Origin of the sequence: Nocardia neocaledoniensis (genome assembly GCF_003182135.1) — a bacterium.
GTDB classification, from domain to species: Bacteria; Actinomycetota; Actinomycetes; order Mycobacteriales; family Mycobacteriaceae; genus Nocardia; species Nocardia neocaledoniensis.
Genome location: NZ_QGTL01000004.1, coordinates 682,296 through 739,966, shown reverse-complemented (window position 1 = coordinate 739,966; position 57,671 = coordinate 682,296). Strand labels below are relative to the sequence as shown.

The 57,671-nt window shown below is 69.0% G+C and carries 47 protein-coding genes, 1 tRNA gene and 1 other RNA gene (1 of these 49 only partly in view); 18 read left to right on the top strand and 31 right to left on the bottom strand.

All coding sequences use genetic code 11. The features are described 5' to 3' along the window. Positions 1–151 precede the first annotated feature (151 nt). Both DFR69_RS15375 and DFR69_RS15370 read left to right on the top strand, forming a co-directional pair. Positions 152–1,588 carry an FAD-binding oxidoreductase gene (locus tag DFR69_RS15375; RefSeq protein ID WP_110038313.1) on the top strand — a complete coding sequence of 479 codons (1,437 nt, stop codon included), beginning with the start codon at positions 152–154 and terminating at the stop codon, positions 1,586–1,588. Beyond that, positions 1,585–2,901, top strand: coding sequence for a class I SAM-dependent methyltransferase (locus tag DFR69_RS15370; RefSeq protein ID WP_110038178.1), 1,317 nt, complete (start codon positions 1,585–1,587; stop codon positions 2,899–2,901). Before DFR69_RS15375 ends, DFR69_RS15370 begins: the two co-directional genes overlap by 4 nt. Before the next feature lie 29 nt (positions 2,902–2,930). Here the strand turns inward: DFR69_RS15370 and DFR69_RS15365 are convergent, their stop codons facing one another. Both DFR69_RS15365 and DFR69_RS15360 read right to left on the bottom strand, forming a co-directional pair. Then, positions 2,931–6,473 carry a serine/threonine-protein kinase gene (locus DFR69_RS15365; RefSeq protein WP_110038177.1) on the bottom strand — a complete coding sequence of 1,181 codons (3,543 nt, stop codon included), beginning with the start codon at positions 6,471–6,473 and terminating at the stop codon, positions 2,931–2,933. A gap of 124 nt (positions 6,474–6,597) precedes the next feature. Beyond that, positions 6,598–7,683, bottom strand: coding sequence for an esterase-like activity of phytase family protein (locus DFR69_RS15360; protein ID WP_110038176.1), 1,086 nt, complete (start codon positions 7,681–7,683; stop codon positions 6,598–6,600). Positions 7,684–7,805: 122 nt separating this feature from the next. Between DFR69_RS15360 and DFR69_RS15355 the strand changes: the two genes are divergently transcribed. Beyond that, positions 7,806–8,552, top strand: a complete 747-nt coding sequence (locus DFR69_RS15355) for a hypothetical protein (protein ID WP_110038175.1) — start codon at positions 7,806–7,808, stop codon at positions 8,550–8,552. Between the two features lie 28 nt (positions 8,553–8,580). On the opposite strand, the gene DFR69_RS15350 is transcribed toward DFR69_RS15355, so the two are convergent. The 8 genes from DFR69_RS15350 to DFR69_RS15315 form a co-directional block, all read right to left on the bottom strand. Beyond that, entirely contained in the window at positions 8,581–8,886 is a 306-nt protein-coding gene (locus DFR69_RS15350) for a hypothetical protein (protein WP_244198263.1), read from the bottom strand. Positions 8,887–8,936: 50 nt separating this feature from the next. Continuing rightward, positions 8,937–9,395: a DUF6247 family protein gene (locus DFR69_RS15345; RefSeq protein ID WP_110038173.1), complete on the bottom strand. Its 459-nt coding sequence runs from the start codon at positions 9,393–9,395 to the stop codon at positions 8,937–8,939. Between the two features lie 113 nt (positions 9,396–9,508). Further along, positions 9,509–10,957 carry an NCS1 family nucleobase:cation symporter-1 gene (locus DFR69_RS15340; RefSeq protein ID WP_110038172.1) on the bottom strand — a complete coding sequence of 483 codons (1,449 nt, stop codon included), beginning with the start codon at positions 10,955–10,957 and terminating at the stop codon, positions 9,509–9,511. A gap of 26 nt (positions 10,958–10,983) precedes the next feature. After that, positions 10,984–12,486, bottom strand: coding sequence for a CoA-acylating methylmalonate-semialdehyde dehydrogenase (locus DFR69_RS15335; RefSeq protein WP_110038171.1), 1,503 nt, complete (start codon positions 12,484–12,486; stop codon positions 10,984–10,986). After that, positions 12,483–13,811, bottom strand: a complete 1,329-nt coding sequence (locus DFR69_RS15330; RefSeq protein WP_110038170.1) for an aspartate aminotransferase family protein — start codon at positions 13,809–13,811, stop codon at positions 12,483–12,485. Before DFR69_RS15330 ends, DFR69_RS15335 begins: the two co-directional genes overlap by 4 nt. Continuing rightward, complete coding sequence (locus tag DFR69_RS15325) at positions 13,808–14,833, bottom strand: TIGR03842 family LLM class F420-dependent oxidoreductase (protein ID WP_110038169.1); 1,026 nt, start codon at positions 14,831–14,833, stop codon at positions 13,808–13,810. Before DFR69_RS15325 ends, DFR69_RS15330 begins: the two co-directional genes overlap by 4 nt. Before the next feature lie 9 nt (positions 14,834–14,842). Beyond that, positions 14,843–16,264, bottom strand: coding sequence for a dihydropyrimidinase (gene hydA, locus DFR69_RS15320; protein ID WP_110038168.1), 1,422 nt, complete (start codon positions 16,262–16,264; stop codon positions 14,843–14,845). 16 nt (positions 16,265–16,280) lie between these two features. Beyond that, positions 16,281–17,129: a nitrilase-related carbon-nitrogen hydrolase gene (locus DFR69_RS15315; RefSeq protein ID WP_110038167.1), complete on the bottom strand. Its 849-nt coding sequence runs from the start codon at positions 17,127–17,129 to the stop codon at positions 16,281–16,283. A 110-nt stretch (positions 17,130–17,239) separates the two neighbouring features. On the opposite strand from DFR69_RS15315, the gene DFR69_RS15310 reads away from it, so the two are divergent. Beyond that, positions 17,240–18,604: an aminotransferase-like domain-containing protein gene (locus DFR69_RS15310; RefSeq protein ID WP_110038166.1), complete on the top strand. Its 1,365-nt coding sequence runs from the start codon at positions 17,240–17,242 to the stop codon at positions 18,602–18,604. A 68-nt stretch (positions 18,605–18,672) separates the two neighbouring features. Here DFR69_RS15310 and DFR69_RS15305 read toward each other — a convergent pair whose 3' ends face one another. The 3 genes from DFR69_RS15305 to DFR69_RS35220 all read right to left on the bottom strand — a co-directional run bounded on the left by DFR69_RS15305 (position 18,673) and on the right by DFR69_RS35220 (position 25,281). After that, entirely contained in the window at positions 18,673–20,823 is a 2,151-nt protein-coding gene (locus DFR69_RS15305) for a 3-hydroxyacyl-CoA dehydrogenase NAD-binding domain-containing protein (RefSeq protein ID WP_110038165.1), read from the bottom strand. A 39-nt stretch (positions 20,824–20,862) separates the two neighbouring features. Further along, on the bottom strand, positions 20,863–22,077 hold the full coding sequence (locus DFR69_RS15300) for an acetyl-CoA C-acetyltransferase (RefSeq protein ID WP_110038164.1): 1,215 nt from the start codon (positions 22,075–22,077) through the stop codon (positions 20,863–20,865). 189 nt (positions 22,078–22,266) lie between these two features. Beyond that, the gene (locus DFR69_RS35220) at positions 22,267–25,281 is read right to left on the bottom strand and encodes a DNA polymerase III subunit gamma and tau (RefSeq protein WP_341867797.1); all 3,015 of its coding nucleotides are present in this window, start codon (positions 25,279–25,281) and stop codon (positions 22,267–22,269) included. 439 nt (positions 25,282–25,720) lie between these two features. Between DFR69_RS35220 and DFR69_RS15290 the strand changes: the two genes are divergently transcribed. Then, complete coding sequence (locus tag DFR69_RS15290) at positions 25,721–26,548, top strand: hypothetical protein (RefSeq protein ID WP_110038163.1); 828 nt, start codon at positions 25,721–25,723, stop codon at positions 26,546–26,548. A 79-nt stretch (positions 26,549–26,627) separates the two neighbouring features. Beyond that, positions 26,628–27,908 carry an ammonium transporter gene (locus DFR69_RS15285; RefSeq protein WP_110038162.1) on the top strand — a complete coding sequence of 427 codons (1,281 nt, stop codon included), beginning with the start codon at positions 26,628–26,630 and terminating at the stop codon, positions 27,906–27,908. Between the two features lie 3 nt (positions 27,909–27,911). Here the strand turns inward: DFR69_RS15285 and DFR69_RS15280 are convergent, their stop codons facing one another. After that, positions 27,912–28,952, bottom strand: a complete 1,041-nt coding sequence (locus DFR69_RS15280) for a neutral zinc metallopeptidase (protein WP_244198261.1) — start codon at positions 28,950–28,952, stop codon at positions 27,912–27,914. 96 nt (positions 28,953–29,048) lie between these two features. After that, complete coding sequence (locus DFR69_RS15275; RefSeq protein WP_110038160.1) at positions 29,049–29,960, bottom strand: neutral zinc metallopeptidase; 912 nt, start codon at positions 29,958–29,960, stop codon at positions 29,049–29,051. Between the two features lie 278 nt (positions 29,961–30,238). On the opposite strand from DFR69_RS15275, the gene DFR69_RS15270 reads away from it, so the two are divergent. After that, complete coding sequence (locus DFR69_RS15270; RefSeq protein ID WP_110038159.1) at positions 30,239–31,861, top strand: DUF2207 family protein; 1,623 nt, start codon at positions 30,239–30,241, stop codon at positions 31,859–31,861. Here the strand turns inward: DFR69_RS15270 and DFR69_RS34460 are convergent. The 4 genes from DFR69_RS34460 to DFR69_RS15255 all read right to left on the bottom strand — a co-directional run bounded on the left by DFR69_RS34460 (position 31,848) and on the right by DFR69_RS15255 (position 35,150). Continuing rightward, on the bottom strand, positions 31,848–32,003 hold the full coding sequence (locus DFR69_RS34460; protein WP_167456242.1) for a hypothetical protein: 156 nt from the start codon (positions 32,001–32,003) through the stop codon (positions 31,848–31,850). The two genes, DFR69_RS15270 and DFR69_RS34460, sit on opposite strands and share 14 nt — an antisense overlap. Before the next feature lie 130 nt (positions 32,004–32,133). Next, complete coding sequence (locus DFR69_RS15265; protein WP_110038158.1) at positions 32,134–33,420, bottom strand: ROK family transcriptional regulator; 1,287 nt, start codon at positions 33,418–33,420, stop codon at positions 32,134–32,136. A gap of 347 nt (positions 33,421–33,767) precedes the next feature. Further along, positions 33,768–34,466, bottom strand: coding sequence for a DUF8020 domain-containing protein (locus DFR69_RS15260; protein WP_110038157.1), 699 nt, complete (start codon positions 34,464–34,466; stop codon positions 33,768–33,770). Between the two features lie 105 nt (positions 34,467–34,571). Then, positions 34,572–35,150, bottom strand: a complete 579-nt coding sequence (locus DFR69_RS15255) for an HhH-GPD-type base excision DNA repair protein (RefSeq protein ID WP_110038156.1) — start codon at positions 35,148–35,150, stop codon at positions 34,572–34,574. Positions 35,151–35,226: 76 nt separating this feature from the next. Here DFR69_RS15255 and DFR69_RS15250 point away from each other — a divergent pair, with 76 nt between their 5' ends. Then, the gene (locus tag DFR69_RS15250; RefSeq protein WP_110038155.1) at positions 35,227–36,033 is read left to right on the top strand and encodes a methyltransferase domain-containing protein; all 807 of its coding nucleotides are present in this window, start codon (positions 35,227–35,229) and stop codon (positions 36,031–36,033) included. 45 nt (positions 36,034–36,078) lie between these two features. Here the strand turns inward: DFR69_RS15250 and DFR69_RS15245 are convergent, their stop codons facing one another. The 3 genes from DFR69_RS15245 to DFR69_RS15235 form a co-directional block, all read right to left on the bottom strand. After that, on the bottom strand, positions 36,079–37,371 hold the full coding sequence (locus DFR69_RS15245; protein WP_110038154.1) for an aspartate aminotransferase type Ic: 1,293 nt from the start codon (positions 37,369–37,371) through the stop codon (positions 36,079–36,081). Positions 37,372–37,520: 149 nt separating this feature from the next. Then, positions 37,521–37,615, bottom strand: an RNA gene (gene ffs / locus DFR69_RS15240) — signal recognition particle sRNA small type. Positions 37,616–37,629: 14 nt separating this feature from the next. Then, entirely contained in the window at positions 37,630–38,205 is a 576-nt protein-coding gene (locus tag DFR69_RS15235; protein WP_308633186.1) for a TetR/AcrR family transcriptional regulator, read from the bottom strand. A gap of 163 nt (positions 38,206–38,368) precedes the next feature. Here DFR69_RS15235 and DFR69_RS15230 point away from each other — a divergent pair, with 163 nt between their 5' ends. The 3 genes from DFR69_RS15230 to DFR69_RS15220 all read left to right on the top strand — a co-directional run bounded on the left by DFR69_RS15230 (position 38,369) and on the right by DFR69_RS15220 (position 40,168). Next, positions 38,369–39,340 carry a hypothetical protein gene (locus tag DFR69_RS15230; RefSeq protein ID WP_110038152.1) on the top strand — a complete coding sequence of 324 codons (972 nt, stop codon included), beginning with the start codon at positions 38,369–38,371 and terminating at the stop codon, positions 39,338–39,340. Between the two features lie 66 nt (positions 39,341–39,406). Next, a tRNA-Ser gene (locus tag DFR69_RS15225) sits at positions 39,407–39,494 on the top strand. Between the two features lie 257 nt (positions 39,495–39,751). Beyond that, entirely contained in the window at positions 39,752–40,168 is a 417-nt protein-coding gene (locus DFR69_RS15220; RefSeq protein ID WP_110038151.1) for a DUF5994 family protein, read from the top strand. A gap of 1 nt (position 40,169) precedes the next feature. Here the strand turns inward: DFR69_RS15220 and DFR69_RS15215 are convergent, their stop codons facing one another. Next, positions 40,170–41,606, bottom strand: a complete 1,437-nt coding sequence (locus DFR69_RS15215) for a threonine/serine exporter family protein (protein ID WP_110038150.1) — start codon at positions 41,604–41,606, stop codon at positions 40,170–40,172. A 346-nt stretch (positions 41,607–41,952) separates the two neighbouring features. Between DFR69_RS15215 and DFR69_RS15210 the strand changes: the two genes are divergently transcribed. Further along, complete coding sequence (locus DFR69_RS15210) at positions 41,953–42,597, top strand: helix-turn-helix domain-containing protein (RefSeq protein WP_110038149.1); 645 nt, start codon at positions 41,953–41,955, stop codon at positions 42,595–42,597. A gap of 266 nt (positions 42,598–42,863) precedes the next feature. Next, positions 42,864–43,328 (top strand): helix-turn-helix domain-containing protein, encoded by a 465-nt coding sequence (locus DFR69_RS15205; RefSeq protein WP_110038148.1) that lies wholly within the window; start codon positions 42,864–42,866, stop codon positions 43,326–43,328. Here DFR69_RS15205 and DFR69_RS15200 read toward each other — a convergent pair. Further along, positions 43,325–44,725 (bottom strand): wax ester/triacylglycerol synthase domain-containing protein, encoded by a 1,401-nt coding sequence (locus tag DFR69_RS15200; protein ID WP_167456267.1) that lies wholly within the window; start codon positions 44,723–44,725, stop codon positions 43,325–43,327. The genes DFR69_RS15205 and DFR69_RS15200 overlap by 4 nt on opposite strands. Positions 44,726–44,810: 85 nt before the next feature. Continuing rightward, positions 44,811–45,008 carry a DUF397 domain-containing protein gene (locus DFR69_RS15195; protein ID WP_232996102.1) on the bottom strand — a complete coding sequence of 66 codons (198 nt, stop codon included), beginning with the start codon at positions 45,006–45,008 and terminating at the stop codon, positions 44,811–44,813. A gap of 430 nt (positions 45,009–45,438) precedes the next feature. Between DFR69_RS15195 and DFR69_RS15190 the strand changes: the two genes are divergently transcribed. The 3 genes from DFR69_RS15190 to DFR69_RS15180 are packed head-to-tail and all read left to right on the top strand — an operon-like array spanning position 45,439 to position 47,598. Continuing rightward, entirely contained in the window at positions 45,439–45,924 is a 486-nt protein-coding gene (locus DFR69_RS15190) for a DUF309 domain-containing protein (protein WP_110038145.1), read from the top strand. Between the two features lie 9 nt (positions 45,925–45,933). Further along, positions 45,934–46,860 (top strand): tRNA glutamyl-Q(34) synthetase GluQRS, encoded by a 927-nt coding sequence (gene gluQRS / locus DFR69_RS15185; protein WP_110038144.1) that lies wholly within the window; start codon positions 45,934–45,936, stop codon positions 46,858–46,860. Positions 46,861–46,902: 42 nt separating this feature from the next. Next, positions 46,903–47,598: an RDD family protein gene (locus DFR69_RS15180; RefSeq protein WP_110038143.1), complete on the top strand. Its 696-nt coding sequence runs from the start codon at positions 46,903–46,905 to the stop codon at positions 47,596–47,598. Between the two features lie 66 nt (positions 47,599–47,664). Here DFR69_RS15180 and DFR69_RS15175 read toward each other — a convergent pair whose 3' ends face one another. Beyond that, positions 47,665–48,204, bottom strand: a complete 540-nt coding sequence (locus DFR69_RS15175) for a DUF4190 domain-containing protein (protein WP_110038142.1) — start codon at positions 48,202–48,204, stop codon at positions 47,665–47,667. Positions 48,205–48,266: 62 nt separating this feature from the next. Here DFR69_RS15175 and DFR69_RS15170 point away from each other — a divergent pair, with 62 nt between their 5' ends. Further along, complete coding sequence (locus DFR69_RS15170; protein WP_110038141.1) at positions 48,267–49,040, top strand: queuosine precursor transporter; 774 nt, start codon at positions 48,267–48,269, stop codon at positions 49,038–49,040. 48 nt (positions 49,041–49,088) lie between these two features. Here DFR69_RS15170 and tgt read toward each other — a convergent pair whose 3' ends face one another. Genes tgt through DFR69_RS15145 form a run of 5 tightly spaced genes read right to left on the bottom strand, consistent with a single transcriptional unit; the run spans position 49,089 to position 55,216 of the window. Then, positions 49,089–50,342 carry a tRNA guanosine(34) transglycosylase Tgt gene (gene tgt / locus DFR69_RS15165; RefSeq protein WP_110038140.1) on the bottom strand — a complete coding sequence of 418 codons (1,254 nt, stop codon included), beginning with the start codon at positions 50,340–50,342 and terminating at the stop codon, positions 49,089–49,091. Positions 50,343–50,400: 58 nt separating this feature from the next. Further along, a complete protein-coding gene (locus DFR69_RS15160) occupies positions 50,401–52,308 on the bottom strand; it encodes an ABC transporter ATP-binding protein (protein WP_110038139.1) in 1,908 nt (635 codons plus the stop codon). Then, on the bottom strand, positions 52,305–54,038 hold the full coding sequence (locus DFR69_RS15155) for an ABC transporter ATP-binding protein (protein ID WP_110038138.1): 1,734 nt from the start codon (positions 54,036–54,038) through the stop codon (positions 52,305–52,307). The genes DFR69_RS15160 and DFR69_RS15155 overlap by 4 nt, the downstream gene beginning before the upstream one ends. A gap of 53 nt (positions 54,039–54,091) precedes the next feature. After that, positions 54,092–54,568 (bottom strand): RrF2 family transcriptional regulator, encoded by a 477-nt coding sequence (locus tag DFR69_RS15150; protein ID WP_110038137.1) that lies wholly within the window; start codon positions 54,566–54,568, stop codon positions 54,092–54,094. 51 nt (positions 54,569–54,619) lie between these two features. Next, positions 54,620–55,216 (bottom strand): TetR/AcrR family transcriptional regulator, encoded by a 597-nt coding sequence (locus tag DFR69_RS15145; RefSeq protein WP_110038136.1) that lies wholly within the window; start codon positions 55,214–55,216, stop codon positions 54,620–54,622. 200 nt (positions 55,217–55,416) lie between these two features. On the opposite strand from DFR69_RS15145, the gene DFR69_RS15140 reads away from it, so the two are divergent. Continuing rightward, positions 55,417–57,671 carry the 5' portion of an MMPL family transporter gene (locus DFR69_RS15140; protein ID WP_110038135.1) on the top strand. It continues 40 nt past the right edge of the window, so only the first 2,255 of its 2,295 coding nucleotides appear in the window; its start codon is at positions 55,417–55,419; its stop codon lies off the right edge, out of view.

Sequence of the window (57,671 nt, the reverse complement as noted above, 5' to 3'; positions counted from 1 at the left end):
CGAAATCGACCGGGTTACATCCTGCCCTGCCCGGCTACGAGTCGCCCGACCAGGTTGGACGAGTGGGAAACAGCTGCGTGACATTTCCTCGCCGCGCGGGCATATCCGGTGGCCGGACAGGCACGGTCGTACTAGCGTCGAACGTGTGGCACTGAGTCTTTTGGGTAGGGCTGGTCACGAACCGGCCGCACGCGAGTCCGGATATGCCGCGCACCGAGCGGGTGTGGAGCGATTGCTTGCCAGCTATCGCGCCATTCCACCCGGCGCCGTCGTCCGGCTGGCGAAGAAGACGTCGAATCTGTTCCGGGCCAGGGCGGCGACCACCGCGCCCGGCCTCGACGTGTCCGGCCTGGGGCAGGTGATCGCGGTGGACCCGGCCACGCGTACCGCCGACGTGGCGGGCATGACCACCTACGAGGACCTGGTCGCGGCGACCCTGCCCTACGGGCTCGCGCCACTGGTGGTGCCCCAGCTCAAGACCATCACCCTGGGCGGCGCGGTCACCGGCCTCGGCATCGAGTCGACCTCGTTCCGCAACGGCCTGCCGCACGAATCGGTGCTGGAGATGGACGTGCTGACCGGTTCCGGCGAGATCGTCACCGTCCGCCCGGACGACGACACCGCTGACCTGTTCCGCGGCTTCCCCAACTCCTACGGCACGCTCGGCTACACCGTCCGCCTGAAGATCGAACTCGAGCCCGTGCAGCCCTACGTCGCGCTGCGGCACGTGCGCTTCCACGACCTGCGCGAACTGGAAGCCGAGCTGGAGCGCATCGTCACCGAGCGCAGCTACCAGGGCGAGCGGGTCGACTACCTCGACGGCGTGGTCTTCACCGCCGGCGAGAGCTACCTCACCCTCGGGCGGCAGACCGACGAACCCGGCCCGGTCAGCGACTACACCGGCATGGACATCTACTACCGGTCCATCCAGCACGCCGAGGGCGTCAAGAGCGACCGGCTGACGATCCACGACTACCTGTGGCGCTGGGACACCGACTGGTTCTGGTGCTCACGGGCCTTCGGCACCCAGAACCCGAAGATCCGCCGCTTCTGGCCGAAGGCGTACCGGCGCAGCAGTTTCTACTGGAAGCTGGTGGCCCTCGACCGCAAGTACCACATCGGTGACCGCCTGGAGGCCCGCAAGGGCAATCCACCGCAGGAGCGCGTGGTCCAGGACATCGAGGTGCCGGTGCACCGCACCGCCGACTTCGTCGAGTGGTTCCTGCGGGAAATACCGATCGAGCCGATCTGGTTGTGCCCGTTGCGGTTGCGCGACACCGCGGACACTCCCGCGGGCGACCGCCCGTGGCCGCTGTACCCGCTCGAGCCGCGGCGCACCTACGTCAACGTCGGATTCTGGTCCGCCGTCCCCACGAAGCCGGGTGAACCGGAGGGGGCGGCCAATCGCGCGATCGAGAAGATCGTGTCCGAATTCGACGGACACAAGTCGCTGTACTCGGACTCGTACTACGCCGAGGACGAGTTCGCCGTGCTCTACGGCGGCGAGACCTACACCGAACTGAAGAAACGTTACGACCCGGACCAACGACTGCTGAATCTGTATTCGAAGGCGGTGCAACGCAAGTGACGACATTCAAGGACCGATCCGAGGTCTTCGCCGAGCTGGGGAACAGGCTCAGCATTGCCGAGGTGTTCGAGACGCTCATCGACGGTGAGATCCCGATCCGCTTGCGGGCCTACGACGGCAGCGCGACGGGGCCGGAGAACTCGCCCTACACCCTCGACATCAAGAACCCTCGCGGCATCAACTATCTGGCGTCGGCGCCGGGCGATCTCGGCATGGCCCGCGCCTACATCTCCGGCGACATGACGGCCGAGGGGGTGCACCCCGGCGATCCGTACGACATCTTGAAGGCCATGCAGGCCATGAAGTTCCATCGGCCGTCGGCGCTGTCGCTGGTCACCATCGCGCGTTCGCTGGGCTGGGAACGGCTCAAGCCGATCGCGCCGCCGCCGCAGGAGACACTGCCGCGCTGGCGCCGGATCGCGCTGGAAGGCCTGCGCCACTCCAAGACTCGCGACGCCGAGGCCATCCACCACCACTACGACGTCTCCAACAAGTTCTACGAGTACGTCCTCGGCCCGTCGATGACCTACACCTGCGCGGTCTACGGCGATCCCGACTGGACCCTGGAACAGGCGCAGGAGAACAAATACCGGCTGATCTTCGACAAGCTGCGGCTGAAGGAGGGCGACCGGCTGCTCGACATCGGCTGCGGCTGGGGCGGCATGGTCCGCTACGCGGCCCGGCGCGGGGTCACGGTGATCGGCGCGACGCTCTCGGCCGAACAGGCCGCCTGGGCCCAGCAGAAGATCGCCGAAGAGGGGCTCGGCGAGCTCGCCGAGGTCAGGCACAGTGACTACCGCGACATCGTCGAGGGCGAATTCGACGCCGTGTCCTCGATCGGGCTCACCGAGCACATCGGTGTGCACAACTACCCGTTCTACTTCGGCTTCATCAAGGACAAGCTGCGTGACGGCGGCCTGTTCCTCAACCACTGCATCACCCGGCCGGACAACACCCGCACCACCAAGGCGGGCGATTTCATCGACCGCTACGTCTTCCCCGACGGCGAGCTGATCGGTTCGGGCCGCATCATCTCCGAGATCCAGAACATCGGGCTCGAGGTGCTGCACGAGGAGAATCTGCGCGAGCACTACGCGCTGACCCTGCACGAATGGTGCAAGAACCTCGTGGCGAACTGGGACGCCTGCGTTGAGGAGGTCGGCGAGGGCACCGCCAAGGTGTGGGGCCTGTACATGGCCGGTTGTCGACTCGGCTTCCAGCGCAACGTTGTTCAGCTGCATCACGTGCTCGGCGTGAAGCTGGGGTCCGACGGCGCCTGGCAGGTGCCGCTGCGCCCCTGGTGGCAGCCGTAGGCCGCGGCTGAGCTCGGGTCGGCCCGAGCTCAGCCCAGCAGTTCGTCGAGGAAGTGGGCGGGCACCTCGTTGAGGATCGGGTGCGGCTGTCCGTCGTGGGCCTGCGTGCGCAGCACGTGTAGCAGGCCGACCACACCGGGCCCGGCGTCGAGCAGCGGCCTGGTCCAGCCGAGGTCGGCGCAGGTACGCAGCACCGGCAGGACGAGCCCGGTCGCCTCGCCGATCCAGCCCGCCGCGGCCAGGCACTCGGCGAGCAGCAGGGTCGCGTCCATCTCCACGCGGGGTCGTGACTGTTCGAGCAGCCGGGAGTACAGCACCCTGGCGTAGCGCGCCGCCCGGTCGTCGGCGCGCAGGCGCTGTTCGGCGAGCAGTGCCCTGATCTGGGCGAACTCGCGCGCCTCCGCGATGAGCGCCGCCGCGCCGGAGCGACGGCGTTTGCCGTTGCCGGACACGTCGGCGACGATGCGATCGCCGCTGTCGCCGTTGCTCAGGCCGAGCCGGGATCGTTCGGCGCGCACGTGCGCGTCGAGCCTGGCCAAGCCGTTCTCCGACGCCACCCTGGCGCCCTCGTCGAGCCGCGCGGCCGCGGTGTACTGGTCGCCGAGCGCGGCCTTCACCCGCGCGCCGATCACGAAGGTCGCGATCTGGAAGTCGACCGGTCCGACCCTGGTGAGCAGTTCGTGGCTCTCGTCGAGCAGCCGGTCGGCCACCGCGAGATCGCCACGCCGATAGGCCAGTTCGCCCAGCAGCGCCGCGGCCACCCGCGCCGCGTCCGAGCGCGGGCCCGAGCGCGCCCGCGCCGTTTCGTAGGCCAGCTCGAAACACTCGGTGGCGGTGGCGATGTCGAGTTGTTCGTAGGCGGCGTCACCGCGCGCGCAGAGCCCGAAGACCGGTCCGAGCGGGTCCTTGGAGCGCACGTGGTAGTCGGCGGCCCAGTCCTGCATCTCGGTCACGCCGTCGAAATCGAAGTCGCAGAGCCGGACGAAGGAGACCAGGTTGGCGGCGGTGGAGACGATCCAGGCGGGCAGCTCGTCGGGCGCGTCCAGGCAGGGCGTGAGGCGTTCGACGACCTCGGCGGTGTCGTCGTGGGCCACCCGGTCGGCGGCGTCGAGAACCGTGGCCGCACAGCGCTGTTCGATCATTTCCGGCTCGCCGCCGCCGCGGGCGAGCAGGTTGGACAGCCTGCCCAGCGCGGAGCGCGCGGTGCCGGTCTGCTGCAGGTTCATGTTCGCCCGCGCGACCGCCATCAACAGCTTGGAGCGTGAGGTCACCTGCTGCACCGGCAGTTTCGACACGCTGCCGAGCAGGGTGGCCAGCCTCGAGCCGTCGATCAGGTCCATGCCGCCGCTCTCCAGCAGGTCGGCGGCCAGCTTGAGGTCGGTGGCGGCCAGCGCGTGGTCGACGGACTTGCGCAGCAGCTGATGCTCGGCGTACCAGCGCGAGGCCTTGCGGTGCAGCACCTTCGCCCGGCCGGGATGCACACGCTCGAGCCGGGCGCGCAGATGCTCGGCGAACAGCGGCTGCATCCGGTACCACTCCGGATCGTGCTCGATCCGGTGCAGGAACAGCTCGCGCTGCTCGGCCTGCTCCAGCAGGGTCGCGCCGTCGGGCACGTCGGCGAGCACCGCCGCGAGCGAGCCGCTCACCCGCTCGACCACCGAGATCGCCATCAGGAATTCGAGCAGGTCCGGTTCGATGCTGTCGAGCACGTTCTCGGCCAGGTACTCGCGCATGCCGTGCCCGCCCTCGGCGAGCTGACCCAGCAGCGCGGCCGGATCGGCCTTGCCCCGCAGCGTCAGGCTGACCAGCTGGATGGCGGCCGGCCACCCCTCGGTCGCCAGATGGATCTGCTCGACCTGTTCGTCGGTGAGCGCGAAACCGTTGCGCTCCACCAGGATCTGGCGCGTCTCGGCCTCGGTGAGGCGCAGCTCCGCCGCGCCGAGCTCCACCAGCTCGTCGCGCACCCGCAGCCTGCTGATCGGCAGACCGGACTGGTCGCGGCTGGTGACCACGAAACGCACGTGGTGGCAGCCGTTGTCGAGCAGCGTCGCCATGGCGCGGTGCACGCCGGGATCGCGCACCCGGTGCCAGTCGTCGACGATCACCACCACGCTGCGGTCGCTGGCGTGGATCTCGTCGATCAAGGTCGCGATCACGAAGGCGACGGCATCGGCGGGGCGCTCCTCGAGCACCTGCTCCAGGCCGTCGCCCACCTCGGGACGCACCCGCCGGATGGCCTGGATGAGGTGGGCGAGGAACCAGATCTCGCTGTCGTCGTCCTGGTCGACGCCGAGCCAGGCGACCGGGACGTCGCGGGAGACCAGATCCGCGCGCCACTGGGCCGCGATCGTGCTCTTGCCGAAGCCGGCGGGCGCGTGGATGAGGGCGAGCCTGCGGTTACCACCCGCGCGCAGCACGTCGAGCAGACGCTGGCGGGGGAACGGCTCGCGGGCCGGGGTCGGCGGCCGGAACTTGGTGGCCGCGGTGGGCGGCAGGGTGCAGGAGTTGCCGCCGCCGCGCGGGCCCGAGGTCTCGGCGGGGCGCAGCGTCAGCGGCCAGCTGTGCCGGGCGGTCACCGCCTTCAGGGACTCGGGGGTGTCCTCCTGGTCCAGCTCGGTGTCGAGCAGGGCCATCTCGTCGGGCATCTGGCCGTGCGCGCGCTGCACCTCGCGCAGGAGTTCACCGAACTCGTAGGCCGAGGCGGGCCGGTCGGCCGGATCGGGTGCCATGGCCTTCTCGATCGCGGCGGCCAGATCGGCGGGGATGTCCTGCGTGCGCAGGTCGGGCACCGGCTGGGTGGTGATGCGCAGGAACTGCGCGACCACCTTCTCTCCCGCCTGCCGTTCGAACGCGGCATGGCCGGTGAGCAGGGCGAACAGGGTCGCGCCGAGGCCATAGATATCGGACCGAACAGTCGGTTCGTGTCCTTTGAGCACCTCGGGGGCGGTGAACGCGGGCGAGCCGGTGATCATGCTGCTCGAGGTCTGGAATCCGCCGGGGATGCGGGCGATGCCGAAATCGGTGAGCTGCGGTTCGCCGTACCCGCTGATCAGCACGTTCGCTGGCTTCACGTCACGATGCAGGATGCCCGCCCGGTGCGCGGATTCGATCGCCGCGGCCAGCTTCACGCCGGCACGCAGGGTGTCTGCCCAGGTCAGCGGGCCGCGGTCATGGATGAGCCGCTCCAGCGAGCCGCGTGAGCAGTACGGCATGACGATCAGCGGCAGGCCCGTCGCGGTGACGTCGACCTGCAGGATGTCGACGATGTTCGGGTGCCCGGACAGCCGGCCCATCGCCTGTTCCTCGCGCAGGAACCGCTCCCGGCTCTCCTGATCGATCTCCGAGGACAGCACCTTCACCGCCACCACCCGGTCCAGCGCCGGCTGTAGACATCGGTACACCACGCCGAAGCCGCCGCGCCCGATCTCCTTGGCCGCAGTGAGACCCATCGCGTCGAGCTCGGCGACCACTGCCTCGTCGATTTCGCCGGGAGCGAGCGCGCGCTGCGTGTGTGTACCTGCCGGTGACGACTCGGCCGGCCCGCGTTGCATGCGGGTCTCTTCCGGATCCATGTGACCACCCCTCGAAGCGAATCGGCGTCACCGGCGCAGGTGTACAACTCCAAGCTAGCGCGATCCGGCATCCATCGGGTGGAGATTCGGTGCTGTGGCGGCCACGGCCGGGTGACCGCGCTGGTCAGCGCAGCGCGAGGGTGATCAGCTGGGTGCGCTGTTCGGCGGCGAAGTTGTTGTCGGCGACCAGCACCAGGGTCTTCTCGCCGCTGCTCAGGCGCGGTCCCCAGGTCATGCCCTCGACATTGTCGACGGCCTCGACGCCGAGGTCGGTGAGGTCGGCGACCAGGCGCTTGCTCACCGGACGCGCGCCGGACAGCGGCGCGTCGAGCACGTTGCTCGCCTGGGTCACGTCGACCTCGAACAGCCGCACCCGATTGCCGACCCCCTTGGCGAAAGCCCTTTCCAGCACCAGGAATCGGGTGGGGTCGAACGGATCGACGGAGAGGATCGCGGTGACGCCGTTGCTCGCCTGACCGGGTTCGGGCCGCGAGTCGGCGAAGACCGGTTCCAGCGGGTACGCGTATTGCGCGAGCAGCGGCCCGAATCGGGTCTGCACGGTGATTCGGGTGGTCGCCCCGGTGGTCGGTGTGGCCGTCGGGCCGTCGGTGAGCAACGGGCCCTCCAGCGCGGTGACGACCAGCGTGCCGCCCGCGGCGAAGGTCGCCGCCTCCAGCGCCTGGTTCTGCCGTGGGCCCGAATCCGCCCGCATCCGTTCGTTTTCCGGGATCGGGAGCTCGGCGCCGAACCCGCCGTCGGGGTGCGCGAGCCGGACCGACGGATCGGCGAGGACGGTGCCTGCCCGCTCGCCCTCCTGGGTCCACAGGTAGTCGCCGGTCAGCGGGTCGACCCGGATGTCCTCGGGGTCAACGGACTTCGGTGGGTAGGCCGAACCGTCCTGGCGGCGCAGCGGCGTCGTGCCGGTGAATTCCACCGGCCCCATGCCATCGTCCGTCACCGGAATGCGAGCGGTGTAGAAGCGGGCGGGATTCTTCTCGGACCTGTCGTCGCTGAGCAGCACGAATTCGCCGGTGGCGGGCCGATAGTCGATGCCCGACAGGCCACCGACGACGGTGCCGCCGAAGTCCAGGTCGTGGGCGACGACCTGCTCACCCAGCACGCGCACCGCGCCCGGCTCCGCCGCGCCTGCGGGCGCGCACGCCCCGGCCAGCACCGTTCCCAACACCACCGCGGTCACCCGACGTCCCATGACCGGTCACGGTAGCCAGCCCGGAGTGCCCGCGGGTGAACAGCGTTGGAACAGCGCAGTAAGGTCGATGGCAAGAACTCGGGGGAGGTCGGAGTCCCCCGCGCCGACAGGGGGGCTTCGCGATGACCTATCCGTCCGGAAATCAGGATCCGCAGCAGTGGGGCACGCCGATGGGCTACGGCCAACCGCAGGAGATCCCACCCCTCGGTCCGCCGCCGAAGTCGAACGCGGGCTGGATAGTCCTGGCATCGATGCTGGTCCTCGCCCTGCTCGGCGGCGCGGGACTGCTGGTCGTCGGTGCGAAGGACACGGTCGCCGGATCGGCGGTGGCGGCCTCGGGCGCGGCGCCGGTCTCCGACACCGTGCGCACGTCCACCGCCAAACCCACCACCACCAGCAAGAAACCGCCGAAGGCGGACGCGAAGCTGAGCTACACCGAATACGAAGGCCCCTGGGACTTCAAGATGGGCGATGTGTCCCTGCGCGCCGACTGGATCGAAGGCCGCGACCACGACACCTGCGCCCCGATCGAGAAGGACGGCAAACTCACCGCCCTCGGCTGCCGGTACGCCGCCGAACTCGTCCTCTCCGCCGAGGGCGGCGCCCTGCGTTTCGCCCAGTTCATCCTGGTCATGCCCGACGCCGCCACCGCGAAGACCGCCGCCGCCGAGATCGATCAAAAGGCACTGAAACCCCGCGCGGGCACCACCATCGACGACTTCGCCACCGGCAAATGGAAGGCCGGCGCCCAGGAACAATTCGTCGTCGTCACCCTCGCCACCGCCACCTCAGCCGTCGACGAGCCCACCGTCCAGAAATACCTCGGCTACCGCCACGCCGACATCCTCGCCGCCCTCCTCTTCCGCTGAGGACGACTTTCTGGCAGTTCCCGCAGCGTCAGTCGGTGGCCTTGGGGTGGCGAGGTCCCGCCACGACGATCCACACGATCCGCGCATCATGATCCGGGCAGTACCACACCCGACCACCTCCGGTGACTTCGTACTGCCACTGATCGAGCGTCGACCCGCCGATGACATGGGTGGACAACGCACCTTTGAGCTTGCTCTGACGGGAAGGGTTCTCCGGCGTAGTCGGTCGCTCGGTCAGGATGATCCAGGCTTCCCAGGTGCTGGCACGCGCTGATCGGCACAGGTCTTCCCAACCCTTGGCTGCCGCGGTGGTCGCGAATCGAGCCTCCCACATGCCAGGTCGGCCGGGAGGCGCGACTCGGTCACCTCGTTTCGGCGACATGCCTAGTCCACCTCGGGTTCCGGCACGGGGCCGAAGTCGGTGTCGATCGGTTCTGTGAGCTGCTCGACCAGGCCGGGGTCGGTATAGATATAGGCCGTGTTGCGCCAATCGTGCACAGTGCGGTGAAGCGAGGACCACTCGCCCACTTCGGCTGATGCCTGGAACGCGCGCGCGAAGTCCTTGACGAACAGGGTGCGCTCAGACTCCGGCAGCAGGTCCACCCAGGGGAACTCGTCGATCAACGCAGCGGCGGCGGCTTCAGCAGGCAAGTGCACCAGTACATTACGCAGCGCACGCGCGGCCAGCACCGCGCCTTCGGCCTGTCCCTGCGCCCGATCTTCGCGAATCAGCAACAGCGCGGCGCCATCGCGGCGTCGCACGCGCACGTCACCTTCGTCGGCCAGCCTCGCGACCTGCTTGGGGTCGCGCTGCAGTTCGCTCCACTGCACCTCGGTGATCACGGCTACCTCAGCATCTCGAACAGATTTCTGAATTTTTTCAGAACTTCCTCGTTCAGTATGGCACGCCGGAGCCCCGCCACGCGATCCGCGCGCGACGGGGCTCTCGGTGTCGATCAGCCCGCCGCGGCGGGTTTGTGGAGGTTGAGGGCGTACATGACCAGGGCGCCGAGGGTGGCGCCTACCGGCCAGGAGAGGGCGGTGATGTTGCCGGAGTCGGGGGCGAGGGCGACGATGACCGCGACCGGGCCCGCGATGGCCAGGGCGATCAGGGCCTTGGGGTTGAAGCCGCGGGTGTACCAGTAGCTGCCGGTGGGCTCGTCGCTGTAGAGGTCGGCCAGGACGGTGCGCTGTTTGCGGACCAGGTAGTAGTCGACGACGAGGATGCCGAAGACCGGGCCCATCAGGGCGCCGACGCCGCCGAGGAAGTAGATGATGAAGTTCTGGTTCTCCCACAGCTTCCACGGCAGGACCACGATCGATAGCAGCGCGGTGATTACGCCGCCGGTGCGGAACGAGATGTACTTCGGCGCCGCGTTGGAGATGTCGTAGGCCGGCGAGACGAAGTTCAGCACCACGTTGATGCCCACGGTCGCGGTGGCGAACAGCACCGCGGCGATCACCACGATCACATCGCTGTCGATGTCGGCGACCAGCGCCACCGGATCGGCGAGCACCTTGCCGTACACCTTCAGCGTGGCCAGCGCGATGATGATCGAGAGCACCACGAACGCGGTCTCGTTGAACGGGATGCCCCAGGCGTTGCCGCGCAGCACCGCCTTACGGCTGGGCGAGAAGCGCGCGAAGTCGGCGTAGTTCACCAGCGGACCCGCCATGAACGCCACCATCAGGAACGCCACGCCGACGAAGGTCGCGACGGTCGCGCCCCCGCTGAGCGGTTCCCCGGCCCGCGCGTTGAAGTCGATGCTCCAGTCGGCCTTGCCGAGAATCCAGATCGCCAGCGCGATCATCCCGATCCAGACCGCGGGCCCGGCGAAGTCGGAGGCCTTGCGCACCACCTCCATGCCGTAGTTGATGATCGCCAGCTGCACCGTCCACAGCACCAGGAACGCGATCCAGCCCAGCGTGGACAGGCCGAGGATGTCGTTGCCGGTGAGCGATTCGAGTCCGGGCGCCACCCGCAACAGCAGGATCATCAGCGCGGTGGAGGCCAGGTAGGTCTGGATGCCGTACCAGAACACCGCGACCAGGGCCCGCAGCAGCGCGGGGATGTTGGCGCCGAACACCCCGAACGCGCCGCGGGCGAAGACCGGGAACGGCACCCCGACCTTCTGCCCCGCGACGCCGATCAGATTGCTGCCCAGCCACAGCAGCAGCACGCCGGCGAACAGCGCGAGCATCGTCTGCCAACCGGTCATGCCGAGCGCGAGCATGCCGACGGCGAAGCCGTAGCTGGCGATGCTGTGTGCCGAGGTCATCCAGAGGCAGAAGATGTCCCAGGTACGCCAGGTCGCCGTCTCCTTGGTAGTCGGTGCCAAGTCGTCGTTGACCAGCGTGGAACTGCTCGGCGCGTCATCGGACGGCCGTACCCGAGTTTCTGTCATCGGATGTCCTTAGTGCTTCGATCGTGCTAACTGTTCCGCGGAAAACCGAGGTCGATGCCGCCGTGGCTCGGATCGAGCCAGCGGGAAGTGATCGCCTTCTCCTGGGTGAAGAAGGCGAAACCGTTGGGGCCGTAGGCTTTCGCGTCGCCGAACAGCGACGCCTTCCAACCGCCGAAACTGTGGTAGGCCACCGGGACCGGGATCGGCACGTTCACGCCGATCATGCCCACGTTCACCTGCCGCTGGAAGCGCCGCGCCGCGCCGCCGTCGTTGGTGAAGATGGCGGTGCCGTTGCCGTAGGGCGAGGCGTTGATCAGCTCGACGGCCTGCTCGAATCCCTCGACCCGCACCACCGACAGCACCGGGCCGAAGATCTCGTCGCGGTAGACCGCCGAGCTCACCGGCACCCGGTCGATCAGGGTCGGGCCGAGCCAGAAGCCGTTCGGGTCTCCGTCGAAGGTGGACGCACGCCCGTCGACCACCAGTTCCGCGGCGTCGGCGACGGCGGTGTCGAGGTAACCGGCCACCTTGTCGCGGTGCTCGCGGGTGATCAGCGGGCCCATGTCGCAGCCGCGGCGGCCGTCGCCGGTGCGCAGGTCCTTCATCCGCTCGGCGATCCGCGCGACCAGCTCGTCGGCGACCGATTCGGTGGCCAGGACCACGCTCACCGCCATGCACCGCTCGCCCGCCGAGCCGAAACCGGCGTTGACGGCGGCATCGGCGGCCAGGTCGAGGTCGGCGTCGGGCAGCACCAGCATGTGGTTCTTCGCTCCGCCGAGCGCCTGCACGCGCTTGCCGTTGGCGCTCGCGGTCCGGTACACGTACTCGGCGATCGGAGTGGAGCCGACGAACGAGATGGCCCCGACCTCGGGATGAGTGAGCAGCGCGTCCACGGCTTCCTTGTCGCCGTGCACCACATTGAGCACGCCGGCGGGCAGCCCGGCGTCGGCGGCCACCTCGGCCAGCCAGTTCGCCGCCGACGGATCCTTCTCGCTCGGCTTGAGCACCACGGTGTTGCCCGCCGCGATGGCGATCGGGAAGAACCACAGCGGCACCATCGCCGGGAAGTTGAACGGGCTGATGATGCCGACCACGCCGACGGGCTCGCGCACCGAGTAGACGTCGACCCCGGTCGAGGCGTTCTGGCTGAACTCGCCCTTGAGCAGGTGCGGCATCGAGAGCGTGAACTCCACCACCTCGAGCCCGCGCGCGATCTCGCCCGCCGCGTCCGAGAGCACCTTGCCGTGTTCGGCGGTGAGGATCTCGGCCAGCGCGTCCTTGCGGGCGTTGAGCAGTTCGCGGAAATTCAGCAGGAAGCGGTGCCGCGTGGCGATCGACGAATCCCGCCAGGCGGGCAGCGCGGCGGCCGCGGCCTTGACCGCGGCGTCGACATCGGTGGCCGTGGCCATCCGGACCGTGCGGCGCGGTACCCCGAGGGCGGGGTCGAACACCGGTGCGGTGCGGGTGGATTCACCGGTCCACGGCTTGCCGTCGACCCAGTGCTCGAGCGTGTCGGTGGGGTGCGTCATCGGATCTCCAAAGTGTCGGCCAATACATCACTGAGCGCGGCGACGGCCTCGGCGACCTCGGCCTCGGTGACCACGCAGGGTGGAACGAAATGAATCCGGTTGTCGGCGCCGAACACCAGCACGCCCCTGGCGGCCAGTCCGGCTTTGACGCGCGCGATGGTCGCGGCGTCGACGGGTTCGCGGGTGGTGCGGTCGGCGACCAGCTCGATCGCCCAGAACACGCCCTCGCCACGGACCTCGCCGACGATCGGGTGCTCGGCGGCAAGCTTGTCCAGCGCCGGACCGATCACCGTGCGCCCGATGCGCTCGGCGTTGTCGACGATGCCCTCCTCGGCCATCACGTCCAGCGCCGCCACGATGGAGGCGGCCGCCAGCGGATGGCCGCTGTAGGTCAGGCCACCGGGGAAGACGCGGTCGTCGAAGGTCGCGGCGATCTCGTCCGAGATGACGATGCCGCCGACCGGCACGTAGCCGGAGTTCACGCCCTTGGCGAAGGTGATCAGGTCCGGGGTCACGTCGTAGCCGTCGAAGGCGAACCACCGTCCGGTGCGGCCGAATCCGCACATCACCTCGTCGAGGATCAGCACGATGCCGTAGCGGTCGGCGATGGCGCGCACTCCGGCCAGATAGCCCGGCGGCGGCACCAGGATGCCCGCGGTGCCCGGCACGCTCTCCACCAGGATCGCCGCGATGGTCTGCGGCCCCTCCGCCTGCACCACCCGTTCCAGGTGGCGCAGCGCGCGCTCGCTCTCCTGTTCCGGTGTCTCCGCCCAGAATTCGCTGCGATACAGGTACGGACCGAAATAGTGGACGTGGCCGCGCGCGTACTCGTTCGGCATCCGGCGCCAGTCGCCGGTCGCGACCACAGCCGCGCCGGTGTTGCCGTGATAGGACCGGTAGGCCGAGAGCACCTTGTCGCGTCCGGTGTGCAGGCGCGCCATCCGCATCGCGTTCTCGTTGGCGTCGGCGCCGCCGTTGGTGAAGAACACCTTGTTCATGCCCTCGGGCGCGTGCGCGGTGATCCGCTGCGCCGCCTCGCCGCGCTGCAGGTTCGCCACGGCCGGACCGATCGTGGTCAGCCGCGCGGCCTGCTCGGCGATCGCGGCCGTGACCACCGGATGCTGGTGTCCGATATTGACATTCACCATCTGGCTGGCGAAATCGAGGTACTCGCGGCCCGCGTGGTCCCAGACCCGGCAGCCGCGTCCGCCCGACAACACCATCGGATCCAGGCTGCCCTGCGCCGACCACGAATGGAACACGTGGGCGCGGTCGAGTTCGTAGGCGCGCGCGTCCAGGTCGACGCCGACCGTCGCCCCGGTCATGCCGACACCTTCGTCGCGGTGACGGCCTGGCGCAGCCGCGGGATCACCGTTTCGCCGTAGACACGCAAGGTCTCCTCCTTGTTGTCGTGTTGCAGATAGCCCGCGAACTGGTCGACGCCGAGATCGGCGAGCGCGCGCAGCTTCGCGATGTGTTCCTCCGAAGTGCCGAGCAGGCAGAATCGCTCCACGATCTCGTCGGAGACGAAGTCGGCGTGGGTGTTTCCGGCCCGGCCGTGCTGGTTGTAGTCGTAGCCCTTGCGGCCCTCGATGTAGTCGGTGAGCGCCTGCGGCACACCGCCGCCGGTGCCGTAGCGCTCGACGATGTCGGCCACGTGGTTGCCGACCATGCCGCCGAACCAGCGGCACTGGTCGCGCATGTGCGCGCGATCGGTGCCGATGTACATGGGCGCGGCCACGCAGATCTTGATCGAATCCGGGTCGCGGCCGGCCGCTTTCGCCGCCGCGCGCACGGTGCCGATCATCCATTCGGCGATGTCGAGGTCGGCCAGCTGCAGGATGTATCCGTCGGCCACCTCGCCGGTCAGCGCCAGTGCCTTCGGCCCGTAGGCCGCCACCCAGACGTCGAGCGTCGAGCCGGTGCTCCACGGGAATTGCAGTGTGCTGCCGTTGTATTCGACCGGACGCGAGTTGGCCAGCTCCCGGATCACGTGGATCGATTCGCGCAGAGTGGCCAGTGTGGTCGGCTTTCCGCCGCCCACCCGGACCGCCGAGTCACCGCGCCCGATCCCGCAGATGGTGCGGTTGCCGTACATCTCGTTGAGCGTGGCGTACAGCGAGGCGGTGACCGTCCAGTCGCGGGTGGCCGGGTTGGTCACCATCGGCCCGACTGTGATCCGCCTGGTCTCGTGCAGGATCTGGCTGTAGAGGACGTACGGCTCCTGCCACAGCAGGTGCGAGTCGAAGGTCCACAGGTGGCTGAAGCCGTGCGCCTCGGCCAGTTTCGCCAGCTGCACGGTGCGCGCTGCCGGCGGGTCGCACTGAAGTACCGCTCCGAATTCCATGGCGTCTCCTCAGATCAGGTACTGGCACTGGTCGCGGCGCACGAACTTGCCGTCGCCCTTGCGCCCCCGGTATTCGCCGTCGGCGACCACGACCTTGCCGCGCGAGAGCACCACGTCGACGTGACCGTCGATCTCGTAGCCCTCCCAGGCGGAGTGGTCCATGTTCATGTGATGCGTCTTGCCCAGCCCGATGGAGGTGTGCCCGTTCGGGTCGTAGACCACGATGTCGGCGTCGGCGCCCGGTGCGAGCACGCCCTTGCGGCCGTAGAGGCCGAACATCCTGGCGGGGGTGGTCGAGGTGATCTCGACCCAGCGCTCCAGGGTGATCCGGCCGTCCACCACGCCCTGGTACATCAGGTCCATCCGGTGCTCGACCGAGCCGATCCCGTTGGGAATCTTGGAGAAATCGCCGATCCCCATGTCCTTCTGCCCCTTCATGCAGAACGGGCAGTGATCGGTGGACACCATCTGCAGATCGTTGGTGCGCAGTGCCTGCCACACCTGGTTCTGGTGTTCCTCCTCACGCGAGCGCAGCGGCGTCGAGCACACCCATTTCGCGCCCTCGAAACCCGGTGCGCCCAGGTTGTCCTCGAGCGAGAGGTACAAGTACTGCGGACAGGTCTCGCCGAACACATTGCGGCCGCGATCGCGGGCCGCGGCCAGCTGCGCCACCGCCTGTTTGGCCGACACGTGCACCACGTACAGCGGCGCGCCGGTGAGGTCGGCGAGCATGATCGCGCGGTGGGTGGCCTCCTCCTCGAGCTGCCAGGCCCTGGCGACGCCGTGGTAGTACGGGTCGGTCTTGCCCTGGGCCAGCAGCTGTTCGACGAGCACGTCGATGGCGGGGCCGTTCTCGGCGTGCATCATCGTGAGCAGGCCGGTGTCGGCGCCGGTCTGCATGGCGCGCAGGATCTGCGCGTCGTCGCTGTAGAACACGCCGGGGTAGGCCATGAACAGCTTGTAGCTGGTGATGCCCTCGTCGGGCAGCCTGCGCAGCTCGGCCAGCGACTCCTTGTTCACCTCGCCGATGATCTGGTGGAACGAGTAGTCGACGGCGCACTGCCCGGCCGCCATGTCGTGCCAGGTCTGCAGGCTCTCCGGCACCCGCTCACCGAACTTCTGCACCGCGAAGTCGATGATCATGGTGGTGCCGCCCCAGGCGGCGGCCCTGGTGCCGGTCTCGAAGTCGTCGGCGGCGGTGGTGCCGCCGAACGGCATCGACATGTGCGTGTGCGCGTCGATGCCGCCCGGGATGACGTACTTGCCGCTCGCGTCGATGACGGTGTCGACCGTCTCGGCGAGGTTCGCGCCGAGCACCGTGCTGCCCGGTTCGAGCAGCGCGACAATGCGTTCACCGTCGACGAGCACGTCGGCCGCGCCCCGTCCCGTCGCCGAGACGACGGTGCCGCCTGTGATCAAAGTGGTTGCCATACAGGTCCTCCCGCACTCAGGGCGCCACGATGGCGTCGTAGGAGTCCGGGCGGCGATCGCGATAGAACTGCCAGTCGCTGCGCACCTCGCGCACCAGATCCAGATCGATCTCGCGGATCACCAGTTCGTCGGTGTCGGTGGAGGCGACGTCGCCGACGTAGTTGCCGCGCGGATCGACGAAATACGAGCTGCCGTAGAAGGTCACCGCGTCGTCGCCGAATTCGGCCGTCTCCGTGCCGATCCGGTTGTTCGCGGCGATGTAGTACTGGTTCGCCGCGGCGGCCGCGGGCTGCTCGAGTTCCCAGAGCCGGTTGGACAGACCGGGTTTGGTGGCCGAGGGGTTGAACACCAGCTCGGCGCCGCCGAGGCCGTAGGCGCGCCAGCCCTCGGGGAAGTGCCGGTCGTAGCAGATGTAGACGCCGATCTTGCCGACCGCGGTGTCGAACACCGGATAGCCGAGATTGCCGGGGCGGAAGTAGAACTTCTCCCAGAAGCTCGGCAGGTGGGGGATGTGGTGCTTACGGTATTTGCCCAGGTAGGTGCCGTCGGCGTCGATCACCGCCGCGGTGTTGTACAGCACGCCGGGCTGGTCTTCCTCGTACACCGGCAGCACGATCACCATCTGATGCGCCCGCGCCAGTTCGGCGAACCGCTCGGTGGTCGGGCCGGGGACCGATTCGGCGTACTCGTAGTACTTCTTGTCCTGCACATTGCCGAAATACGGGCCGTAGAACAGTTCCTGGAAGCAGATGACCTGCACTCCAGCGGCCGCGGCTTCCTCGACGAATCCCTCATGCTTGGTGAGCATCGATTTCTTGTCGCCGGTCCACGTTGCCTGGGTGATGGCTGCCTTGATTGTCGTCACCTGTCGATCTCCTACCGAAGTTGGTTATGTTATCTTCGACGGTAAACATTTCCTGAATATTTCAGTCAATGCCGGAAGTGTAAATCTCGCGACGCGATCGAGAAGTGGAAATGAACGACCGGATTCAGATCGATGACCCGACCCCCGCCGGGATCGCCGGGGCCATCGCCCGCCTGATCACCAGCGGAGAGCTACGTCCGGGCGATCGGCTGCCGACCGTGCGGGAACTGTCAAGCCGCCTGGGCGTGAGCCCGGCGACCGTCAGCCACGGCTGGCGGGCGCTGGCGCAGGCCGGGCTCGTGGTCTCGCGGGGGCGCAGCGGGACCTTCGTCGCCGAGGGCGGCACCCGCCCCCGGCCCGTCTCCCGCACCGACGGCATGACCAAGGGCGCCACCTCGGCGCGGCTCGACCTCTCGCTGGGCACCCCCGACCCGCTGCTGCTGCCCGAGGTCGGCACGATCCTGTCGCGGCTGGCCCTCGGCACCGAGACCACCGACTACCACCAGGCGCCGGTCGTGCCCGAGCTCGGCCGCCTGCTCCAGGCCGACTGGCCGACGAAGTCGGGGGCGCTCACCGTCGTTGACGGGGCCATGGACGCCGTCGCCCGCAGCCTGCAGGCGGTCGTCCGCTTCGGCGACCGGGTGATCGTGGAAGACCCCACCTTCCCCTACATCCTCGACTACCTCGACTCCATCGGCGCCGAGACCGTCCCCGTCGGCATGGACGAAGAGGGCTTGCTACCAGGCGAATTCGCGCGCGCACTGGCCACCGGCGCCACCGCAGCCGTGCTGCAACCCCGCGCGCAGAACCCCACCGGGGCGTCGATGAGCGCCGAGCGCGCCGCGGAACTGGCCGACATCCTGCGCCGCGGCGACCATCGGTGCGTGGTCATCGAGGACGACCACTCCGGGCCGGTGGTGCCCGCCGCCGACGTGAGCCTCGGGCGCTGGCTGCCCGACCAGGTGCTGCACGTGCGCAGCTACTCCAAATCGCACGGACCCGACCTGCGGATCGCGGCGCTGTCGGGCCCGGAGGAGATCATCGACCGGATCGTGGCCACCCGGGTGCTCGGCCCCGGCTGGACGCCACGCATCCTGCAGCGGCTGCTGTACGAGATGCTGCGCGACGAGACCGTCACCCGCACGGTGGAATTCGCGCGCGACCAATACCAGGCCCGGCGCCGCGCGCTGGTCACCGCGCTCGGCGCGCGCGGCGTCCGCGTCGCCGACGGGCAGGGCCTCAACGCGTGGCTGCCCGTCGCCGACGAGCGCACCGCGCTGGTTCACCTGGCCGCCAACGGCATCCGGGTCGCGCCCGGCGGGCCGTTCTTCGCCGCCGACCGCGGGCATCCCGAGGCGGTGCGCGTCACCATCGCCCCGCTGACCGACGGCGTCGACGAGGTGGCCGCCGTGCTCGCCATGGCCGCACGCCCCCGCCAGGCCGAATACTTCTCTCTCGGCGACGCCCCCGCCTGACCACACAATGACGGAAGCCCGCCACCGAGACGGTGACGGGCTTCCGACCGGCCGGAGCCGGGTACCGCTTACTTGCGCAGGGAGGCCGGAACCTCGAAGCGCGGGCCGAACTTCTTCGCCAGCTCGTCGGCGCGGGCCACGAAGGCCTCCTGGCCGCCCGGGTAACCGACGATGAACTGGTGCACGCCACCGGTCCAGGCCGGGAAGCCGATGCCGAAGATCGAGCCGATGTTCGCGTCGGCGGTGCTGGTGAGCACGCCTTCGTCGAAGCACTTCTGGGTCTCGATGGCCTCGGCGAACATCATCCGGTCCTTGAGATCCTGGAAGGTCACGCCCTCCGGGAGCTCACGCTGCGAGTTGTAGAGCGAGCGCAGCTCGTCCCACAGGCCGGTGGCCTTGCCGTCGACGTAGTCGTAGAAGCCGGCGCCGCCCGCCTTGCCCTTGCGGTCGTACTTGCCGACCAGGGTGTCGAGCACCTCGGCAGTCTTCGCGGAGGCGGCGTTGAGCTCGCCACCGGCCGCGATGATGGCTTCGGCGGTCTCCTTGTAGATCTTCTGCATGGTGGTGAAGTTCAGCTCGTCGCTGAGCTTCAGCGGCGCGGCCGGGTAGCCCGCCTGCAGACCGGCCTGCTCGACCGTCGACGGGTCGACGCCCTCGGCGACCATCGAGATGGCCTCGTTGATGAAGGTGCCGATCACGCGCGAGGTGAAGAAGCCGCGGCTGTCGTTGACGACGATCGGGGTCTTCTTGATGGCGAGGGTGTAGTCGTACACCCGGGCCAGCGCCTCGTCGGAGGTCTTCTCGCCCTTGATGATCTCCACCAGCGGCATCTTGTCCACGGGGGAGAAGAAGTGGATACCGATGAAGTCCTCGGAGCGCTTCACACCGTCGGCCAGCAGGGTGATCGGCAGGGTCGAGGTGTTCGAGCCGAGCAGCGCGTCGGCGTCGACGATGTCCTCGATCTCCTGGAAGACCTTGTTCTTGAGGTCGGGGTTCTCGAACACGGCCTCGATCACGAAGTCGACGCCCTTGAAGTCGGCGGCGTCCGCGGTCGGGGTGATGCGAGCCAGCAGCGCGTCGGACTTCTCCTGGGTGGTCTTGCCACGGGAGAGCGCCTTCTTCTCGATGGCCTCCGAGTACGCCTTGCCCTTCTCGGCGGCCGCGAGCTCGACGTCCTTGAGGACGACCTCGTAGCCGGCCTTGGCGGAGACGTAGGCGATGCCCGCGCCCATCATGCCCGCGCCGATGACGCCGATCTTCTTGATCTCACGCTTGGGCACGTCCTTCGGCCGCGAACCGCCACCGTTGATGTGGTTCAGGTCGAAGAAGAACGCCTGGATCATGTTCTTCGCGACCGGGCCGGTCAGCAGGCTCGTGAAGTAACGACCCTCGATGGTCAGCGCGTTGTCGATGTCGACCTGCGCGCCCTCGACCGCCGCGGCCATGATGGCGCGCGGGGCGGGCATGTTGGTGCCCTTGATCTGCTTGCGCAGGTTGGCCGGGAACGCGGGCAGGTTCGCCGCGAAGGCCGGGGTGGACGGGGTGCCGCCGGGGATCTTGAAGCCCTTCTTGTCCCACGGCTGAGCAGCCTCGGGGTTGGCCGCGATCCACGCCTTGGCGGCGGGCAGCAGCTCCTCGACCGAGGACACGACCTCGTCGATCAGGCCGATTTCCTTGGCCTTGGTGACGCGGTGCCGCTGACCCTGCAGCAGCACCTGCATCAGCGCGCCCTGCAGGCCGAGCATGCGCACGGTGCGGGTCACGCCGCCGCCACCGGGCAGCAGGCCCAGGGAGACCTCGGGCAGGCCGATGGCCGAACCCTTGACGTCGGCCGCGACGCGGTAGTGGGTCGCCAGCGCGATCTCCAGGCCACCGCCGAGGGCGGCGCCGTTGATGGCGGCCACGACCGGCTTGCCCAGCTGCTCCAGGCGACGCAGCGGCGCCTTGACGCCCTCGAGCATCTTGACGACCTCGGCCGCGTCGTTCGGGCCGACCTTGAGCATGTTCTTCAGGTCGCCGCCGGCGAAGAAGGTCTTCTTGCCGGAGGTGATGACGACACCGGTGATGTCGTCCTTCTCGGCCTCCAGGCGGTCCACGGTCGCGGCCATCGAGGAGATGTACGCGTCGTTCATGGTGTTGGCGCCCTGGCTGGGGTCGTCGATCGTGAGGACGACCACGCCGTCGGCGTCCTTCTCCCAGCCGATGATGTTGTCAGTCATAGTTTTTCGTTCTCTCCTATGAGAAGTGTCGGCCGGGGATCAGACGCGCTCGATGATGGTGGCGACACCCATGCCGCCGCCGATGCACAGGGTGACCAGGCCGTAGCGCGCGTTGCGGCGCTCCAGCTCGTCGACCACGGTGCCGGTGATCATCGCGCCGGTGGCGCCCAGCGGGTGGCCCATGGCGATCGCGCCGCCGTTGACGTTCAGCTTCTCGTCCGGGACGTTCAGGTCCTTCTGGAACTTCAGCACCACGGAGGCGAACGCCTCGTTGATCTCCACGAGGTCCATGTCCTCGATGGTCAGACCGGCGCGGTCCAGGGCCTTCTTCGCGGCCGGGGTCGGGCCGGTCAGCATGATGGTGGAGTCGGCGCCGGAGGTCGCGGTGGCGACGATGCGGGCCTTCGGGGTCAGACCCGAGTTCTTGCCCGCCTCCTCGGAGCCGATCAGCACCAGGGCAGCGCCGTCGACGATGCCCGAGCTGTTGCCACCGTGGTGGACGTGGTTGATCTTCTCGATGTAGGTGTACTTCTGCAGCGCGACGGCGTCGAAGCCACCCATCTCACCGATGCCGGCGAAGGAGGGGTTCAGCTTGCCCAGGTCGGCGGCGGTGGTGCCGGGGCGCATGTGCTCGTCGTTGTCCAGCACGACCAGGCCGTTGATGTCCTTGACCGGGACGATCGACTTGGCGAAGTAGCCGCCGGTGGTGGCCTTGGCGGCCAGCTCCTGCGAACGCACCGCGTAGGCGTCGACGTCATCACGGGAGAAGCCCTCGATGGTGGCGATCAGGTCGGCCGAGATGCCCTGCGGCACGAAGTAGCCGTCGTAGTTGGTGGCCGGGTCGAGCGCCCAGGCGCCGCCGTCGGAGCCCATCGGCACGCGCGACATGGACTCGACGCCACCGGCGATGACGAGGTCGTCGAAGCCGGAGCGCACCTTCTGCGCGGCCAGGTTCACGGCCTCGAGGCCGGAGGCGCAGAAGCGGTTGAGCTGGAAGCCACCGACGGTGTCGGGCAGGCCAGCGGTGGTCACCGCGACGCGGGCGATGTCCATGCCCTGGTCACCGACCGGGGTGACGACGCCCAGGATCAGGTCCGAGATCTGGTCCTCGTCGAGGTTGGGGAAGCGGCCACGCAGCTCCTGGATCAGACCAACAGTCAGATCGATCGGCTTGACCGAGTGCAGCGAGCCGTTCTTCTTGCCGCGGCCGCGCGGAGTGCGGATGGCCTCGTAGATGTAGGCCTCTGTGGTCATATCGGAGTGTTTCCTTCCTTGGGGTGCGGTGGCCGCACGAACGCCACGACCTATCGTCTTCGACGCCGTACAAATCCGGCAGCACCAGCGGAGCATAGAGCCATGCCCCATCCGGCGATTCCGGCCACCCGTTCATACTACCGTGGTGTGCGAACTCCGGTTAACTTAACGTGGTCCGGCCGGTGGCTGTCAACCATCCAGACTCTTCGCTCCGAGCTCCGCCCGCAGCAACGCCAGAGCGACCTCATCAGGGTCCTGCCGGTCACCGGGAGCCACCGGCTCCGCGGCGGCGGCCAGCATCTCTTGCTCCTCCTCCGGCGTCGGCGGTGCCAATGCGGCATCACCACGCGCGGATTCCCCACCCGACCGGCCCGGATCCGACGGGTACCCCTCCTCGGGGCCCGGGTCGTCCGGCAGGTCGGGAAAATCGGGCGGCGGGATGTCGTCCTCACCGGCCTGCCTGGCCTGGCCCGCCGGATTGCCCTTCGCCTGGCTCGGGCGCGAGAACTTCGGCCGTCCCGCGGGCTTGGCCTCCCCCGGCCCCGCCCCGCGCGCCGCACCGCCCGCCGCCTTCGCGGCCGGAGCGGGCCTGGGCGCGGGCGTCCCCGTCTCCCAGCGCACATCCAGTTCCCGCCCGAGCACCGCCCGCACGGCTGAGCGCACGGCGTCGATATTGCGCGGATCCGACAATCGCTGCGCCAACGGCGGGCTCTGATGCGCGAAAACGATGGTGCTGCCCTCGGCCCGCGACACCGCCGCCCCCGACAACAACGCCTGGAGCGTAGGCCCGAACTCCCGCACCTTCCCCTTGATCTCGGCCCAGGCCCCCTCGACCACAGCGATGAGGTCTTCGGCAGGCTGCTGCGCGGGAGCGGGATCCTGCTGCGGTGCCGCGGGTTCCCGATGCGGTGCTGCCTCGTCCCGCGAACCAGGCGCCTGAGTCGCCGCGGACGACTGAGCGGCCCGGCCCGCCTGCTGCGAGGAATCGGCCTGCGGCGACGAATCAGCTCGACGCGTCGGCGCTTCCGGTTCGCTCGGCGCCGGTTCGGGGCGCTGCGACTCATGGGCCGCCGACGGCGCCACGGCAGCGGCACCGACACCCGCGTCGGGTTCGGCAGCCTGATCAGCCGGATGCGGGTCCGACGAAGAGTGTTGAGCGGGAACGTCTTCCGCGACGCCGTGGCGAGTGGACACCTCGGCGGCCGACCGGTCCGCCGACGCGCTCCGGGCAGCGATTCGCGGATCCGGCTGAGCAGTCGCGCTCGGCGCACCGACCTGCGAGTTCGGCTGTACGACCGGCGCTCCGGACTGGACAGGTGGCGCACCCGCGGCGCGCACCTGCGGGCCCGGCTGGGTGCTCGGTGCACTCGCGGCGGCCTGCTGGTTCAGCTGCGCGTCCGGCACGCCCGCCTGGTCAGACGGCCCACTCGACCCACCGACCTGCTGGTCCGGCTGGGTGCCTGGCGCACTCGACGGGGCAGACGAAGCACTCGACGCACCGACCTGCCGATTCGGCTGGGCGACAGGCGCGCCCGCCTGGTCAGACGGCTGACTCGTCCCACCGACCTGCGGATTCGGCTGGAAGACTACGCCGTCCGACCCAGCAGGCGGTGCGCTTGGAGCGCCGCCCTGCGGATTCGGCTGGACACTCGGCCCGCCCGGACCGGCGGAAGTCGCGCTCGCATCGGCAACTTGCGGGTGCGGCTGGGCGGCCGGCCCACCCGGCCCAGCGGAAGGTGCGCTCGCAGCGCCGCCCTGCGGGTGCGACTGGGCGGGCACTCCACCCGGTCCAGCGGGCGGTGCGCTCGCGGCGCCGGACTGCCGGTTCGACGCGGACATTGCCGGGTTCGCGGATGCGGCCGACCCCGTGGGCGCTGCCGATCCGCTTGCGGCTGCTTCTTTTTCGGCGCGGGCGGCGGCCAGGAGTTCCGCGCCGCGGCGGCGGTTGCCGGAGCCGGCGGGCGGGGCCGGGCGTTCGGCGGGCGGGGCGACGTCGTCGGAGGGGGTGGGCGCGCGGTCGGCCGAGGGGGCGGCTGCGGGGCGGGCGCCCGAGGCGAAGCCGCGTTCCAGGCGTTCGAGGCGTTGCAGGGTGGCGGACTCGGCGTCGGAGACCGAGGGCAGGAGCATGCGGGCGCAGATGACCTCGAGGAGCAGGCGGGGGGCGGTGGCGCCGCGCATCTCGCCCAGGCCCTCGTGCAGGAGTTCGGCGTAGCGGGTGAGGGTGGCCGGGCCGAGGCGTTCGGCCTGGTCGCGCATGCGTTCCAGGACATCGCCGGGGCCGGAGACCAGGCCGCGGTCGGCGGCGTCGGGGACCGCGCGCAGCAGGATCAGGTCGCGCAGGCGCTCGAGCAGGTCGACGGCGAAGCGGCGCGGATCGTGGCCCGCCTCCATCACGCTGTCGATCGTGCCGAACAGGGCGGCGCCGTCGTCGGCGGCCAGCGCGTCGACGGCGTCGTCGATCAACGCCACGTCGGTGACACCGAGCAGCGAGACCGCGCGCTGGTAGGTGACGCCGTCGGGCCCGGCACCGGCCAGCAGCTGGTCGAGCACGCTCAGACTGTCGCGCGGCGAACCCCCACCGGCCCGGATGACCAGCGGATACACCGCCTCCTCCACCGGCACGTGCTCCTGCTCGCAGATCTTGCCGAGCAGGCCACGCATGGTGGCCGGGGGCAGCAGCCGGAACGGGTAGTGGTGCGTGCGCGAGCGGATCGTCGGCAGCACCTTGTCCGGCTCGGTGGTGGCGAAGATGAAGATCAGGTGGGCGGGCGGCTCCTCGACGATCTTGAGCAGCGCGTTGAAGCCGGCCGTGGTGACCATGTGCGCCTCGTCGACGATGAACACGCGGTAGCGCGACTCGGCGGGCGCGTAGAACGCGCGGTCGCGCAGTTCGCGGGTGTCGTCGACACCGCCGTGGCTGGCCGCGTCGAGTTCGATGACGTCCAGGTTGCCCGCGCCGCCCGGCCCGAGCGCCACACAGGAGGCGCAGACGCCGCATGGCGTCGAGGTCGGGCCCTCCACGCAGTTGAGCGAGCGCGCGAGAATGCGTGCGGAGGAGGTCTTTCCGCAGCCGCGGGGCCCGGAGAACAGATACGCATGGCTGATCCGCCCGGTGTCCAGCGCCGTACTCAGCGGGTCGGTGACATGCTCCTGACCCACTACCTCAGCGAACGTCGCCGGTCGATACTTCCGGTACAGAGCCACGGCCCACAGGCTACCGGCGACGTGTGACAGGTGGGTGCGCGGCTGACGCATCGCCACCCGCCCCGAAGCCCTTCGGCAAACGTGACATGAATCACAGTTCTGTTCGAGGTCGGAACAATTCCGACAAATCTGGGTGACCAGGTGCAACGGCCGAGTTATCGACTGCTCCCCGAGGGGTGAATTCGCCTGTCAGCCGCCATCAATCCTGGTTGTGCCGAGAATGCATACTCACTCCCGGATATCGCCCGACATTCTGGAAGTAACGAAACCATCAACCGTGGTGACAGCGTCGCAAGCCCCTGGCTACCGTGGATCTCGGCAACTTCGGTGGCCAAACCTTCATCAGGTTGGTGACCCCGGCCGGTCCCTCATCCCGACCGGGGCACAACCTTCACGCACCGTATCGCTCCCCCACCGCCGACCGGAGGAACGTTTCACCGTGCTGTCGTGTGATGACATCGCAGCCGCTTGGCTCGCCCACACCGATTTCGCCGGCGACCACGCCGCGGTCGGCCTGCTGAGCCGGGCGATCAGCCCCCAGGACTTCGACATCAAGCGCGATTCGCTGCCCGTCGCCGCTGCGGCGGACCCGGCGACCGCCGCCGCCATCCTGCAACTGCTCGAACGCGGACAGGTGCCGACCATGGCCGCGATCCGCACCCTCACCGCGCAGAACGAGATGCGCCGCGAGGCCGAGCGGATCGAGCGCCTCGGCAGGCGCGCGCAGCGCAGCATCGACGAGTTCGGCCGCATCCTGGCCAGGCTCGCCGCCGCGCACTGGACCGAACACGGCATCGGTCCCACCCGCCGCGACATCCTCGCCGACGCCGAGATCACCGAACTCATCGCCGAGCGGGTCGGCGAGATCGCGCCGTCGGCCGTGAAGCATCTGTGGCTGATCGAACGGGCGCAGCGCGCGGGCTGGATCGCCTCGAACGCGAACCCGGGTTCGCTGTGCCCGGCCCGGCGCTGGCACACCACCAAGTACGGCAACCGGGTGTCGCAGAAGCCGGTCAACACGGTCGGCAAGCTGGTCGCCGGGTTCGTCGTCGACCACGCGGCCGAGCGCGGCAGGCCGCCGAGCTGGGCGGCCCTGGCCCGCGACGTGCGCGACGACCGCGGCCGCCGCGTCTTCTTCGACGTCGCCGACGCGCACGCCCAGCGCCGCTGGCTGGTCACCGCCGAGTGGCTCGCCGACAGCGACGACGACCTCCCCACCCCCGGCAAGCGCGGCCGCCGGGCGCTGGCGAAGGAAAACCGCAGCTAGTACCCGCCGCTACCACGCGACCGGGGAGGTCGTCGGGTAATTTCCTTCCACGCACTCACGCGGAGAAGAAGGAGTTACCGTGCCCGCAACGATCGACCCTGCGGCCACCGCCTGGCTGTTAGCGGCTACCGCCATGGTGCTGTTGATGACGCCGGCGCTGGCCGTCTTCTACGGCGGGATGGTGCGCTCGACCGGCGTGCTGAACATGCTGATGATGAGCTTCATCGCGATCCCGCTGGTCACCGTGGTCTGGCTGGTTGCCGGGTACAGCCTCGCCTTCGGCGACGACGCGGGCGGCGGCCTGATCGGCAACCTGGAACACGCGGGCCTGGCCGGGATCAATCCCGATTCCGTGCGCGGGACGATCCCGGAACTGCTGTTCGTCACCTTCCAGCTGACCTTCGCGATCCTCACCGCCGCGCTGGTCTCCGGCGCGATCGCCGACCGCGCGAAGTTCACCGGCTGGATGGTCTTCGTCCCGCTGTGGACGCTCGCGGTGTACGCGCCGATCGCGCACTGGGTATGGGGTCCCGACGGCTGGCTGCTCGGCTTCGGCGCGCTCGACTACGCGGGCGGCCTGGTGGTCGAGATCGCTTCCGGCGCTTCGGCACTGGCCCTGGCGCTGGTACTCGGTCCGCGCATCGGCTTCAACATCGACGCGATGCGCCCGCACAACCTGCCGTTCGTGCTGCTCGGCGCGGGGCTGCTGTGGTTCGGCTGGTTCGGTTTCAACGCCGGATCGGCGCTGGGCGCGAGCGGTACCGCGGCGGCGGTCTTCCTCAACACCCTGGTGGCGGGCAGTCTGGGCATGCTCGGCTGGCTGCTCGTCGAGCAGATCCGCGACGGCAGGCCGACGACGTTCGGCGCGGCCTCGGGCGCGGTGGCGGGCCTGGTGGCGATCACCCCGTCCTGCGGCGTGATCAACACCCTCGGCGCGGTGATCGTCGGCCTGGCGGCGGGCGTCGTGTGTTCGTTCGCCGTCGGCTGGAAGCACAGGGCGGGCTATGACGATTCGCTCGACGTGGTGGGCGTGCACTTCGTCGGCGGCATCGTCGGCACGATCCTGATCGGCCTGCTCGCCACCGAGGTGATGACCGGCGGCGTGAACGGGCTGTTCTACGGCGGCGGACTCGCGCAGCTCGGCAAGCAGCTGGTGGCGGTGCTCGTGGTGGCCGCGTACGCGTTCGCGGTGTCGTTCGTGCTCGGCAAGGGCATCGACAAGATCATCGGCTTCCGCGTGAGCAAGGAGGACGAGACCGCCGGCATCGACTTCGCCCTGCACGCCGAGACCGCGTATGCCGAAGGGGTGCACGGTAGTTCGCCGCGCCGCTTCGGCGAGGGGCACTACGGCGGGCACTGACCGCTAGCTGACCTCGTCCGCGGGGGCGAGCCAGGTGTTGCACTCGAAATTGCGGTTCTTGGTGTAGCCGTGGTTGTACCAGTTGCCGTTGTGTTCGGGAGTGCCGTGATCGCGGTGGCGGCCGTCGCCGTCACCGCGGTTGTAGTTGTGCTTCACCGCGGCGTAGCCCTCCTGCGAGGTCCACGAGCCGCCCGCTTCGGAGGAACCGATGTACATCCCGCCGAAGCAGCTGGCCTGCAGTTCCATTCGGCGTGAGGTCTCCAGACCGCCCGCCGACATGGTGCCCTGTTCGCGGCGCTGATTCGACGAGGCCTGCAGCAGCCCCGTGAGACCTTGCACGTGGTGGCCGTATTCGTGCGCGTACACCGACAGCGCCTCCATCGGCGGGTACGGGGTGTTGTGGAGCACCAGTCCCGCCGTGGACATGTAGATGGTGGTCGACGCGCTGCAGTAGAAGGCGTCGCTGCTCGCCCCGCCGCACGGCGAGGACAACTCCGACGGATTCACCGCGACGACCAGGCCCGGACTGCGGAACGGCAGGTTCGCCGCCGCCAGGTTTGCCTTCCACATCTCGTCGAGGCAGACCTGCGCCGCGGCGAAGAACGCCTTGGCGACGGCGGCGTCGGTCGACCAGCGGGGCAGATCGCAGTCCAGATTGCCGAGCCCCGCGTCGTCGTCGCGGAACAGCGGATGCTGACCGAGGGCGATCACCGGTTGCGGCCCAGCGGGTTTCGTCGTGGTCGGCGCGGTGGTGCGGGCCGAGGTGCGCGGCGAGGTGGTGCTGGTAGGCGCCGAACTCGTCGTCGGCACCGGCGAATTCGAGCTGTAGGTGTGGCTCGGCGGAGTGGTGGTCGCGGCCCGCTTGTCCGCGCTCTGCTCCGACAGGCCGACGGCGGCCACCACGAGCGCGGCGACGATCCCGCACACCGTCAACGCGGTGAGCAGCGATCCGAACCAACCGCTCTTGCGCGGTGGTGGCGGCCGATACCCGTGCGGCGCATAGCCATACGGCGGCGGCAGGGGCCGACCATAGGGCGGGGGCATCGGCTGCTGATACCCGTAGGGCCGCGGCGGGTATCCGTAGGGCTGCGGCGGGTAGCCATGGGGCGGCCCAGGGCGCGGCGGCATACTCACAACGGGCTAGCTGACTTCGCTCGCCGACGCGGTGAAGGTGTTGCACTGAGCGGTGAGATTGTGCTCGAGCCCGGCCTCGAACCACTGGCCGCCGTGCTCGGAGGTGCCGTGGTCGCGCATGTCGCCGGGGCCGTCGCCGCGGCCGTAGGAATCCTTGGTGGCCAGGTTGACCTGGCCGGAGGACAGCGAGCCGCCGCCCTTCGAGGAGGCGATGAACATGCCGTCGAAGCAGTTGGCCTGCAACTCGACTCGGCGCGAGAGCTCGAGACCCTTGTCCGAGCGGACGCCAGCGTCGACCCGTTCGCTGTTGGCCTTGCGCAGGATGCCGGACTGGGCCTGCACGTGGTGGCCGTACTCGTGCGCGAACACCGACAGGTAGATGACCCAGTTGTCGCGGAACTGCTCGGTCTGCAACTGGCTGATCGGCATGTAGATGGTCTTGTTGGCCGCGCAGTAGAAGGCGGCGAAATTGCTCGTCGATCCGGTGCACGGGGTCGTGATGCCCGCCGTGGTCGCGGTGACGCTCAGCGTCGGCGACTCGAACGGCAGATTGTTCGCCGCCATCACCGGCTTCCACGCGGCTTCAAGGCAGGTCGCGGCGGATTCGAAGAACGCGCGCGCCTTCTCCACCTGGGTACCCCACGGCGCGTAGTCGCAGGCGGCGGGGACCAGGGTGCCGTCGGCATCGGTGAGCAGCGGATTGTCGGCGGTCGCCGCGGGCGCGGTGCCGGGTTCGGGTTCGTAGGTGGTGCTCGGCTTCGGGCCGATCGCGCCGATCCCGACGTCGATTCCGGTGTTGACGGCGAACTTCACCAGGCCGCCGACGACGAGGAAGACGATCACGAGCAACAGCGAGGTCAGCCCGCCGCGGCCCTTGCGCGGCGGCGGAGTCGGCCTGCCGGGCGGCCCATAGGGCATCGGCGGCGGCCGGTAGCCGGGCGGCGGGCCGTAGCCCTGCCGCGGCGCATAACCCTGTGGATAACCCTGCGGCTGTGGATAACCCTGCGGACCGTAGCCCGGCTGCGGACGATATCCCGGTGGCGGCCCATACCCAGGGGGCGGCGGAACCGGTCGTCCACCTGGACCGACCGGGCCATAACCGTACGGTGGTTGGGTCACGTCCCCCGTACCCCCTCGTCTCGTGAGTCGCCGACAGCCGCTGACGCAGAATAGCAAGCTGTCTAGAGTAAGCAGCCATGCTGACTTTTCGGGGGGGCGCCGCAGGCGCGCTGCTGCTCGCTTCGGCGGGTCTGCTCGCGGCCGCGCCGGTAGCCCACACGGAGCCCGCGCCGACCGGTGTCACGATCACCGCCGACCTCACGCTGACCGACGCCGGCGTGCTCGAGGTCACCGAGACGATCGGGGTGCCGGCCGACGGCAACTTCACGATGTCGCTGCCGTTGCGCCTGAAGGTCGGTGACGATGTCGAACGCCGGTTCAAGGTCACCGATGTCAGCGCGACCGGTGCGGGCACCGCGACGACCGTCAACGATCAGTTCGTCGTCGAGGCGAAGCCCGGCGAATCCAAGTTCACCTATTCGGTGCACAACACGGTCTCGGATTCGCCTGGCACACAGGTGTTCCACTGGCTCGGCGTGGTGAGCGCCGACATCGCCGCGCTGGACGTGTCGGTGATCAGCCCGAGCTTCCAGATGGGCGTGGTGGACTGCAAACTCGGCCCGGCGGGCAACACCAAGCCCTGCGCCGATGTGCACGTCGAACCCGACGGCGTGCTGTACCTGAGCCAGCGCGACCTGCGCAAGGGCGACGCCATCGACCTCACCATGCAGATGCCGCCGGGCACCGTCGAGGCGAATGCCGATGTGCGCGGCGGTGATACGAGCCCCTTCGCCCTGACCACGCCCGTGTTCGCCGCGTTCGGCGCGCTGCTGCTCGCGCTGGCCGGGATGGTCGCCTACGTTCTACTCGCCCGCAAGCGCGCGGCGGCGGCGATCGCGAGCAGCGACACCTTCGATCCGCTCGTCCAGCGCAACGGCCGGGTGGAGTTCACCACCCCCGACGGCGTACTGCCCGGCGAGGCCGGCCTACTGCTCGACGAACACGCCGACCCGGTCGACATCGCCGCGACCGTCGTGGATCTCGCCGTCCGGCGCTACCTGTGGATCACGCCGGTGAACGCGCGCGGTGAGGACGACTGGCGGATCAGCCGCGTCAACGCCCCCGACGATCAGCTGCGCGACTACGAACGCGTCGTCTACGACATGTTGCTCCCCGAGGGCACCGACACCGTGGCCGTTCGCGAACTCCGCGCGCCCGGCCGGGTCGAGCTGGAGCCGATCCGCGCCGCCATGCGCGACGACGCGGTCGCCACCGGTGCCTTCGCCGACCCGAAGCAGCGCGCCCTCCCCCGCTGGATCGGCATCGCGCTGATCGTCCTCGGCGCGGGCGCCACGGTCGCGCTGGCGCTGACGGCGGGCCACGCCCTGGTGGGCGTCGCGATCGCGCTGGCAGGCGTGGCCGCCGTGCTGCTGCCCACCTACCTGCCGACCCGCACCACCCTCGGCGACACGGTCGTCGGCCGGATCAGGGCGATGCAGCGCGGCCTGGACGCCGTGACGCGCCGGCAGATCCCGCCGATCGATCAGGAGACGGTCTTCTCCCGCGCCCTGCCGTACACGGTGATCAGCGGTCGCGCCGACAACTGGGTCCGCGTCTTCCGCGACATGGACCCCTCGGCCGATTCCCAGCCCGGCCTGTACTGGTTCGCCGGCTACGACCGCGACCGCGATCTGCACCGCTTCGCCGCCCAATTCCCGTTCTTCATCACGGCATTGGAGGGGGCGTTCAACCCGCGGTAGCCGACCTCAGGGCTGCCTGGCCGAAGTCGCGCAGCGCCACATCGCCGTACCCGCCGACGATCAGCAGGTCGACGATGATCCCGCCCAGCTGCAACAGCGCGTGCAGGTCGACATCGGGCTCGGTGACGACGGCCTCGGCCAAGCGCCGCCGGGAACCCCGACATCTCGAGCCACCGCCGCCGCCAGGCACGCACGTCGTCGGCGGGCGCCGAACCGCTCCTCCGGGTCGATTCACCGATCATGCACTGTTGGTGTCGCCCGGCGGCGGATTCTTACCCGCCGATGCGCCGGACCGCCGCGAGCGGGTCGGCGTAGAGGGCGCTGAGCGAGGTGACGACGGCGGCGAACTCCTGGACCTTGCCGCCGAACCCGCTGATCCGGATATCGGTGGGCGGCAACTGGGTGCTCTGCTGGAATGCCCTGGCCACGTGCGGCAGGGCGGGCCGGTAGCCGGTGAAGGCCTGGCCGCCGAGGACGACGCGGTCGGGGTTGAGCATGTCGCGGACCAGGGCGACGGTCTGGCCGAGCATGGTCGCCCGCTCGGCGAGCAGCTCCCGCGCACCGGCCGAGCCGGACTCGGCGGCCCGGTACAGGTCGGCGATGGTGGTGCCGCCGGTGCCGTTGTGGGCCGGGATGATCCCGCGACCCACCGCGCGGGCCTGCAGAGCCCGGTCGCCGACGGTCACTTCCAAGCAACCGCGCCTGCCGCAGCCGCACTGCACGTCCGAGCCGGTGGGCAGGTGCGCGATGGAACCGGGGCCGTTGCTCGGCGTGTGCACGCGACCGTCCAGGGTCACGGCGATACCCGCGGTCTCGCGGACGTAGAAGTAGAGGCTGCTGCCGGGCTGGTCGCTCGGCAGGTCAGCGGCGGGTTCGGGCCTGCGCGCGTCGAAGGTCGGCAGCAGCAGCTCCGAGGCAGCCATGGCCTCGACGTGCGGCGCGACCGAGACCGGCAGCTCGAGCACATCACCGAGCACCTGCCCGATCGGCGCGCCCTGCCACTCCAGTTTGGGATGGTCGACGACGCCGGTGTGCGGGTCGACCCGCCCGCCGATGGCAACGCCCGCCCACAGCGGCGTGCGCCGATGCCAGCGCTGCAGGAACGCCTTGGCGCTGCGGGCGACGGTGGTGACCGCGAATTCCTGGCCGGTCTGCGGGGTGGCGATGGCGAGCCCGCCGAGGATGCGGCCGCGCAGATCGGCGGCGACGATCTTGGTCGCGGCGGCGCCGACGTGGATGCCCAGCGTCAGATAGGCCTCGTGGTCGATCTCGAACGGCACCCGCGGCCTGCCGACCGCGCCGGCGGCGGTGAGGTCGGGGCGCTCGCGCAGCAGCCCGGCCGAAAGCAGCGCGGCCACTTGGCGATTCACGGTGGCAATGCTCAATCCCGTTGCCCGGGCGGCATTGTCGCGCGACACCGGACCGGAGACCGCGGTGCGCAGCACGGCGGCCGCGGGGTTGTCGCTGCGCCGCAGTTCAGGGGCGACGACGGGGCGGGAAACGCGCGGACGACCGGTAACCGTCCGCGTGCCGGGACGTTCGATGATGGGAGTAGACATATGCAGTTCCTTGCTGAAATCCCGTTGTCCCAACGAGATTGCCGACACGTGTGGCGTGGCAGCTCCGCGAGCCGGAACGGCTCAGCTGCGGCATCAGGAACGACACAGTTCGCGCGTCAACGGCAGACGCAAGCCCAGAGCGGCGGTCACATAAGTGACTCGCTTCGCGCTGAGATGGTTGCCGGACATAACAATCAAGTTAACACCGAATCCACTCCCCCAACAAGCCGAACCGGCGGATTGTGCCGAGCGGCACATCATTTCCGCAGGTCAGCGCAGCCGTCCAGGGGGCGCGAAAGCGCCCCACCCGGGTTGACCCGGCTGGGGCGCTCGCGATCCCGCGGTTGTTACTTGGCGGGCGGGGTGAAGGGCTGGTTGATCGTGGTGAAGTACTGCACCGCGGCAGCGATCGCGACCGGAGCGGTCACGAAGATCTGGCCCAGGATCACGCCCAGTGCGCCGATCGTGGTGGCACCGACGACGCAACCGGCGATCGGGCCGGCACCGAACAGGGCCAGCAGGACACCCGTCGCGACCAGACCGGCGGCGGCACCGGCGATGCAGCCGATGGCCGCGCCACCGAGGCCGCCCGCGAGGGTGCCGATCGAGGCGCCGAGCGAGATGGTCGAGGTCAGACGCGACCACGCCGCCTGCTCACGCTCGTACTCCGTCTTCCAGGGAGCCTTGTCCTCGTACGGCAGGGCGACGGGCTTGTAAACAGCCTTGGCGGGGTCGAGCTGCGGGGTCAGCACGGCCTTGTTGCCGGAGATCTCCGCGGCGATCGGGAGCTCGTAGTCGTCGAGACGGAACGACAGCGGGGTGCCGGCGACGGTGGCGCCGTTGGCGGCCTTGATCTTGAACACACCGTCTTCGACGACCAGGGAGCCGGCATCGGTGGTGATGACCGACTTCGAACCGTCGACGACCTCGGCCTTGTAATTGATCGGGGCGACCTCTTCCGGCGCCTGGGCGTGCACGGTACCGGCAGTCACGCCGGTAGCCACGGTCAACAGCGCCGCGACCACGGCGAACTTTCGCATCTTCATAAAACTGCCAATCCCTCATCTCGGTGAAGCTGATCCGAGACGAAAGCTTCGGGCAGATCAGCGCCGATGACGAGGGAAAAAAGCAGCCAGATCGTAACTAGGAATTCATCCGGCGGCCTTCGCCGCGGCCTTGGCCTGTTTCTTGAATTCCCTTACTTCGGACAGCGTTTCGGCGTCGACGACATCGGCGACCGACCGCCGCGACCCTTCGTCGCCGTAGGAACCGGCCGCCTTGCGCCACCCGTCGGGCTGCACGCCGCGCTGTTTTCCGAGCAGCGCGAGGAAGATCTTCGCCTTCTGCGCGCCGAATCCGGGCAGGTCCTGCAACCGGCGCAGCACCTCTTTCCCGTCGGGATCGCCCCTGGTCCAGATCTCGGCCGGGACGCCGTCGTAGTGCTCGATGACGTACTGAGCCAGCGCCTGGGCTCGGCGCGCCATCGAGCGCCCGTACCGGTGGATGGCCGGTGGCGTGGCGGCGAGTTCTTCGAATTCGGCCGGGTCGGCCTCGGCGATGCGGCGCAGATCGAAACCGCCCATACGCTCGGCGAGTTTGCGCGGTCCGCGAAACGCGTGCTCCATCGGATACTGCTGATCGAGCAGCATGCCGAGCAGCAACGCGAAATCATCGGTGCTGAGGAGTTCGTCGGCCTCGGCGTCCTGTGCCAGACACAGCGTACGAGTCATACATTCATCGTGACACATTTCACCACTAGCCTCTGATTTCATGCCAAGCACAGAGGCCCCCACGATGGCGGTAAGTATGACCGACTACACCCCTCGCCCTGACCGCTTCGATCAAGCGGGCAAGGACCAACTGATCGACGCCCACGACCTGGAGGTCACCCAACCGGGAATGCGCAGGCTACGGGCCTGGAGCCACGACGCGCTCGGGCTGCGGCCCGGTGAGCGCGCGCTCGACGTCGGCTCGGGAACCGGATCGGAGGTGTTCGTCTTCGCCGACGCGGTCGGCCCGACCGGCACCGCCGTCGGCGTCGAACCCGACATGAACCTGCTCGCCTCGGCGCAGCGCAGGGCGAAGGAGCGCGGCTCGACCGCGACCTTCGCCACCGGCGACGCCTACGGCCTGCCCTTCGGCGCCGATTCCTTCGACGCGGTGCTGTGCGAACGGGTGTTCCAGCACCTGACCGCGCCCGCGCGCGCCGCCGCCGAGATCGCCAGGGTGTTGCGTCCCGGCGGCCGCGTGGTCGTCGTCGACAGCGACTGGGCGACCGCGATCGTGCACCCGGGCGATCCCCGGGTGGCCGGCGCCGTCGTCGACACGCTGATCTCCTCGACCACCAATCCGCTCGCCGGCCGCAAGCTGGCCGGTCAGCTCAGTTCCGCCGGGCTCGTCGTCGACGAGATCGGCTCGCACGCGCTGGTGCAGGACCGCCGGGTGGGGGCCGGTGCGCTGGTCAGCCGGATCGCCGAGCTGGCCGTGCTGCGCGGGGTGATCACCGCCGCCGACCGCGATCAGCTCCTCGCCGACCTGCAGACGGGCGCCGACCGCGGTGACGTCCACATCTCGGTCACCATGTTCGGCGTCCTCGCGCACAAGCCGGAGTGAGCCGAAGCCGGGCGCGCACCCTGAGTACGCGCCCGGCCGGTGTGCTCAGTGACTCTCGAGCATCTTCTCGGTGGCGGCCAGCAGGACGCAGGTGGCCAGGCCGTCCATCGCCTTCTCCAGCTCCGGCAGCTGCGGGAAGGAGGGGGCGATGCGGATGTTCTTGTCCTCGGGGTCCTTGCTGTACGGGAAGGCCGAGCCCGCCGCGGTGAGCGCGATGCCCGCGTCCTTGGCCAGCGCGATCACCCGGGCCGCCGTGCCCTCGAGCACGTCGAGGCTGATGAAGTAGCCGCCCTTGGGCTCGGTCCACGACGCCACCTTCGAGGCGCCGAGACGGTCCTCCAGGATCCGGCGCACCAGCGCGAACTTCGGCTCGAGCAGCCTGCGGTGCTTCTGCATGTGCTCGCGCACGCCTTCGGCGTCGGTGAAGAAGCGCAGGTGCCGCAGCTGGTTGAGCTTGTCGGGGCCGATCGACTTCTTCGACGCGTGCGCGAGGTACCAGTCCAGGTTCGCCTTCGACGCACCGAAGAAGCTCACGCCCGCGCCGGCGAAGGTGATCTTGGAGGTGGAGGCGAAGACCAGCGGGCGGTTCGGGTTGCCCGCCGCGACGGCCATGCCGAGCACATCGAGCACCGGCGCCGCGGTGTCGGTGAGCGGGTGCACCGCGTAGGCGTTGTCCCAGAACAGGCGGAAGTCGGGTGCGGCCGCGGGCATCGAAACCAGCTCGCGGACAACCTCTTCGGAGAACACGGCGCCGGTCGGGTTGGCGTAGTTGGGGACCGCCCACAGACCCTTGATCTGCGGATCGTTCGCCAGCAGCGCCGCGATGGCCCTGGTGTCGGGGCCGTCGTTGTTCATCGGGATGGTGATCATCTCGATGCCGAGCGCCTCGGTGATCGCGAAGTGCCGGTCGTAGCCTGGGGCCGGACACAGCCACTTGATCGTGTCCTCCGCCGCCCAGCGGCGGGGGGAATCCGGGGTGCCGTAGAGCATCGCGAACACGATGTTGTCGTGCATGAGCTCGAGGCTGGCGTTGTTGCCCGCGATCAGGTTCTCGACCGGGATACCGAGCAGCTCACCGAAGATCGCGCGCAGCTCGGGCAGGCCGTTGAGGCCGCCGTAATTGCGGCAGTCGGTGCCCGATCCGTCGCGGAAGTCGCCGTCGCCGGGTAAGGACAGCAGCGCCGCGGACAGATCGAGTTGTTCCGGTGACGGCTTACCTCGGGTGAGATCCAGCGTGAGCTTCTCGGTCTTGAGCGTCGCGTAGTTCGCGGTCTGGGACTCGTGCTCGGACACGAGTTCCGCGTGGCTCATCAAACCGATCTGCGTTTGCCGGGGCATCCTGGGCAGCCTTTCGAAGCAGCTAGGTGGGGGGTACACGCCACGTTACCCGGCGGTTGCTCGGTATCGGTGGGGTATCCGGGGCCGGATGCGGCTCGCACACTGCGAAGGTGCGTAGGCGGAACGATCCGGCGGGGGTCCCCAGAGAATTAAGGGGACCCCGCGCACCCGGCAGAGCCCGTTGACCCTTGCTGCCTTCCGGCCCTGGGGGAGTTCACAGGATGCGCGCCGCGCGGGATCCGTCGGCCAGTGTAGCGGCTACCGGAGCGACTGGCGATCGGGGGGCGCGAACAGCAGGTCGGCGGCCTTGGTGAGAACTTCGAGGCGGGTGCGGCCCTCGTGATCGGCGGCGAGGAAGTGCCCGCCGATCACCGCGCAGAACGCGAGCAGGCTGCGGGCCTCGACCTCGTCGGGATCATCGCAGAATTCGCCGATCGTCTCGCGCAGCAACGCCATTCGACGGTTGTCGACGCGCCGCAGCCGCTCGGCGACCGCCTCGTCGCGGCGCGCCCAGGCCCGGATGGCGAGGTCGATGGGCAGCAGCCGGTTGCTGGAGAAGGTGAGCAGACCGGCCAGCCTGGCCTTGGTCTTGGGGTCCTCGTCGAAGTGCTCGACCTGCGCGAGCACCTGGTCCACGGCTTCGCTCTCCCACGTGTCGAGCAGCGCGAGCAGCAGCGCGTCTCGGTCGGCGAAGTAGCCGTAGAACCCGCCCTTGGTGACACCGATCCGCTTGGCGAGCACCTCCACCCGCACGGCGTCGACACCGTCGGCGGCCAGCACCTGCAGGCCCTCCTCGATCCATCTCGCCCTGGGAGTTCGCGCCGCGCCCACGATGTGTTCCACCCACTCTCGCTCGGCTGAGACCGCGACCGGCGGCCGGGGATCCAGTGTAGGCAGCTGGACGGTCGGTGCCCGGGATCGCGGCGGGCTGGCTACGATCGGTGCGACAAAGACGCCAGGGGGAATCCCCACGACTCGGAAGTAGGGGTTTCCGCGCGTGACCGGTCCGAATACGCAGCCGCCCGGCGATGGTGTCCCGCCGTCCGATCCCACGGTGCAGTGGTGGGAACGCCCGAGTGCCGATGCCACCCCGGCTCAGGCCGATCCGACCGTACTGCGCGGCGACATCGGCGGCGGCTACACCGCCCCGCCCGCCCAGTATCCGTCGACGAGTGTCCCGTACCAGCAGGTCAACCCCTATGCCCAGGCCGGCGGCACGCCGCCGCCGAACTACTACGCGCAGCCGCAACCACAGCCCCAGCCCTACGCGGCGATGCCGCCCCAGCAGCAGTGGGGCGCGCCGCCCCGGCCGCCGTCCTCGGGCAACAAGGTGGTCTGGTGGATCGTCGGCGGCTCGATCGCCGTGGTCGCGGTGCTGATCCTCGGGCTGGTCGTGCTGGTCAACAGCACCGAGGACGACCCCAACCCGTTCGGCCCCGATTCGTCCGAGTGGGCGGGCGACTACGCCTTCAAGGACGGCATCAACGCCTGCGACCTGGTGGACCTGACCGTGCTCAACCAGTGGTCGACCACCCGCGAGACCACCACGCACACCGAGCGCGGCCCGTCGGAGTACATCGGCGGCGGCTCCTACGACTGCGATGCCAAGAACAAGGAGTCGGGCCGCTCCGGCAACGAGGCGAGCCTGTCGCTCGAGGTCGAGTTCAAGTCCAGCGGCACCGGCGAATCCGACTACGCCCGCTGGAAGGGCTACGACACCAAGACCACCGGCAAGGGCTACGAGAACGGCCCGGTGACCGGACTCGGTTCCGAGGCCTACTACGCGATCGAGCAGCAGACCTACAGCTCGCTGCCGAACGACTACTCCTACATCGTGGCCGCCCACGACAGCAACATCTCGGTGAAGGTGGAGCTGGACGTCTCCAAGATGGGCAGCTTCGAGCGGGCCGCCATGCAGACCGTCTGCGAGAACCAGGTCCGCAAGGTCCTGGCCGCGCTGAAGAAGTAGCTGGTAGGGCGCCTGCCCGGGGGCCGGTTTGGCATCGGCCCCCTGCCACCCGCTATGCTGCTCCACGGAGGATTCGCCTAGTGGCCTATGGCGCTCGCCTGGAACGCGGGTTGGGTTAACGCCCTCAGGGGTTCAAATCCCCTATCCTCCGCCACAGCAGGGCCCTGATCGGTTCGCCGGTCGGGGCCCTGTTTGTTTGATCGGTGGATCTGTCGGTGGGCGTCCGTAGAGTGACCCACGACAGTGCGGGAGACCCCCACCGCTTCCACTCACCTGATGTCGCCGCTCGAGTGTGCGTGCCGACACAGTCGAGTGGGTACCCAGACCCAGTGCCCGTCCGTAAACGGACGGCGTGCGCCGGTCGATGTCTCGTCGACCGCGCCCCCGGAATTCAGAAAGAACACCGACACAGTGAATACATCACCTGACACGAGCATCGGCCGCGACGCGGCCGGGCCGATCCGGCTGATGCTGCGTGATCGCACGGCCACCACCGGCCCGATCGACGGCGCCTGGTGGCCGCGCACCGACCAGCCGATGACCGAACTGCACCAGCTGGTGCAGGCCGTCGCGCCGCGGATCGGCAAGCTCGCCCGGCTCGGATTCGATTGGAACGCCCTCGAATCCGGCGCCACCGACCAGGTCTCGCAGATCATGCACCTGGTCGGCAGCAACGACGCCGCCCTGGCGCTGCTGGTGATCCCCGCGGCGACCGAGGCCGCCGCTGCCCGCAGCCAGATGCGCTGGGCCGCGGGCAAGCCACGCATCCAGGACCCCGCGCCCGCCGACACCGCCGCCGACGGGCCACGCACCCTCGTCCAGACCTAGTTCACCGGTCGCTCGTGTAGGTCGGGTCGAAGTCGCGGGGCGTACCGCGACGGGCGATCAGACGGTCGAACCACTCACCGAGGACGACACCGGCGGCGAGCGCGCAGCCCACACCGAAGGCGCCGAGGATCTGCCCGAAGCCGAGCAGCGTCTCGTCCTCGAGCAGCGCGTACAGACCGCGGTACACCTTCAGACCCGGTAGCAGCGGCGTGATACCGGCGACCGCGACGACCAGCGGTGGCGTGAGCGCGCGGCGCGCCATCAGACCACCGGCCAGGCCGACCAGCGTCGCCGCCATGCCGGAGGCGACGACCGGCCCGAACCCGATGTCCTGGGCGACGAGGAAGGCCACGGTGCCCGCCGCGCCGCTGAGCCCGGCGGCGAACAACGCCCTGCGCTCGGCGTAACACGCCATCGCGAAGGCGATCGCGGCGACGGCACCGGCGGCGACCTTGATCGCCAGATACTCGGTGTCGCGTCCGGCGCTGGCCGCGATCTCGGGCACCTTGATCCCGACCATCGTCGAAACCCGCAGGGCCAGGCCGATACCCGCGACGATGCCGCCGGTCATCATCACCACTTCGAGCATGCGGGCCGCGGCGGTGATCGGCGCGCCGGTGATGGCGTCCTGAACGGAACCGACGAGCTGCTGCCCACTGAGCAACACGGTGATCCCGGCCGCGACTATCAGGGCCGCGTCGGCCTGCCAGTGTTCGTCGAACGCCGACAGCGCGATCGCGGGCGCGGCCGCGATCACCCCGCCGACCATGTGCTGGAAGAAGATGGGCAGACCGAGCTGATGCAGCGCCCGGTTGACCACGTCGATCAGCGCGGTCGTGGCGAAGCTGATGATCGCCAGGACCGCGCCGCCGCCGAGCAGCACCGCGATCGCCGCCGCCAGCAGTGACCAACCCGCCGTCGACACCCAGCGCGGATACGGGTGGCGGGTGGAGACGATCTCGTCGAGCGCCGCGTGCGCCTGATCGACCGGGACGACGAAGGCGCGGATCAGGCGGGTGAGCCGGTCGACGGCGGCCAGCCGGGTGAAGTCGAGGGACCGGTACTTCACGATCCGCATGTCGCTGGCCGGCGGCAGCAGCGTGCCGCGGTCGGCCGTGATACGAATCGCGTCGAAGGTGACGTCGATATCGCACTTGTCCAGGCCGTAGGTGGAGGCGATGAAGCGCACCTGCGCCTCGGTGTCGGTGACACCCGTGCCCGCGGCCAGCACCACCTCGCCGACCCGCACCGCCAGGTCGAGCACCTGCGACACCTCGGCGTCGTCGCTGAGGTCGATCGGCCGCAGCGGCGCGGGCGCCGCCGTGATGTTGTCGGCCGTGGCGCGCTGGGCGGGCAGAATGAAGAAGGGTCGGCGCAATCGCAACCGGTGCCACAGGCTGGGGCGCTCCTCGCCGTCCACCATCGCGTCCGTACTCATATGTCGACCGTAACGGCGTGCGGTGCGGATCATCCTTCTGCAACAAGTTCGTCAACGTGTCGTCGTGTCACGGCGCGTCGGTGAGTCAGATGTCCTCGATCAAACCGGTGCTGTAGGCCGTGGCCGCGAGGTGCTGCAGACAGCGCGGACCGCACCCGTCGTGCGCAGTCAGCACGAAACGGGCCTGCTGGAGCGAAGAGATGGGAGAATCGGCGACGCAGTCGGCATGTGCGCGGCGCCAGTACTCTTCGCGAGCCAGGATCGCGGCGCGCGATGACGGCGGGTCCGGGGTTGACGTGTCGAACAGGGTGTGACGGTAGGGGCCGGCGATGGAGGCGATAGCTGTATGAACACCGGGACGGGGAAGGTGATCCAGGAGCGGCGGCGGTTGCTCGGGCTGTCGCAGCCCGCGCTGGCCACCGCGATCGGGGTCAGTTCGCGCCAGATCACCAGGTACGAGTCGGAGGAACAGTCGCCGACGCTGCCGGTGGCGATCCGGTTGGCCGAGGCGCTGCAGATCTCGCTCGCGGAGCTGGCGGGCATCGTCGACAACCGCATCGACCTGGCGGGCCGGTGGTGGGCAGCCTGGCAGAAAGCGGCGCAACACGGTGAGCAGGTCGAGGTGACGCCGGTGACGATCCGGCACGAGGGCGACCACCTGCTCATCGACGCGGACGCCGAACCCACTGCCGCGCACGACGATCCGGCCGCGAAGATGCGCGGCGAGATGCGGGTGTGGGACGGCGACGCGCTCACCGGGTGGGTCCGCGGCATGGACGTCTCCTGGCCGATCGGCAGCATCTACTACTCGCTGCACCCCCAGGGCGCTCATGCGGTCGGCTCGTGGACGACGAAATCCGGCGAGGACGGCGTCGTGCGCGGCTGGAGCGCGCTGGCGCGCGAGCGCTCCGACGCCGAGGACCTGCTCTCCGAGCTGGTCCGCACCGACGGCGCGGTCGAGTCCTGGCCGCGCAGCCCGCGTTCGGCCTGAAGCCGCCGGTAGATCTCGCCCACCGTGGGACGGTCGTCGTCGGTGGGCGGGAGGAGTAGCAGGAAGCGGATCAACGCGCCGAATACGAACAGTCCCACACCAATCCACAGGTAGATATCCATCTGTTCCCCTCCGAACCAGTCGATGCCTGCACGGGTGGCGCGTATGGTGGTGTCGAAGCCGCCGGAGAAAAGTATGGTCGCCGTCAAGACCTTTTGGACAGCAAAAAGCGTCTACAAACGTCTACAGTTCTCTACGATGGGTCCATGTCCAGTCGGGGCGAGCAGGGGAACGGCGCGACGACCGTCGTCGGTGCGCGATTGCGGCAACTGCGTGAAGAGGCCGGACTATCGCTGACCGCGCTGGCCACCCGCGTCCCGTACAGCAGGGCCGCACTCGGTCACTACGAAACCGGCACGCGCGCAGCGCCTTCCGAGGTCATCGCCTGGTACGAGCGGATCCACGCGCAGACCGTGCCCGTGCTGCCCGCCACCCGGCGCCGCGATCCGCGCGCCGCCGACTCCGCGCTGGTGGCGGCGATCGCGAACGGGCTCGGCGCCGCCCGGCCACTCATCGAGATCGGCCACCCCCACCGCGGCGACACCGGCTACTTCTGCCCGTTCCGCATCGACGGCGTCGTGGAAGGCGAGGCGGCGGGCACCGATCCGGCGACGGCGCTGCACTCGGCGCTGCGCGCCATCGGCCGCGAACTCGGCCGGGCCCGCGACTAGCGCGCCGCGACGACCTCGTCCAGCGCCGCGGCGAGCAGGGCCAGGTAGCGGTCCGGATCGGCCAGCACCGCGGCGTCGAAATGCACTGACAGCGTGATGGTCTCGCCGATGCCGTGTAGCCCATGGGTCAGGTGCATGACCGTACCGAGGGCGGGGAAGCCGCCGGTGAACAGCACGGGCGCGCCGGCGAAGGCGAGGTCGGCGGGGCCGCGGTAGACGCTGGAGAGCACGGTGTTGCCGTCGATGGTCTCGGGCACCACGTCGAGGTCGGCGCGCGCGACATCGCGGGCGGTCAGCAGCGCCGGGACCGCTTCGGTGACCCAGCCCTGCACGGCCAGCAGCGGATTCAGCGCACGCGCACGGCGGGTGGCGAGGTCGGCGGCGATCAGGGCGGCGCGACGGGCGAGATCGGGTTCGTCGACGTGCAGGTCGATCGAGAGGCCGCGGTAGCTGTTGCGGGCCTGTCCATCGGCCGGGACGGCCATCGGGAGCGCGGCCCCGAGGCGGTCCGCCGGCTCGCCGCGCTCGGCCAGGTAGGTGGCCATCGCCCGCGAAACAGCGGTCAGCGCAACGACAGTCACGGTGCGCCCGGGGACGCGCAGCGCTGACCGGTCGAGGACGAGCAGGCGAACCCGATGCGCGAGCACGCCGACCGGCGCCGCGGGATTGAGCGGTGTGGGCGCGAAGCCCGGCGTCGGTGCGGGAACCTCCCCCGCCGCAGTGCGTTCGGCCAGTTCCCGCTGCGCCAGATAGGCGGCTCGGCCGCGTCGCGCCGTCCGCAGCACCTGCCCGGGAAGGCGAAGTGCGCCAAGCAATCCACAGATCTGTCCCCAGTAATCCACAGGCACCAGCCGAGTTTTCACAGGTCCGACCGGGCGATCTGTCGAGTTGTCCACAGGCATCCCGGGAAGGCTGTGGACAACTTCGGTGTCCGCGGCGAACAGTGACCGCGCGATCGCCGCGGCCCGCGTGCCGTCGGCGAGGGCGTGCGAGAGCTGGAGCACCACGACGAGAGCGGGCCCCGTGGCGTTCGGCACATCGCGCACGCCGCGGAAAACATGGATACGCCAAGGGGATTCGGTGGCATCGACGCCGGTGCCCAGAAGTTCGCCCACCCGGTCGAGCAAGGTGGGCCATGCCGCGTCGTCGGGGCGATGCACGACGAATTGCTGGGGCGTGAATTCGGCGGACTCCCACCGTGGATAGCCGAGGTTGCCGGGAATCTCGCGCAGCCGGATCCGCAGATCCGGAATGGTCGCCGCCCGCGCTGCCACGAAGGCGCGGAGTTCGGCTGTGGTCGAGCCGGTTTCGGCGAAGCAGTAAAGCAGGAACATGTCGTTGGCGGTGCGGCGGGACAGCCAGAACATGGTCGCGTCGCGCGGCGCCATCGAGGTCATCCGGCCACGATAGGTCACCACAGAGAAGGCCCCGAGTCCTACCGACCCGGGGCCCGTGCTGCCTTCATGAGGCGCATCGTGCGGTTCAGCCGCGCGCGAACTCTCCCGCGGCCACATCCGCTAAGAAGGCCCGCCACTCCCCCGAACCGAAGGCGAGGATGGGGCCGCGGCCGCGGTCCTTGGTGTCGCGGACCGCGACATCGCCACCGGCGAGAAACGCGACTTCGACACAGTTCCCGTCGGGTCCGCTGTAGCTGCTCTTCCGCCACACAGCGTCCGTCACATCAACCTCCACGGCACTTACTCCTTTGCATGATCGAGAACGGGATTACTCCAGGAATCGTTGCCACATTCCGAAATCCGGCGCGATCGACGAGTTACTTCGTGACAGACACAGCACTGTCACACGGTGCGCGCAACCGACCGGCACGAACCAGCGCATCGAGGCTTTCCGCCTCCGGGGGCTGCCCCCGCGGAAGAAACACTAGCAGGTCTTCCGCAAGTTTGCGGATGAGAATTTGCTTTCTCATACAGGTTTGCCAACCTTGCGAAGCTTCACGTTTGCGGGGGCATTGCCGGAGCCCTATACCCATTCCATATCCGGCTGACACATCAACAATTACTTCCATGTGATTAGTCCGTGATACGTCAAACTCTCACCCGTCCCAAGCGCCCCGTGCGCACCACGGGCATGCCGTGTGGATCATGGAGGAATGATCTCCCGTGACCGCGATGCCGCAGGTCGTGCCCGCAACGACCGCCCTCGAGACCGACTCGGTCGGCCCCTGCCACCCGGCAGTGCCGGAGTCGCCCGAATTCCGGACGATCTCGAGCTCGGCCCCCAGCAAACTCTCACCTTCGCTCAGCAACTGCTGGACGACGGATTGGCATTCAACGCCCACGAGGTATTGGAGGCGGCATGGAAGAACGGGCCGGTAGCCGAGCGGATGCTCTGGCAGGGCCTGGCCCAGTACGCCGTCGGCATCACGCACATCCAGCGTGGCAACACCAAGGGCGCGGGTACGCTCCTGCGCCGCGCCGGCGAGCGACTCGGCGCCTATCCGGCGAATGCGCAGCAGCACGATGTCGACCGTGCGGGCCTGATCGCCCACGCGCAGGACCTGCTCGCCGCGCTGGACGCGGGCGCCCCCATCCCCGACGACCGGCTGCGGCCCCGGCTGCGCCGGGAGCCCACCTAGGATGGTGCGGTGCCAACCAGCCCATCCACCGGCGCGGGCCGGTACGCCCCGAGCCCCTCGGGTGACCTGCACATCGGCAATCTGCGCACCGCGATCCTGGCCTGGCTCTTCGCCCGTACCACCGGGCGCGCGTTCGTGCTCCGCGTCGACGACCTCGACCGCGTCCGCCCCGGTGCCGCCGAACGCCAGCTCGACGACCTCGCCGCCGTCGGCATCGACTGGGACGGCCCCGTCGTGTATCAGTCCACCCGGCTGCCGAGCTACGACGCCTCCGTCGCCCGGCTCACGGCCGCCGGGCGCACCTACGAGTGTTACTGCACCAGGCGCGAGATCCAGCAGGCCGCCACGGCACCACACGGCCCGATGGGCGCCTACCCCGGGACCTGCCGCGACCTGACCGAGGCAGAGCGTGCCGAAAGGCGCGCACAGGGCCGGCCCGCCGCGATCCGGCTGCGCGCCGATGTCGACGAGTACGTGATCACCGATCTGCTGCACGGCGAATATCGCGGAGCGGTCGACGATCTGGTGCTGCGCCGCGGCGACGGCGTCCCCGCCTACAACCTGACCGTCGTCGTCGACGACGCGGCGCAGGGCATCGATCAGGTGGTCCGCGGCGACGACCTGCTCGCCTCGACGCCCCGCCAGGCCTATCTCGCCGAACTCCTCGGCCTGCCGGCGCCCGTGTACGCGCACGTGCCGCTCGTGCTCAATCGCGAGGGCAAGCGTCTGGCCAAGCGCGACGGCGCGGTGAGCCTCGCCGACCAGCGCGCCCTGGGCAACACGCCCGGGGATGTGGTTGCGGCGATCGCGAATTCGCTCGGCTACACCGCGCGCACAACAGCCGAGCTCCGGGAAGTGTTCGAGCCCCAGCGCATCCCGGTGAAACCGTGGATACTCGAGCCCATCGGGTTGTTCCGACCAGAGGGATGTCCGTAACGTACGCAGCGACCGATCTACTGATCACGACGAGGACGAATTATGACCAGCGGTGGTTACGACCCCAATCAGTACCCGCAGGGCGGTCAGCCCGGCGGCTACGGCCAGGACCCCTACGGCCAGCAGCCCGGCTACGGGCAGCAGCCGGGTTACGGCCAGCAGCCGGGGTACGGGCAGCAGCAGCCGTACGGCCAGCCCCAGCCCGGCTACAACCAGGATCCCTACGGCCAGCAGCAGCAGCCGGTGTACGGGCAGGACCAGTACGGCCAGCCCTCCTACCCGCAGGACCCGTACGGCCAGCAGAACTACGGTGGCGTGCAGCCCGCCGATCTCGGCATCCGGATCGGCGCGCGCATCATCGACAACCTGATCGTCGGTATTCCGGTGGCGATCGTGGTGTACCTGATCTTCACGGGCACCACCGCCCAGATCGTCCAGGGCCTCGTCGGCTCGCTGGCGCTCTACGGCTACTTCATCGCGATGGAAGTCACCCAGGGCACCTCGCTGGGCAAGAAGATGCTCGGCCTGCGCGTCGTCGCGCCCGGCGGTGCGCCGAACCTGACCCCGGAGCAGTCGGCCAAGCGCAACCTGTTCCAGATCGTCGGCCTGATCCCGTGCGTCGGCAGCCTGGTGAGCCTCGGCCTGGCCATCTACATCATGGTGACCATCTCCCAGGACCCGAACAAGCAGGGCTGGCACGACAAGTTCGCCGGCGGCACGCAGGTCGTCAAGGGCTGATCATCAGCTGACGAAAACGTCAGGGGCGCTTCCGGATCCGGAAGCGCCCCTGATCTCGTTTCACGGTCAGTACGTCGACGTGGACGAATCCAGTCCGCCCGCTACGCCGAGCACGATGACGAACACCACGTACAGCAGGCCCAGGACGAGGGTGATCGCGCCGATCCAGATGCCGGCCAGCGCCATGCCGCGGCCCTCACCGCCGCGCTCCTTGATCTGGTTGAGCGCCATCACGCCGAGGATGATGCCCACGATCGAGCCGATGCAGGTGCACAGCCCCACCAGCGAGGACACCAGCGCGCCGATGGCGAGCCCGTTGGTTCCCTGCGGCTGCGGGTACGCGCCGTAGGGCTGGTAGCCCGGCGCCGGGGTGGCGCCGTAGACCGGCGGCTGCTGCGGATACTGCGGCGCGGACGGCTGCTGGTAGTTCGGGTACTGCGGCTGCGACGGCGGCGGGACCGGCTGCTGCGGGTACTGGGGCGCTGAGGGCTGCGACGGCTGTTGCTGGGGGTACTGCGGCACCGAACCCGGCGCGCCGGACTCCGGCGACACGCCGGAGCCGCCGTACTGCTTCCACCACTCGTCGGAATCGCCGGGATTCGTCATTGGTACAGCCTATTCCACAACCGCCGCCCGTGAGGTACCCCGACCTTGGTTGGATAGAGGCCGTGACTGACGCAAACTCGCTCGACAAACCCGCCGAATCTGGACACCCCGCGCCCGAACACGCGGCATTCGCCCAGGTCGCGCGGGGGTTCTATCCGGTTATCGTCGCCGTTTTCACCGCGACACTGATCATCTCGAACATCTGCGCCACCAAGGGTGTCGAGTTCTTCGCCGACTCCTCGGTGATGCTCGGGCCACTGCAGATCCTGCCGATCGCCACCGACGGCGCCTTCTTCCTCTTCCCGCTCGCCTACATCCTCGGTGACGTGCTCAGCGAGGTGTACGGCTTCCGCGCCACCCGCCACGCCATCTACACCGGCTTCGCCGCGCTGCTGCTGACCGTCGGCGCGTTCGCGATCGCCATCCGCCTGCCCGCCGCCGGCTTCTACGAGAACCAGGAGGCGTTCCGCACGGTCCTCGGGACCACGCCGCAGCTGGTACTCGCCGGGCTGGCCGGGTATTTCGTCGGTCAGCTGCTGAACTCGGCCACCCTGGTGCTGATCAAGGAGCGCACCAAGGAGAAGCACCTGTGGGCCAGGTTGCTCGGCTCCACCGTCGTCGGCGAGTTCGCCGACACCCTCATCTTCTGCTCGATCGCGGCGACCGCCATCGGCATCGACAGCTGGCAGTCGTTCGTCAACTACGTGATCGTCGGCTTCCTGTGGAAGACACTGGTCGAGATCATCGTCATGCCGATCACCTACCGGGTGATCGCGGTACTCAAGAAGACCGAACCGACCTACGCGCCGGCGAAGGCCGACGCCCTGCACGACTGAGTGCGGGTTCGAGCGGCGGGCCGGATTCCGGTCCGCCGCTTCGCGTCTCTAGGCGCCGGGCGCCTTGATCCGGCCCTGCCACCGGCCGAGGAACTCCGACTTGAACTCGTCGAAGTAGCCGCCCTCGATACTGGCCCTGATCCGGTCGACGAGCCGGACGGTGAACCGCTCGTTGTGGATGGTGCAGAGCGTGGCCGAGAGCATCTCCTTGGCCTTGAACAGGTGGTGCAGGTAGGCGCGGGTGTAGTGCGCGCAGGTGTAGCAGTCGCAGTTCTCGTCGATCGGGGTGAAGTCGCGCCGGAAGCGGCTGGTGTTGATGTTGAACCGGCCCTCGTCGACGTAGATCGCCGCGTTGCGCGCCACCCGTGAGGGATTCACGCAGTCGAAGGTGTCGGCGCCGTTCTCGATGGCGACGAACATGTCCTCGGGCTCGCTGATGCCGAGCATGTGCCGCGGCTTGTGTTCGGGCAGCTCGTCGCAGCACCAGCCGACGATGGTGCCGAGGTTGTGCTTCTCCAGCGCGCCGCCGATGCCGTAGCCGTCGAATTCCGTTCCGCCCGAACCGCGGATCGTCTCGAGGTCGCGGCAGGCCTTGCGGCGCAGGTCTTCGTACTGCGCGCCCTGGATCACCGCGAACAGCGCCTGGTAGGGGCGGTGGCCGCGTTCGCCGGTGAGTTTCTCGTGCTCATCGATGCAGCGCTGCGCCCACTCGTGCGTGCGCTGCAGCGACTTCTCCTGGTAGCCACGGGTGTTCAGCAGGGTGGTCAGCTCGTCGAAGGCGAACATGATGTCGGCGCCGAGCTGGTGCTGGATGCCCATCGACACCTCGGGGGTGAAGCGGTGCTTCGAACCGTCGAGGTGGGAGCGGAAGGTGACGCCGTCGTCGTCGACGGTGGCCAGGCGTTCCTTGCCCTCGGCGATCACCTCGTCGGAGCGGATGTCGACGGCCTCCATGGCCAGCACCTTCTTGAACCCGACGCCCAGCGACATCACCTGGAAGCCGCCGCTGTCGGTGAAGGTGGGCCCGGCCCAGTTCATGAACCGGCCGAGGCCACCCGCCTCGTCGACGATGTCGGCGCCCGGCTGCAGGTACAGGTGGTAGGCGTTGGCCAGCAGCGCCTGGGCGCCGAGGTCCTTCATGGTCTCGGGCAGCACCGCCTTCACCGAGGCCTTGGTGCCGACCGGGATGAAGGCGGGCGTGGCGATCTCGCCGTGCGGGGTACCGATGACGCCGGTACGTCCGTGCCGCCCGCCGTCGAGACGGGTGCCTACGGTGAAGGAGAACTCGCTGGGATCGGCCACCAGCCCATCGTGCCAGGGCCGGTGACCGCGGTATCCGGGGGCTCCGCGGTATCCGGGGCTACAGTTCCGCCGCGGCGAATTGGGCGTTGTAGAGGCGGTAGTACGCCCCGCGCTCCTCGAGCAGCCGCTCGTGGTCGCCGTGTTCGACGATGCGGCCCTTCTCCATCACCACGATCAGGTCGGCGTCGCGGATGGTGGAGAGACGATGCGCGATCACGAAGCTGGTGCGGTCGCGGCGCAAAGCCGCGGTGGCCTGCTGGACCAGCAGTTCGGTGCGGGTGTCGACCGAGCTGGTCGCCTCGTCCAGGATCAGGATCGACGGCTTGGCCAGGAACGCGCGGGCGATCGTGATCAGCTGCTTCTCGCCGGCGCTGACGCCGCCGCCCTCCTCGTCGATCACCGTGTCGTAGCCGTTGGGCAGCGAGTGCACGAACCGGTCGACGTAGGCGGCGCGGGCCGCGGCCTGGATGTCGTGCTCGGAGGCGTTCGGATTGCCGTAGGCGATGTTCTCCCGGATCGTGCCCTTGAACAGCCAGGTGTCCTGCAGCACCATGCCGATCCGCGAGCGCAGGTGATCGCGGCTGATGGTGGTGATGTCGACGTCGTCGATGGTGATGGTGCCCGCGTCGAGTTCGTAGAACCGCATCAGCAGGTTGACCAGGGTGGTCTTGCCCGCACCGGTCGGGCCGACGATGGCGATCACGTGCCCCGGCTCGGCGACCAGCGAGAGCCGCTCGATGATCGGGACGTCCGGCTCGTAGCCGAACGACACCGCCTCGAACTCCACCCGGCCGCGATCGACCGGACGCGAGTTCTCCACCAGCGGGTCCGGACTCTGCTCGTCGGCGTCGAGGATCTCGAAGATCCGCTCCGCGGAGGCGACACCGGACTGCAGCAGGTTGGCCATCGCGCCGATCTGGGTGAGCGGCTGGCTGAACTGGCGCGAGTACTGGATGAAGGCCTGCACCTCGCCGAGCGAGAGATTGCCGGTGGCCACCCGCAGCCCGCCGACCAGCGCGATGAACACGAAGTTCACGTTCCCGAGGAACATGATCGCCGGCATGATCAGGCCGGAGATGAACTGCGCCTTGAAGCTGGCGTCGTAGAGCTTCTGATTGCGCTCGTCGAATTCCTTGCCGACCTCGCGGCTGCGGCCGAAGGCGGTGATGATCTCGTGGCCGGTGTAGGCCTCCTCGACCGAGGCGTTCACCGCGCCGGTGTACCTCCACTGGTCGACGAAGTGCGGCTTGGACCGCTTGGCGATCTGGGCGGTGACCACGATCGCGGCCGGCACGGTGAGCAGGGCGATCAGCGCCAGCAGCGGCGAGATCCAGAACATCATGATCAGGATTCCGACCACGGTGAACAGCGAGACCAGCAGCTGGCTCATCGTCTGCTGCAGGCTCTGCGAGACATTGTCGACGTCGTTGGTGACGCGGCTGAGCACGTCACCGCGCGGGGAGGTGTCGAAGTAGCGCAGCGGCAACCGGTGCAGCTTGTCCTCGACCTCGTCGCGCAGCCGCTTCACGGTCCGGTTGATGACGACGTTGAGCAGATAGCCCTGCAGCCAGCCGAACACCGAGGCCGCGACGTAGAGCGCGAGCACGAGCAGCAGCACCCTGGCCACGGCGTCGAAGTCGATGCCGGTCCCGGGCACGACATCCATCGCCGAGAGCATGTCGGCGCGGGTGTTCTCGCCCCGGTCACGCAGCAGCGCGACGGTCTGTTCCTTGTCGAGGCGCGGATCGAGTTGCTTGCCCACGAACCCGTCGAAGACCAGGTTGGTGGCCTTGCCGAGCAGGTACGGGCCGAGGGTGTTGAGCACCACCGACACGATCACCAGCGCGATGATCACCCCGACGGTGAACCGCTCCGGCACGAGCCTGCCGAGCAGCCGCTTCAGCGAGGGTCCGAACGATTTGGCCTTCGCACCCGGGGCGCCGGGGCCGGGAGCACCTGGCCTCATCGAGCCTCCTCCACACTGAGCTGGGACTCGACGATCTCGCGGTACTCCGGGCACCGCTGCATCAACTGGTCGTGGGTGCCGAGACCCGCCATCGCGCCGTCCTCGAGGACGACGATCTGGTCGGCGTCACGGATGGTCGCGATGCGCTGGGCGACGATGATCACCGACGCGTCGGCCGTCTCCGGCTTCAGCGCGGCGCGCAGCCTGGCGTCGGTGGCGACGTCGAGCGCGGAGAAGGAGTCGTCGAAGAGATAGACGCGCGGTCTGCGCACCAGGGCGCGGGCGATGCACAGCCGCTGGCGCTGGCCGCCGGAGACGGTGGTGCCGCCCTGCGCGACCGGCGTCTCGAGCCCCTGCGGCATCTCGCGCACGAAATCGGCCGCCTGGGCGACCTCGAGCGCGCGCCACAGTTCCTCGTCGGTGGCGTCGGGCTTGCCGTAGCGCAGGTTGCTCGCCACGGTGCCGGAGAACAGGTACGCCTTCTGCGGGACGAGTCCGATGCCGCCGCGCAGGCTTTCGAGATCGAGATGACGCACGTCGGTGCCGCCCACGTACACGGCGCCGTCGGTGACGTCGATCAGCCGCGGGATCAGGTTGATCAGCGTGGTCTTGCCCGAACCGGTGGAGCCGACGATCGCGGTGGTGGTGCCGGGCGCCACTTGGAAGCGGATGCCGCGCAGCACCGGCTTCTCGGCGCCGGGGAAGGCGAATTCGGCGAACTGCATGTCGACCAGGGCCGGGTCGGCGGCGAAGGGCTGCGTCAGCCGGGGCGGGCGGACCGAGGACTCGGTGTCGAGCACCCCGCCGATCCGGTCGGCCGAGACCGCGGCGCGCGGCGCCATCATGGCCAGGAACGAGGCCATCATCACGGCCATCAGGATCTGCATGATGTAGGACAGCATCGCGGTGAGCGAGCCGATCTGCATGGTCCCGTTGTCGACGTGGTGGCCGCCGAACCAGATCACCGCGACGGCGGTGACGTTGCTGATCAGCATCACCGTCGGGAACATCAGCGCCATCAGCCTGCCGACCGCGAGCGCGGTGTCGGTGAGCGCGGTGTTGGCCATCCCGAAGCGCCAGATCTCCTGGCGTTCCCGGACGAAGGCCCGCACCACACGGATGCCGGTGATCTGCTCGCGCAGCACCCGGTTCACGTCGTCGATGCGCGCCTGCATCTCGCGGAACCTCGGCACCATGCGGGCCACGATCGTGCCCATGGCGATGGCGAGCGCCGGGACGGCGATGAGCAGCAGCCACGACAGTCCGAAGTCCTCGCGGACCGCCATGATGATGCCGCCGATACACATGATCGGCGCCATCACCAGAATCGTCACCGACATGACGATCAGCAGCTGCACCTGCTGGATGTCGTTGGTCGAGCGGGTGATCAGCGACGGCGCGCCGAACATGCCGACCTCGCGCGCCGAGAACGTCTCGACCCGGTGCAGCACGCCGCCGCGCATGTCCCGGCCGGCGCCCATCGCCGCCTGCGCGCCGAAGTACACCGAGGACGCCGAGGCCACGATCTGCACGCAGCTGACCGCGAGCATCCACAGGCCGGTGGTCCAGATGTAGCCGATATCGCCCTTGGTGACGCCGTTGTCGATCAGATCGGCATTGAGGCTGGGCAGGTAGAGCATCGCGATGACCGACACCAGCTGGAGGACGATGACCCCGGCCAGCTGGGTGCGGTAAGGGGCCAGATAGGTCCGCAGCAGGGTGATCAACATGATGGTCGAAGGCTACCCCGCACCGGTAGCCCATGCCCTGCTGTTTTGGCTCCTCACGGTGTCGCCGAGGCCCGCGGCTCGCGCCGCGCCCACGCGCCGGGGTCGGCGATCAGCTCGCCGACGAAACCGGGCAGCTGGTCGGCCGCGATATCGGCGATCGACACGTTCTCCAGCACGGCACGGATGTTGACCCGCAGCGCGATCCACACCCGCTGCAACGGTTCGGCCGCGCCCGGGTAGCGCACGTCCTCGGGCCGCTGGCCGCGCACGGAGGCCAGCGGGGATTCGACGGCGCGGATCACATCGGCCACCGAGATCTCCGTCGCCGGTCGCCCGAGCCGGTAGCCGCCGTCGGGCCCGCGCCTGCTGAGGACGAGCTCGGCCCTGCGCAGCTCGGCGAGCACGGACTCGAGCACCTTGGGCGGGATCTGCGCGGCCGCGGCGATCGCCTCGGCCTTGACGACTCCGTCGGCCGCGGCGAGCTCGAGCAGCGTACGCACCGCGAAATCGACCCTGGCGGAGATATGCACGGCCTCGAACTTACGCGGTGCGCCGGGCGGCGGCGGTCGGCGGCCGACCGCTCACGAGGAATGCGCGCAACCGGTCAGCACGCAGATCGCCGCGTCGAGCAGGGTCTTCTCGACGAGCTCGTCGGGCGCGTCCGGGGCGAATTCGCTCGACAACAGCGCCACCCCGAGCACCTCGATGGCCGCCGCGGCCCGCAGCAGCGCGGCCGGGGTCGGGTCGGGGCCCGCCAGCCAGATCCGCATGCCCCGGGTGGGTTCCAGCAGGTCGGGATAGCGGTCGGCGATGGCGTGGACGATCGCGGCGGTGTCGCGGACGCACAGCGCGCCCGCGTCGCGGTAGCGGATCATGCCGCGCAGGTAGCCGCGCAGCACGGCGCGGATGCCCTCGTCGTCGTAGGGAACCGCGTCGATGTCCTCGGTGACCCCGCGCAGGTGATCGATGATCGGATCGATGATCGCGAGCAGCAGATCCAGCTTCGACGGGTAGTGGTAATAGAGCGAGGCCTTTGTGATTCCCACCATATCGGCGACCTCACGCAGGCTCGATTGCTCGAACCCCTTGGCGGTGAAGAGCTGCACCGCGGCGTCACGAATCGCCTTTTTAGTGCCTCCACCTGCGGTAACGGTGTCGGCGATCTCTCGCGCTGCCATGCGGCAATCCTTCCATGACTCCGGGTAGCCTCTCGTGCAGCCCCGAAAACTGAGGTTGCCTCTCCACTTATTACCTCGGTAGTCTACCTACCGCACGGTAGGCAGAAAACGACGATGTGGAGGCGGGTCGTCAGGGGTGACCCGCGAGTGCTGTCTACGAGCCTGATCCCACCCGAGTTCTTCGCGCTAGGAGCACCCTCGTGTCCGTATACCTCTACCGATGGGGAAAGTTCGCTTTCCGCCGTAAATGGATCGTGCTACCGGTCTGGCTCTTGCTGTTCCTGCTGCTCGGAGGCGTCGGCGCCTCGCTCAGCAAGCCGATGACCAACGACTTCTCGATGCCGTCGCTCCCCTCGGAGCGCGCGAACCAGATCCTCGACAAGCACTTCCCCGGCATGTCCGAGCAGTTCAAGTTCGACGCCGTGTCCGGTACCTACGTCATCGCCGCGCCGCAGGGCCAGCAGCTCACCGACCCGGCCAACCGCGCCGCGATCGACGCCCTGATCACCAAGCTCAACGGCCTCGACATCGTCGATCACGAGAAGCCGCTGATGAACCCGGTCGACCTGACCGAGAAGATGGGCTGCCTCGCCACCCCCGATCCGTCGGTGTGCTCGGGTGCTCCGCTCAACGTGCTGAACGCGACCGAACCCAAGACCGTCGCGACCCTGAGCGTGCCGTTCACCATCTCCGGCGTCACCGAGGTGACCGACGAGGAGCGCGCGAAGGCCTACGACGTCGCCGGCGAGGCCCGCAACGCCGGGCTCACCGTGGAGATGAGCGGCTCGATCGCCGCCAAGCAGGAGCAGCCCAGCGGTAAGTCCGAGATGATCGGCATGGGTGTCGCGCTGATCGTGATGGTGGTGGCCTTCGGCGCCATCGTCGCCGCGGTCGTGCCGATCGTCACCGCCATCGTCGGCCTCGGCGCCGCGACCTCGCTGATCATGCTCGGTACCTCGGTGATCGAGGTGCCCAGCTTCACCACCTTCCTGGCCTCGATGATCGGCATCGCGCTCTCGATCGACTACGCGCTGTTCATCGTCTCGCGCTACAAACACGAACTGGCCGTGCGGGAATCGGCCGAGGAGGCCGCGGGCACCGCACTCGGCACCGCCGGTTCGGCCGTGGTGTTCGCCGGTCTGACCGTCATCATCGCGCTCGGCGCGCTCAGCATCGTCGGCGTGCAGTTCCTGACCTTCATGGGTCTCGGCGGCGCGATCGCGGCCGCGTTCGCGGTGCTCACCGCCATCACGCTGATGCCGGCGCTGATGGGCGCCTTCGGCAAGGCGCTGTTCAAGCCGAAGCTGCCGCTGGTCGCGCAGAACGATCCCGAGGACGAGAACTCGGTCACCCTCGGCCAGCGTTTCGGCCGCCTCATCGGCAAGGCGCCGTGGGTCGCGCTGATCCTGTCGGTGGTCGTGCTCGGCGCGCTCGCCGCACCGGCGGCCGGGCTGAACCTCGGTCTGCCCGGCGAGGATTCGATGCCCAAGACCTCCACCGTGCGCAAGGCCTACGAGCTGCGCACCGAGGGCTTCGGTGAGGGCAGCAACGGTGTGCTCATGGTCGTCACCGATCTGAGCGCGGTGCCCGAGGGCCAGCGCGAGGCCGCGGTCGGCGCGCTGCGCGAGCGGCTCGCCTCCTACGAGGGCATGGACTACGTCACCGAGCCGCAGTGGAGCGAGAACAAGCAGGGCGCCATGCTCAACGGCGTCCCGAAGTCCGGGCCGAACAACCAGGCCACCAAGGACCTGGTCGCCGAGGCGCGCGGCGCCGAGCAGGACCTGAAGGCCCAGTACGGCATGGAGTACGGCATCACCGGCACCACCGCCATCTACGCCGATGTCGACCACGTGCTGCTCAGCAAGATCGTGCCGTACCTGGCCATCGTGGCAGGCGCCGCGTTCGTCCTGCTGATCCTGGTGTTCCGCTCGATCCTGGTCCCGCTCACCGCGGCGCTCGGCTTCCTGCTCTCGATGGCGGCCACCTTCGGCGCGACCGTGCTGATCTTCCAGGAGGGCTGGCTCGGCCTGATCGAGGATCCGCAACCGCTGGTCAGCTTCCTGCCGATCATGTTGATCGGCTTGGTGTTCGGCCTCGCGATGGACTACCAGGTGTTCCTGGTGACCCGCATGCGTGAGGAATTCGTGCACGGCAAGTCGCCCAAGGACGCCATGGTCGCCGGTTACCACCACGGCGCCCGCGTGGTGACCTCGGCGGCGATCATCATGATCTCGGTGTTCGGCTCGTTCATCCTGGAGACCGATGTCACCGCGAAGTCGTTCGGCTTCGCGCTGGCCGCCGGTGTCGCGATCGACGCCTTCATCGTCCGCATGGTCGTGGTGCCCGCGCTGCTGGTCATCATGGGCAAGTGGTCCTGGTGGATGCCGAAGTGGCTCGACCGCGTGATCCCCGATATCGACGTCGAGGGCTCCAAGCTCGAGCAGCTGCGCGCCCA

Bases quoted from the DNA above. Each gene is read 5' to 3' on its own strand.
- DFR69_RS15365 (WP_110038177.1), bottom strand. From the start codon at position 6,473: ATGGATCCGGAAGAGACCCGCATGCAACGCGGGCCGGCCGAGTCGTCA.
- DFR69_RS15360 (WP_110038176.1), bottom strand. From the start codon at position 7,683: ATGGGACGTCGGGTGACCGCGGTGGTGTTGGGAACGGTGCTGGCCGGG.
- DFR69_RS15355 (WP_110038175.1), top strand. From the start codon at position 7,806: ATGACCTATCCGTCCGGAAATCAGGATCCGCAGCAGTGGGGCACGCCG.
- DFR69_RS15350 (WP_244198263.1), bottom strand. From the start codon at position 8,886: ATGTGGGAGGCTCGATTCGCGACCACCGCGGCAGCCAAGGGTTGGGAA.
- DFR69_RS15340 (WP_110038172.1), bottom strand. From the start codon at position 10,957: ATGACAGAAACTCGGGTACGGCCGTCCGATGACGCGCCGAGCAGTTCC.
- DFR69_RS15335 (WP_110038171.1), bottom strand. From the start codon at position 12,486: ATGACGCACCCCACCGACACGCTCGAGCACTGGGTCGACGGCAAGCCG.
- DFR69_RS15330 (WP_110038170.1), bottom strand. From the start codon at position 13,811: ATGACCGGGGCGACGGTCGGCGTCGACCTGGACGCGCGCGCCTACGAA.
- DFR69_RS15325 (WP_110038169.1), bottom strand. From the start codon at position 14,833: ATGGAATTCGGAGCGGTACTTCAGTGCGACCCGCCGGCAGCGCGCACC.
- hydA (WP_110038168.1), bottom strand. From the start codon at position 16,264: ATGGCAACCACTTTGATCACAGGCGGCACCGTCGTCTCGGCGACGGGA.
- DFR69_RS15310 (WP_110038166.1), top strand. From the start codon at position 17,240: ATGAACGACCGGATTCAGATCGATGACCCGACCCCCGCCGGGATCGCC.
- DFR69_RS15305 (WP_110038165.1), bottom strand. From the start codon at position 20,823: ATGACTGACAACATCATCGGCTGGGAGAAGGACGCCGACGGCGTGGTC.
- DFR69_RS15300 (WP_110038164.1), bottom strand. From the start codon at position 22,077: ATGACCACAGAGGCCTACATCTACGAGGCCATCCGCACTCCGCGCGGC.
- DFR69_RS15280 (WP_244198261.1), bottom strand. From the start codon at position 28,952: ATGCCCCCGCCCTATGGTCGGCCCCTGCCGCCGCCGTATGGCTATGCG.
- DFR69_RS15275 (WP_110038160.1), bottom strand. From the start codon at position 29,960: ATGCCCTATGGGCCGCCCGGCAGGCCGACTCCGCCGCCGCGCAAGGGC.
- DFR69_RS15270 (WP_110038159.1), top strand. From the start codon at position 30,239: ATGCTGACTTTTCGGGGGGGCGCCGCAGGCGCGCTGCTGCTCGCTTCG.
- DFR69_RS15265 (WP_110038158.1), bottom strand. From the start codon at position 33,420: ATGTCTACTCCCATCATCGAACGTCCCGGCACGCGGACGGTTACCGGT.
- DFR69_RS15260 (WP_110038157.1), bottom strand. From the start codon at position 34,466: ATGAAGATGCGAAAGTTCGCCGTGGTCGCGGCGCTGTTGACCGTGGCT.
- DFR69_RS15255 (WP_110038156.1), bottom strand. From the start codon at position 35,150: ATGACTCGTACGCTGTGTCTGGCACAGGACGCCGAGGCCGACGAACTC.
- DFR69_RS15250 (WP_110038155.1), top strand. From the start codon at position 35,227: ATGACCGACTACACCCCTCGCCCTGACCGCTTCGATCAAGCGGGCAAG.
- DFR69_RS15245 (WP_110038154.1), bottom strand. From the start codon at position 37,371: ATGCCCCGGCAAACGCAGATCGGTTTGATGAGCCACGCGGAACTCGTG.
- DFR69_RS15215 (WP_110038150.1), bottom strand. From the start codon at position 41,606: ATGAGTACGGACGCGATGGTGGACGGCGAGGAGCGCCCCAGCCTGTGG.
- DFR69_RS15210 (WP_110038149.1), top strand. From the start codon at position 41,953: ATGAACACCGGGACGGGGAAGGTGATCCAGGAGCGGCGGCGGTTGCTC.
- DFR69_RS15205 (WP_110038148.1), top strand. From the start codon at position 42,864: ATGTCCAGTCGGGGCGAGCAGGGGAACGGCGCGACGACCGTCGTCGGT.
- DFR69_RS15200 (WP_167456267.1), bottom strand. From the start codon at position 44,725: ATGACCTCGATGGCGCCGCGCGACGCGACCATGTTCTGGCTGTCCCGC.
- DFR69_RS15190 (WP_110038145.1), top strand. From the start codon at position 45,439: ATGATCTCCCGTGACCGCGATGCCGCAGGTCGTGCCCGCAACGACCGC.
- DFR69_RS15180 (WP_110038143.1), top strand. From the start codon at position 46,903: ATGACCAGCGGTGGTTACGACCCCAATCAGTACCCGCAGGGCGGTCAG.
- DFR69_RS15175 (WP_110038142.1), bottom strand. From the start codon at position 48,204: ATGACGAATCCCGGCGATTCCGACGAGTGGTGGAAGCAGTACGGCGGC.
- DFR69_RS15160 (WP_110038139.1), bottom strand. From the start codon at position 52,308: ATGAGGCCAGGTGCTCCCGGCCCCGGCGCCCCGGGTGCGAAGGCCAAA.
- DFR69_RS15155 (WP_110038138.1), bottom strand. From the start codon at position 54,038: ATGTTGATCACCCTGCTGCGGACCTATCTGGCCCCTTACCGCACCCAG.
- DFR69_RS15145 (WP_110038136.1), bottom strand. From the start codon at position 55,216: ATGGCAGCGCGAGAGATCGCCGACACCGTTACCGCAGGTGGAGGCACT.